Origin of the sequence: Janthinobacterium sp. BJB401 (genome assembly GCF_013372745.1) — a bacterium.
Classification (GTDB): domain Bacteria; phylum Pseudomonadota; class Gammaproteobacteria; order Burkholderiales; family Burkholderiaceae_D; genus Janthinobacterium; species Janthinobacterium rivuli.
In genome coordinates this window covers 1-45,462 of record NZ_JABXFH010000049.1, presented here as the reverse complement: position 1 = coordinate 45,462, position 45,462 = coordinate 1, and the positions used below count along the sequence as shown (strand labels likewise).

42 protein-coding genes and 2 tRNA genes are annotated in these 45,462 nt (G+C 63.2%); 24 read left to right on the top strand and 20 right to left on the bottom strand.

What is annotated here, in order from left to right; all coding sequences use genetic code 11:
* Positions 1 to 60: 60 nt before the first annotated feature.
* Complete coding sequence (locus HWE17_RS23865) at positions 61 to 420, bottom strand: DUF1304 domain-containing protein (RefSeq protein WP_034751924.1); 360 nt, start codon at positions 418 to 420, stop codon at positions 61 to 63.
* 212 nt (positions 421 to 632) lie between these two features.
* Here HWE17_RS23865 and sugE point away from each other — a divergent pair, with 212 nt between their 5' ends.
* Together sugE and HWE17_RS23855 are read left to right on the top strand one after the other, a co-directional pair.
* Positions 633 to 953, top strand: coding sequence for a quaternary ammonium compound efflux SMR transporter SugE (sugE, locus tag HWE17_RS23860; protein WP_034783172.1), 321 nt, complete (start codon positions 633 to 635; stop codon positions 951 to 953).
* Between the two features lie 23 nt (positions 954 to 976).
* Positions 977 to 1,306, top strand: a complete 330-nt coding sequence (locus HWE17_RS23855) for an SMR family transporter (protein WP_099400615.1) — start codon at positions 977 to 979, stop codon at positions 1,304 to 1,306.
* Here HWE17_RS23855 and HWE17_RS23850 read toward each other — a convergent pair whose 3' ends face one another.
* On the bottom strand, positions 1,307 to 2,260 hold the full coding sequence (locus tag HWE17_RS23850) for a succinylglutamate desuccinylase/aspartoacylase family protein (protein ID WP_255206373.1): 954 nt from the start codon (positions 2,258 to 2,260) through the stop codon (positions 1,307 to 1,309). It lies immediately after the preceding gene.
* Between the two features lie 148 nt (positions 2,261 to 2,408).
* Between HWE17_RS23850 and HWE17_RS23845 the strand changes: the two genes are divergently transcribed.
* Positions 2,409 to 3,521, top strand: a complete 1,113-nt coding sequence (locus HWE17_RS23845; RefSeq protein ID WP_176390477.1) for an acyltransferase — start codon at positions 2,409 to 2,411, stop codon at positions 3,519 to 3,521.
* 1 nt (position 3,522) lies between these two features.
* Here HWE17_RS23845 and HWE17_RS23840 read toward each other — a convergent pair whose 3' ends face one another.
* On the bottom strand, positions 3,523 to 3,987 hold the full coding sequence (locus HWE17_RS23840) for a hypothetical protein (RefSeq protein WP_176390476.1): 465 nt from the start codon (positions 3,985 to 3,987) through the stop codon (positions 3,523 to 3,525).
* 137 nt (positions 3,988 to 4,124) lie between these two features.
* On the opposite strand from HWE17_RS23840, the gene HWE17_RS23835 reads away from it, so the two are divergent.
* From HWE17_RS23835 to HWE17_RS23780, 12 genes are all read left to right on the top strand, one after another.
* A tRNA-Val gene (locus HWE17_RS23835) sits at positions 4,125 to 4,201 on the top strand.
* A gap of 63 nt (positions 4,202 to 4,264) precedes the next feature.
* Positions 4,265 to 4,341: transfer RNA gene (locus HWE17_RS23830), tRNA-Val, on the top strand.
* Between the two features lie 211 nt (positions 4,342 to 4,552).
* Entirely contained in the window at positions 4,553 to 6,460 is a 1,908-nt protein-coding gene (gene thrS, locus HWE17_RS23825) for a threonine--tRNA ligase (RefSeq protein WP_176390475.1), read from the top strand.
* A gap of 51 nt (positions 6,461 to 6,511) precedes the next feature.
* Entirely contained in the window at positions 6,512 to 7,033 is a 522-nt protein-coding gene (infC, locus tag HWE17_RS23820) for a translation initiation factor IF-3 (RefSeq protein ID WP_071650129.1), read from the top strand.
* A 227-nt stretch (positions 7,034 to 7,260) separates the two neighbouring features.
* Positions 7,261 to 7,458 carry a 50S ribosomal protein L35 gene (gene rpmI / locus HWE17_RS23815; protein WP_038493025.1) on the top strand — a complete coding sequence of 66 codons (198 nt, stop codon included), beginning with the start codon at positions 7,261 to 7,263 and terminating at the stop codon, positions 7,456 to 7,458.
* Between the two features lie 26 nt (positions 7,459 to 7,484).
* On the top strand, positions 7,485 to 7,844 hold the full coding sequence (gene rplT / locus HWE17_RS23810; protein ID WP_010399214.1) for a 50S ribosomal protein L20: 360 nt from the start codon (positions 7,485 to 7,487) through the stop codon (positions 7,842 to 7,844).
* Positions 7,845 to 7,991: 147 nt separating this feature from the next.
* Positions 7,992 to 9,008, top strand: coding sequence for a phenylalanine--tRNA ligase subunit alpha (pheS, locus tag HWE17_RS23805; protein ID WP_034751917.1), 1,017 nt, complete (start codon positions 7,992 to 7,994; stop codon positions 9,006 to 9,008).
* 78 nt (positions 9,009 to 9,086) lie between these two features.
* Positions 9,087 to 11,513, top strand: coding sequence for a phenylalanine--tRNA ligase subunit beta (gene pheT, locus HWE17_RS23800; protein WP_035819954.1), 2,427 nt, complete (start codon positions 9,087 to 9,089; stop codon positions 11,511 to 11,513).
* Between the two features lie 170 nt (positions 11,514 to 11,683).
* A complete protein-coding gene (locus tag HWE17_RS23795; RefSeq protein WP_010399205.1) occupies positions 11,684 to 12,031 on the top strand; it encodes an integration host factor subunit alpha in 348 nt (115 codons plus the stop codon).
* Between the two features lie 10 nt (positions 12,032 to 12,041).
* Positions 12,042 to 12,446 (top strand): MerR family transcriptional regulator, encoded by a 405-nt coding sequence (locus HWE17_RS23790; protein ID WP_176390474.1) that lies wholly within the window; start codon positions 12,042 to 12,044, stop codon positions 12,444 to 12,446.
* A 210-nt stretch (positions 12,447 to 12,656) separates the two neighbouring features.
* A complete protein-coding gene (locus HWE17_RS23785) occupies positions 12,657 to 13,289 on the top strand; it encodes a response regulator transcription factor (RefSeq protein ID WP_034783185.1) in 633 nt (210 codons plus the stop codon).
* 144 nt (positions 13,290 to 13,433) lie between these two features.
* Complete coding sequence (locus HWE17_RS23780) at positions 13,434 to 14,849, top strand: CHASE3 domain-containing protein (protein WP_176390473.1); 1,416 nt, start codon at positions 13,434 to 13,436, stop codon at positions 14,847 to 14,849.
* Positions 14,850 to 14,925: 76 nt separating this feature from the next.
* On the opposite strand, the gene HWE17_RS23775 is transcribed toward HWE17_RS23780, so the two are convergent.
* A complete protein-coding gene (locus tag HWE17_RS23775; protein ID WP_034783188.1) occupies positions 14,926 to 15,735 on the bottom strand; it encodes a Crp/Fnr family transcriptional regulator in 810 nt (269 codons plus the stop codon).
* Positions 15,736 to 15,961: 226 nt separating this feature from the next.
* Entirely contained in the window at positions 15,962 to 18,019 is a 2,058-nt protein-coding gene (locus HWE17_RS23770; protein WP_176390472.1) for a methyl-accepting chemotaxis protein, read from the bottom strand.
* A 174-nt stretch (positions 18,020 to 18,193) separates the two neighbouring features.
* On the opposite strand from HWE17_RS23770, the gene HWE17_RS23765 reads away from it, so the two are divergent.
* Complete coding sequence (locus HWE17_RS23765; RefSeq protein ID WP_035827636.1) at positions 18,194 to 19,870, top strand: peptide chain release factor 3; 1,677 nt, start codon at positions 18,194 to 18,196, stop codon at positions 19,868 to 19,870.
* Positions 19,871 to 19,991: 121 nt separating this feature from the next.
* On the opposite strand, the gene HWE17_RS23760 is transcribed toward HWE17_RS23765, so the two are convergent.
* The gene (locus HWE17_RS23760; RefSeq protein WP_176390471.1) at positions 19,992 to 21,884 is read right to left on the bottom strand and encodes a bifunctional diguanylate cyclase/phosphodiesterase; all 1,893 of its coding nucleotides are present in this window, start codon (positions 21,882 to 21,884) and stop codon (positions 19,992 to 19,994) included.
* Positions 21,885 to 22,028: 144 nt separating this feature from the next.
* A complete protein-coding gene (locus HWE17_RS23755; protein ID WP_176390470.1) occupies positions 22,029 to 22,289 on the bottom strand; it encodes a hypothetical protein in 261 nt (86 codons plus the stop codon).
* A 184-nt stretch (positions 22,290 to 22,473) separates the two neighbouring features.
* Here HWE17_RS23755 and rnk point away from each other — a divergent pair, with 184 nt between their 5' ends.
* The gene (gene rnk / locus HWE17_RS23750) at positions 22,474 to 22,881 is read left to right on the top strand and encodes a nucleoside diphosphate kinase regulator (RefSeq protein WP_162835757.1); all 408 of its coding nucleotides are present in this window, start codon (positions 22,474 to 22,476) and stop codon (positions 22,879 to 22,881) included.
* A 63-nt stretch (positions 22,882 to 22,944) separates the two neighbouring features.
* Here rnk and HWE17_RS23745 read toward each other — a convergent pair whose 3' ends face one another.
* From HWE17_RS23745 to HWE17_RS23735, 3 genes are all read right to left on the bottom strand, one after another.
* Entirely contained in the window at positions 22,945 to 23,973 is a 1,029-nt protein-coding gene (locus tag HWE17_RS23745; protein WP_235211695.1) for a transporter, read from the bottom strand.
* A gap of 115 nt (positions 23,974 to 24,088) precedes the next feature.
* Complete coding sequence (locus HWE17_RS28990) at positions 24,089 to 24,787, bottom strand: YXWGXW repeat-containing protein (RefSeq protein WP_369681772.1); 699 nt, start codon at positions 24,785 to 24,787, stop codon at positions 24,089 to 24,091.
* Positions 24,788 to 24,987: 200 nt separating this feature from the next.
* The gene (locus tag HWE17_RS23735; RefSeq protein ID WP_035819941.1) at positions 24,988 to 25,224 is read right to left on the bottom strand and encodes a hypothetical protein; all 237 of its coding nucleotides are present in this window, start codon (positions 25,222 to 25,224) and stop codon (positions 24,988 to 24,990) included.
* A gap of 343 nt (positions 25,225 to 25,567) precedes the next feature.
* Between HWE17_RS23735 and HWE17_RS23730 the strand changes: the two genes are divergently transcribed.
* The 4 genes from HWE17_RS23730 (at position 25,568) to HWE17_RS23715 (ending at position 31,688) form a co-directional block, all read left to right on the top strand.
* On the top strand, positions 25,568 to 27,889 hold the full coding sequence (locus HWE17_RS23730) for a hypothetical protein (RefSeq protein WP_176390469.1): 2,322 nt from the start codon (positions 25,568 to 25,570) through the stop codon (positions 27,887 to 27,889).
* Positions 27,890 to 27,908: 19 nt separating this feature from the next.
* Positions 27,909 to 30,221 carry an SUMF1/EgtB/PvdO family nonheme iron enzyme gene (locus HWE17_RS23725; RefSeq protein WP_176390468.1) on the top strand — a complete coding sequence of 771 codons (2,313 nt, stop codon included), beginning with the start codon at positions 27,909 to 27,911 and terminating at the stop codon, positions 30,219 to 30,221.
* 184 nt (positions 30,222 to 30,405) lie between these two features.
* Positions 30,406 to 30,804 carry an OsmC family protein gene (locus tag HWE17_RS23720; RefSeq protein ID WP_035819934.1) on the top strand — a complete coding sequence of 133 codons (399 nt, stop codon included), beginning with the start codon at positions 30,406 to 30,408 and terminating at the stop codon, positions 30,802 to 30,804.
* Complete coding sequence (locus tag HWE17_RS23715; protein ID WP_176390467.1) at positions 30,801 to 31,688, top strand: pirin family protein; 888 nt, start codon at positions 30,801 to 30,803, stop codon at positions 31,686 to 31,688. The genes HWE17_RS23720 and HWE17_RS23715 overlap by 4 nt, the downstream gene beginning before the upstream one ends.
* 6 nt (positions 31,689 to 31,694) lie before the next feature.
* Here the strand turns inward: HWE17_RS23715 and HWE17_RS23710 are convergent, their stop codons facing one another.
* The 6 genes from HWE17_RS23710 to HWE17_RS23685 form a co-directional block, all read right to left on the bottom strand.
* The gene (locus HWE17_RS23710) at positions 31,695 to 34,172 is read right to left on the bottom strand and encodes a TonB-dependent receptor (protein ID WP_176390466.1); all 2,478 of its coding nucleotides are present in this window, start codon (positions 34,170 to 34,172) and stop codon (positions 31,695 to 31,697) included.
* Positions 34,173 to 34,284: 112 nt separating this feature from the next.
* A complete protein-coding gene (locus HWE17_RS23705) occupies positions 34,285 to 35,247 on the bottom strand; it encodes a FecR domain-containing protein (RefSeq protein ID WP_176390465.1) in 963 nt (320 codons plus the stop codon).
* On the bottom strand, positions 35,247 to 35,765 hold the full coding sequence (locus HWE17_RS23700) for a sigma-70 family RNA polymerase sigma factor (RefSeq protein ID WP_369681771.1): 519 nt from the start codon (positions 35,763 to 35,765) through the stop codon (positions 35,247 to 35,249). The genes HWE17_RS23705 and HWE17_RS23700 overlap by 1 nt, the downstream gene beginning before the upstream one ends.
* Positions 35,766 to 35,870: 105 nt before the next feature.
* Positions 35,871 to 36,473: a metal-dependent hydrolase gene (locus HWE17_RS23695; protein WP_035819929.1), complete on the bottom strand. Its 603-nt coding sequence runs from the start codon at positions 36,471 to 36,473 to the stop codon at positions 35,871 to 35,873.
* 486 nt (positions 36,474 to 36,959) lie between these two features.
* Positions 36,960 to 38,576 (bottom strand): FHA domain-containing protein, encoded by a 1,617-nt coding sequence (locus tag HWE17_RS23690; protein WP_255206372.1) that lies wholly within the window; start codon positions 38,574 to 38,576, stop codon positions 36,960 to 36,962.
* A 215-nt stretch (positions 38,577 to 38,791) separates the two neighbouring features.
* Complete coding sequence (locus HWE17_RS23685; RefSeq protein ID WP_176390463.1) at positions 38,792 to 39,634, bottom strand: class I SAM-dependent methyltransferase; 843 nt, start codon at positions 39,632 to 39,634, stop codon at positions 38,792 to 38,794.
* A 144-nt stretch (positions 39,635 to 39,778) separates the two neighbouring features.
* Between HWE17_RS23685 and HWE17_RS23680 the strand changes: the two genes are divergently transcribed.
* Positions 39,779 to 40,204 (top strand): DUF2177 family protein, encoded by a 426-nt coding sequence (locus tag HWE17_RS23680; RefSeq protein ID WP_255206371.1) that lies wholly within the window; start codon positions 39,779 to 39,781, stop codon positions 40,202 to 40,204.
* On the opposite strand, the gene HWE17_RS23675 is transcribed toward HWE17_RS23680, so the two are convergent.
* The 3 genes from HWE17_RS23675 to HWE17_RS23665 all read right to left on the bottom strand — a co-directional run bounded on the left by HWE17_RS23675 (position 40,185) and on the right by HWE17_RS23665 (position 42,376).
* Positions 40,185 to 41,135 carry a PP2C family serine/threonine-protein phosphatase gene (locus tag HWE17_RS23675; protein ID WP_176390462.1) on the bottom strand — a complete coding sequence of 317 codons (951 nt, stop codon included), beginning with the start codon at positions 41,133 to 41,135 and terminating at the stop codon, positions 40,185 to 40,187. The two genes, HWE17_RS23680 and HWE17_RS23675, sit on opposite strands and share 20 nt — an antisense overlap.
* Before the next feature lie 149 nt (positions 41,136 to 41,284).
* Positions 41,285 to 41,725, bottom strand: coding sequence for a glycine zipper domain-containing protein (locus HWE17_RS23670; RefSeq protein ID WP_035819923.1), 441 nt, complete (start codon positions 41,723 to 41,725; stop codon positions 41,285 to 41,287).
* Between the two features lie 120 nt (positions 41,726 to 41,845).
* On the bottom strand, positions 41,846 to 42,376 hold the full coding sequence (locus HWE17_RS23665) for a GNAT family N-acetyltransferase (RefSeq protein WP_099400634.1): 531 nt from the start codon (positions 42,374 to 42,376) through the stop codon (positions 41,846 to 41,848).
* 173 nt (positions 42,377 to 42,549) lie between these two features.
* On the opposite strand from HWE17_RS23665, the gene HWE17_RS23660 reads away from it, so the two are divergent.
* Positions 42,550 to 43,998, top strand: coding sequence for a M20/M25/M40 family metallo-hydrolase (locus tag HWE17_RS23660; RefSeq protein ID WP_176390461.1), 1,449 nt, complete (start codon positions 42,550 to 42,552; stop codon positions 43,996 to 43,998).
* 6 nt (positions 43,999 to 44,004) lie between these two features.
* The gene (locus HWE17_RS23655) at positions 44,005 to 44,910 is read left to right on the top strand and encodes a LysR family transcriptional regulator (RefSeq protein ID WP_176390460.1); all 906 of its coding nucleotides are present in this window, start codon (positions 44,005 to 44,007) and stop codon (positions 44,908 to 44,910) included.
* 19 nt (positions 44,911 to 44,929) lie between these two features.
* Here the strand turns inward: HWE17_RS23655 and HWE17_RS23650 are convergent.
* Positions 44,930 to 45,462 (bottom strand): TolC family protein (locus HWE17_RS23650; RefSeq protein WP_176390459.1); only part of this gene is annotated, 533 nt, incomplete at its 5' end.

Below are 45,462 nucleotides of genomic sequence, written 5' to 3'. Positions count from 1 at the left end.
ATGCGCAGGCTGCACGTAGGGGGGCGAGGCGGGGCGGCCGACGGGCCGCCCTGGCAGGGATCAGGCGAAGTGGAACAGCAGCAAGGCGATGACGGCAGGCACCGTTTGCAGGTAGAGGATGCGCGTCATGACGGTGGCCGCGCCCCACACGCCGGCCACGGCGATGCACGCCAGGCCGAACACGGTGAACGCATAAGCGATGGCCGCGTCCGGGTGAAAAAAACCCAGCGCCAGCGCCGCGACGAGAAAACCGTTGTAGCAACCCTGGTTCGACATGGCGGGACGCACGATCTCCGCCTTTTCCTTCGACAGGCCAAACACCTTGCGTCCGCGCGCATCGAACAAGACGGTTTCCAGCAGCACGATGTAGACGTGCAGCAGCAGGATAAGGGCGGTAAGGATTTGGGCCAGAAGTAGCATCATTGTTCCCGAGAGTGAATGGATGCAGCAATTATGCTGCCATTAGCATGTTTTTTGGCAACTTTCGACTGGAGCGGCCGTACTAGAAAAAATGTGCTGGCGGCAAGAGTTTTCGCCCAATGGTATACTTTTCCCTTTGCTCCTGTGGGGACGACCCCGCTCGATGTGGGGGCTGTATGGTGGGGACGACCCTGCCGCCTCGGGAGAAAAGTATGGCGTGGATCATTCTGGTATTGGCGGGCTTGCTGGAAATCGGCTGGGCCATTGGCCTCAAATACAGTGCCGGCTTTACCCGCCTCGTGCCATCCGTATTGACCGCCATTTCCATGCTGGGCAGCGTGGTGATGCTGGGTTTGGCCCTGCGCACCTTGCCGCTGGGCACGGCCTACGCCATCTGGACGGGCATCGGTACCGTCGGCACGGCCATCTTCGGCATCATGGTGCTGGGCGAACCGGCCAGCGCCGCGCGCATTGCCTGCATCGCCCTGATCGTGTCCGGGATCCTGGGCTTGAAATTGCTCAGCCCTCAATAAAGGATGCCAGTATGAGTCTTGCCATGACGTATTTCTACCTGGGCATCGCCATCATTGCCGAAGTGATCGCCACCAGCGCCTTGAAGGCGTCCGAGGGTTTCAGCCGCTTGTGGCCCAGCGTCATCACCGTGGTCGGCTACAGCATCGCCTTCTGGTGCTTGTCCTTGACCTTGAAGGTCATTCCTACCGGCATCGTCTACGCAATCTGGTCCGGCGTGGGCATCGTGCTCATTTCCGCCGTCGGCTGGTTCTGGTTCAAGCAAAGCCTCGACACGCCGGCCTTGATCGGCCTGGGGCTGATCATTGCCGGCGTGCTCGTGATTAACCTGTTTTCAAAATCCGTTGGTCACTGATCAAAAGCTGCTGGCCACCCGCGCCAGGTAATACCACTCGGCATTGGCTTGCGCGTTGACGTCCGGGAACAGGATATAGGCGTCAAATTCGGCCGTCACGGGCGTGCCATCCGCGCGCACGCCGATCTGCTCGCCCTGTTTGACCTTGTCAAAGCTGGACCAGGTCTTGATGAAGCGGTCGCCCGCATCGAGCTTGTCGTGCACGACTACCATGTTCAGCGCTTCCATGTCGGCGTCGGCGATCGGATTCGGCTGCGGCGCGTCAATGAAACCGAGGAAAGCCAGGGTGTTCATGATGGCGCGGTAGGCCACATCCGGCGCGGCCGGGTCCGCGTGCTGGCCGCATTCCAGGGTCAGCGCATAACCGCCCGTCGAGCGCATGTATTCCGTCGTGCCCACGCCATAGCGCAACACCATGCCCACCTGGTCGCTGCTGCCCAGGCGGCGCTGTACGCCGGCGCCATACGTTTGCAGCCAGCCATCGACGAAGCGGCGCACGCCCAGGCGGCGTGCCAGTGCGCGTTCCTTGTCTTCATGTTGAAATGGTTGCAGCGGTTCATCGTTGTTGCGCGGACCCACCATGACGAAAGGCTGACTGTCCGCATTGAACGAGTGCAAGTCGAGCAGCACGTCGTGCTGGCCCAGCAACGGGCACAGCCAGTTGGCGATGCGGTCTTCGAAATCCTGTGGATTGTCGTTCGGGAACAGGTTGCGGTTCAGGTTGCGGTCGCCGCTGCGCACGCCCTTGGCATAGGCCAGCGGGTTGGTGATGGGCACGAAGGTGACGCTGCCGGCCACGATGGAGAGGGCGCCGCTGTCGAGTTCAGCCATCACGCGTTGAATGCCCTTGGTGCCGCAGGTTTCATTGCCGTGCACGGCGCCGGTGACGATCAGGCGCGGGCCGCTGCCCTGGCCCGTGTAGTTGATGGACTTGAAGTGGAGTGCGCTGCTCATGCTGGACATATCCTATGCTGTTGCGGGAAGGGAAAGCGGGGTCGGCATATTTTAGCGGGATTCGCCGTGGACGCCTGTAAAAATGTGGCCATGGCAGCGTGTGGCGTGGCATGATCGGCGCCACCGTTGTTTTCCCTTGCCGAGATCCATGTCGTCCTCCTCACCTTCTTCCCGCCTGTATGGCCTCGATACCTTGCGCGCGCTGGCCATCGTGCTTGTCTTCATGAACCATTATTTGCTGTTCGTCAGCGAGGGCGGGGCATTTGGTTTCTGGGGAGAAATCGGGTGGGTGGGCGTGGACCTGTTCTTTGCCCTCAGCGGCTACCTGATCGGCAACCAGATCTTTGCGGCCTTGCGCAGCGAGCACGGCTTTTCCTTGCCGCGTTTCTATGCGCGGCGCTTCCTGCGCACCTTGCCCAGTTTTTATGCCGTGCTGGCCCTGTATTACCTGTGGCCCGCGTTTCGCGGCGATAGCGCGCTATTGCCTCTGTGGAAATTCCTGACCTTTACGCAAAACATCAACCTGACGCCGGGCACGGCGTTTTCCCATGCCTGGTCGCTGTGCGTGGAAGAGCAGTTCTACGTGCTGCTGCCGGCCGTGGCGCTGCTGATCGCCGCTTGCCGCAGGTCTCTGCTGTGGGCTTGGCTGGCCGTGGCCGGCAGCTTTATCGTCGGCATGCTGGTGCGCGCCTATTTGTGGGATGAATATGTGCACCTGCCGCGCGGCGGCCTCGGTTATTACAAGTACATCTACTATGCCTCGTGGTGCCGCTTCGACGAACTGGTGGCGGGCGTGGCGCTGGCGCTGCTGAAGAATTACCACCCCATCGCCTGGACGCGCCTCACGTCATACGGCAACCGCAGCTTGCTGGCGGGAATCGCTGGCACGGCGCTGATGTTTTATGTGTTTCTCACCGATCACTATGGCTACTGGGTAACGGTGTTCGGCTATCCGGCCCTGGCGGCCAGTTTTACCTTATTGCTGATCGCGGCGCTCAGTCCCGCCAGCGCCTTGTATCAACTGCGCGTGCCGGGCGCGGCCAGCCTGGCGCTATGGTCATATGCGATTTATTTGCTGCACAAACAGCTGTGCATCCTGCTGCGCCCGCTCTTGCAGGATAGGGGTTACGGGCCGGACAGCCTGGGTGCCATGTTGGTGATGATTATGTTGAGCATTGCCACGGGCTGGCTTTTATATGCATTGGTGGAAACCCCATTCATGCGCTTGCGGGCGCGTTATGTTCCCGCCAATCACGTTTGATCTACATATCGATCACGTCCAGTCCACGCGGCGTGCCGACCAGTAACTCCAGGATCGCATGCACGCGCAGATTCGTGTCTTCGTGCTCCGTGTTATAGATCAGGGCGCGCAGGCCGGGCACGGCTTCCGTGATGTGGTCGCTGGCGTAGGCATTGATCAATAACAAGACCAGGTCCGTGGCGCCCGCGCCGGGCTGGCGCCGCAGCCGGTCGTGGATCACGTTCAGCAGCGCGCGCTGCATGCGCGGCGTGGGATTGCTGATGTAGGCGAAGACGCTCGGCGTGTTGGCGATGGCCGCGCAGATGCGCCGTTCGATCTCGTCGGGTTTTACGTCGGAGGCGATATCGAAATACGCGGCTTCCCAGCGCGTGCGTGCGTAGGGATGATTGGGCGGGAAGGAGTCGGCCGTTTCAAAACCGCAGATGCGGCTCAGGGTTTTCAGCCAGGCTAATATAGTGGAGTTCATGCCGCGATTCTAGCGGCATTCAAGGCGCTGCGGGCTCCCTCTATATAAAGGGAGCTGACGCCCGGAGAACTGATTAAAGTTTCCTGTAAAACAGCCCTTGTCATTCTGGGAAAGCCTCTCTATAATGCTGGTCTTCGGGGCGGTTAGTTCAGCTGGTTAGAATACTTGGTCGACATCCAAGGGGTCGGGGATTCGAATTCCTCACCGCCCACCAGAATTTGGCAGTAGATGGTTTTAAAGACGATTGCTGATGCAGTAATCGATAAAAAAGTTTTACGGGCGGTTAGTTCAGCTGGTTAGAATACTTGGTCGACATCCAAGGGGTCGGGGATTCGAATTCCTCACCGCCCACCAGAATGCAGTTAGAGAGAAAGGGTAAACCGGTTATGACACCGCGAACTACTACCAAGCTTTGGGAGTGACGCTAGTCGAACGGGTTTCCTTTGTCTTAAGAAAGTGAAAAACGCGGCTAGTCCGCGTTTTTTTGCGTCTGCGTTTTCCTTTCAGTTATTTTACCCATCACATCGCAGTTTTACCTGGCGCCAGCGCCGATATGGAGATCAATATGCTTACAATCCGACTTCCCGATGGTTCCGCCCGTCAATTTGACGGCCCGGTCACCGTGGCCCAGGTTGCGGCCAATATTGGTACCGGCCTGGCCAAGGCTGCCCTGGCTGGCAAGGTCGACGGCAAGCTGGTCGACACCTCCTATCTGATCGAGCAAGACGCGGAACTGGCGATTGTGACGGACAAGGATGCCGATGGTCTGGAAGTGATCCGCCACTCGACGGCTCACTTGCTGGCGTATGCCGTCAAGGAATTGTTCCCGGATGCACAAGTGACCATCGGTCCCGTGATCGACAACGGCTTTTACTATGACTTCGCCTACAAGCGTCCGTTCACGCCGGAAGATCTGCTGGCGATCGAAAAGAAAATGACGGAGCTGGCCAAGAAGGACGAGCAAGTCACGCGCAAGGTGGTCGCGCGCGACGAAGCCATCGAATACTTCAAGGGTATTGGCGAGGCCTACAAGGCCGAACTGATCGGCTCGATCCCGGCCGACCAGGAAGTGTCGCTGTATTCCGAAGGCAAGTTCACGGACTTGTGCCGCGGCCCCCACGTGCCATCGACGGGCAAGCTGAAAGTGTTCAAGCTGATGAAGCTGGCCGGCGCCTACTGGCGCGGCGACTCGAAAAACGAGATGCTGCAGCGTATCTATGGCACGGCCTGGGCCAAGAAGGAAGATCAGGAACTGTACTTGCACAACCTGGAAGAGGCGGAAAAGCGCGATCACCGCAAATTGGGCAAGCAGCTCGATTTCTTCCATTTCCAGGAAGAAGCGCCGGGCTTGATTTTCTGGCACCCGAAAGGCTGGTCGATCTGGCAGCAGGTCGAGCAATACATGCGTAATGTGTATCAGGTCAACGGTTACCAGGAAGTCAAGGCGCCGCAAATTCTCGACCGTGGCCTGTGGGAAAAAACCGGTCACTGGGACAATTACCGTGAAAACATGTTCATCACGGAATCGGAAAACCGCGCCTATGCGCTGAAGCCGATGAATTGCCCTGGCCATATCCAGATTTTCAACAATGGCATGCGCAGCTACCGCGACTTGCCACTGCGCTACGGCGAGTTCGGCCAATGCCACCGCAATGAGCCGTCGGGCGCCTTGCACGGCATGATGCGCGTGCGCGGCTTTACGCAAGATGATGGCCACATTTTCTGCCTGGAAGAACAGATCGCCGGCGAAGTGACGGCCTTCCACCAGCAGGCGATGGATGTGTACACGGCTTTCGGCTTCACGAATATCGATGTGAAACTGGCTTTGCGCCCCGATAACCGCATCGGCACGGAAGAGTCGTGGGATTTCGCCGAGGAATCCCTGCGTTCGGCCTTGCGCGCCTGTGGCGTGGAATGGACGGAATTGCCGGGCGAGGGCGCGTTTTACGGTCCGAAGATCGAGTATCACCTGAAGGATAGCCTGGGCCGCGCATGGCAAGTGGGTACCGTGCAGATCGACCCGTCGATGCCGGGCCGCCTGGGTGCGGAATACGTGGCCGTGGACAACACGCGCCAGGTGCCGATCATGCTGCACCGCGCGATCGTCGGTTCGCTGGAACGTTTTATCGGCATCCTGATCGAACACTATGCTGGCGCCATGCCGTTGTGGTTGTCGCCGGTGCAAGTGTCGGTGTTGAATATTTCCGACGCTCAAGCCGACTATGTACAGGAAGTTACAACAAAACTGCGCAAAGCGGGGCTGCGTGTGCAGGCTGATTTGCGTAACGAGAAGATTACCTATAAAATACGTGAACATTCCGTACAAAAATTGCCTTACATCTTAGTAATTGGCGACAAAGAGCGGGATGCGAATACAGTGGCCGTGCGGGCGCGGGGCAATGTCGATCTGGGCGTCATGTCCGTCGATACCCTGATTGAGCGACTCAAACATGAAGTCGACACCAAGGCCTGACGAGGAAACTCGCTGCACGACCGTCTTACAAGATTTTTAAAGGAAATTACAATAGCTACTGACAAGTCACATCGCATCAATGGCGAAATCACTGCCCCTGAAATGCGTTTAAGCGGGGTCGATAACGAGCCACTCGGTATCGTAAGTTTGGCTGAAGCCTTCCGCCTGGCGGAAGAGGCAAACGTCGACCTGGTGGAAATTGCGCCTACCGCGCAGCCACCGGTGTGCCGTTTGATGGACTACGGCAAATTTAAGTATTCGGAGCAAAAGAAAGCTCACGAAGCCAAATTGAAGCAAAAGATCATCCTCGTGAAGGAAGTCAAATTCCGTCCGGGGACTGATGATGGTGACTACAATATCAAGTTGCGTAATCTCATCAAGTTCCTCGAAGATGGCGATAAAACCAAGATCACCTTGCGTTTCCGCGGTCGTGAGATGGCGCATCAGGATATTGGCTTCCGCATGCTGGAACGTCTGAAAGCCGATCTGGAGCCGTACGGCCAGGTCGAGCAGTTCCCGAAGATGGAAGGCCGCCAAATGATCATGGTTCTTTCGCCTAAGAAGAAGAAGTAAGATACAATAGCGTTTTACTGTGGATCGACGTGGTTTGTGCCTGCATGGGCGCGACACCAGATTCCAGGCAGAATTTGCGCGGCCCGGTCAGCAATGCCCGGGCCGCGTGAACTGTAGTGGACTCGCATCCGCTGCACAACATGTGAAAGCAGGCATCTAAGCGCAGCGTCGTGTTGCCACCTGCAATCCTGTTATAAATGGAGCTGTCCGTAAGAGGACAGATTGCTATGCCTAAAATGAAGACCAAAAGCTCCGCGAAAAAACGTTTTCGCGTGCGTCCAGGTGGAACAGTCAAGTCGGGTCACGCGTTCAAACGCCACATCCTGACCAAGAAAACCACCAAAAACAAACGTCAGTTGCGCGGTACCCGTAACATCAACGCATCGGATGTCACATCCGTCATGCGCATGATGCCGACTGCTTAATCTCACACTCAATTTAAGGAGTTACTATGCCTAGAGTAAAACGTGGGGTTACAGCTCGTGCCCGTCATAAGAAGATTCTTGTTCAAGCTAAAGGCTACCGTGGTCGCCGCAGCCGTGTATACCGTGTTGCCAAGCAAGCAGTTATGCGCGCTGGTCAATACGCTTACCGCGATCGCCGCAACAAGAAGCGCGTTTTCCGCCGCCTGTGGATCGCCCGTATCAACGCCGCTTCCCGTGAGCATGGCGTAACGTACAGCGTATTCATGAACGGCTTGAAAAAAGCAAATATCGAACTGGACCGTAAAGTCCTGGCCGATATGGCTGTGATGGACAAGCCAGCATTCGCTGCGATTGTCAACGCAGTTAAAGCAAAAATCGCTGCGTAAGCATCGGTCATTGCACAACGTCATCCGTAGGGTGACGTTATAAAGAGCGGGGCAGGGGTTTTAACACCTTATGCCCCGTTTCCGTTTTTGATTGTTGGGTTCTAGATTACTAAATCCAGGATTGATTTCCAAAACAGGAAAAGCCGCATGAACTCCCTAGAAGAACTCGTCGTCTCGGCCCAGGCTGACTTTATCGCCGCCGCAGACGCTGCCGCACTTGAAAACGCCAAAGCCCGTTACCTGGGCAAGACTGGCCAGATTACTGAAATGATGAAGGGCCTGGGCAAGCTGGACCCGGACGCGCGCAAGGCGCAAGGCGCCCTGATCAACGCCGTCAAAGTGCAGATCGAAGACGCGCTGACAGCGCGCCGTGATGCACTGGCCGATGCCCAGATGCAAGGTCGTCTGAACGCCGAAGCGATCGACGTGACCCTGCCAGGCCGTGGCCGCATGCCCGGCGGCATCCATCCCGTGATGCGCACGTGGGAACGTGTCGAGGAAATCTTCCGCTCCATCGGTTTCGACGTGGCCGATGGCCCCGAAATCGAGAACGACTGGACCAACTTCACGGCGCTCAACAGCCCGGAAAACCATCCCGCCCGTTCCATGCAAGACACCTTCTACATCGATGGCAACGACACCGATGGCAAGCCCTTGCTGCTGCGCACGCACACGAGCCCGATGCAGGTGCGCTATGCGCGCACGCACACGCCGCCGATCAAGGTCATCGCGCCGGGCCGCACCTACCGCGTCGACAGCGACGCCACCCATTCGCCGATGTTCCACCAGGTCGAAGGCCTGTGGATCGCCGAAGACATCAGCTTTGCCGACCTGAAGGGCGTGTACCTGAATTTCGTCAAGGCCTTCTTTGAAACGGACGACCTGCAGGTGCGCTTCCGCCCGTCGTACTTCCCGTTCACGGAACCGTCGGCCGAGATCGACATCGCCTTTGGCTCCGGTCCCTTGAAGGGCCGCTGGCTGGAAGTGTCGGGCGCCGGCCAGGTGCATCCGACCGTGGTGAAAAACTTCGGCCTCGATCCCGAGAAATTCATCGGTTTTGCTTTCGGCTCCGGCCTGGAACGCTTGACGATGCTGCGCTACGGCATCAACGACCTGCGCCTGTTTTATGAAGGCGACTTGCGTTTCCTGAAGCAGTTCAACTAAGCATTGTTCCGTTTGATTCATGGCGCTTGAGCGCCTGTGCGCTCGCGCTGTGAGCTTTGACCCTTTGAAGGCTTGATTATGCAATTTTCCGAAAACTGGCTCCGTACCATGGTCGATCCGAAGATGACTTCGGACGAACTGGCCCATCTGCTGACCATGTCCGGTCTCGAAGTCGAGGACGTCGATCCTGTCGCGCCCCCGTTCTCGAACGTGGTGGTGGGCCTGGTCCTGGAGATGGAAAAACATCCGAATGCGGACCGCCTGAATGTGTGCCAGGTCGATGTCGGCACGGGCACCATGCTCAACATCGTTTGCGGCGCGCCGAACGTGCGCCCGGGCTTGAAAGTCGTCTGCGCGATGGCCGGCGCCGTGCTGCCGCCTGGCGCCGATGGCAAGCCGTTTGAAATCAAGGTGGGCCAGCTGCGCGGCGTCGAGTCGCAGGGCATGCTGTGCTCCGCGCGCGAATTGAAATTGTCGGAAGAAAACGCCGGCCTGATGGAATTACCGGACGACGCGCCGATCGGCCAGAATTTCCGCGATTACTTTGCGCTCAACGACTTGAAATTCACCATCAAGTTGACGCCGAACAAGGCGGACTGCCTGTCCGTGCTGGGCGTGGCGCGCGAAGTGTCGGCCTTGACGGGCGTGCCCCTGAATGCGCCGCAATTCCGTACCGTACCGGTTTCCAGCGATGAAATCCTGCCCGTGAAAGTCAGCGCGCCGGACCTGTGCGGCCGTTTCACGGGCCGCGTCATCCGCGGCTTGAATGCCAAGGCGGCCACGCCGGACTGGATGAAGCAGCGCCTCGAGCGCAGCGGCCAGCGTCCGCTGTCGGCCCTGGTGGATATTTCCAACTATGTCATGCTGGAACTGGGCCGTCCTAGCCACGTGTTTGACCTGGCCAAGATCCATGGCAGCCTCGACGTGCGTTGGGGCAAGGCGGGCGAATCCGTCAAGCTGTTGAATGGCAACACCATCGCCGTCGACGAGTGGATCGGAGTCATTGCCGACGAGCAGGAAATCGAATCGCTGGCAGGCATCATGGGCGGTGACGCCAGTTCCGTGTCGGACGATACGGACAGCATCTACCTGGAAGCGGCATTCTGGTGGCCAAACGCCATTCAAGGCCGCGCGCGCCGTCTGAATTTCTCGACCGATGCGGCGCACCGCTTCGAGCGCGGCGTCGATTTCGCCACCAACGTCGAGCACATCGAGCGCATTACCGCGCTGATCGTGGAAATCTGCGGCACGCCAGCGACCACCGTCGGCCCCGTCGACGACCACGTGGTGAACTTGCCGCAACGCCAGCCCGTGTCGATGCGCACGGCGCGCGCGCAAAAAGTCATCGGCGTGCCGCTCAATGATGAGCTGATCGCCGATATCTTCACGCGCCTTGCTCTGCCATTCACTTTGCTTGATGGCGTGTTTTCCGTGACGTCGCCCAGCTACCGTTTCGACATCGAGATCGAGGAAGATCTGATCGAGGAAGTGGCGCGCGTGTACGGCTTTGAAAACATCCCGACCTTGCCGCCCGTGGCCGCGAACGTGATGCAGATTGCACCGGAAAATACCCGCTCCTTGTTTGCGGTACGTCATGAGCTGGCCGACCTGGGCTTCCAGGAAGTGGTTAACATGAGCTTTGTCGATACGGCATGGGAGCGCGATTTCTCGGGCAACACGAACCCGATCAAATTGCAGAACCCGATCGCCAGCCAGATGAGCGTGATGCGTTCCTCGCTGATCGGCAGCCTGATCGCCAATGTGCGTTACAACCTGAACCGCAAGACGAACCGCGTGCGCATCTTCGAAGTGGGCGCCATCTACCAGCGCGACGACAGCGTGGAAAACGGTCCATTGTCGGTGGCTGGCTACGCCCAGCCGAAGCGCGTGGCCGCCATGGCCTACGGCGCGGTGGCCGACGAGCAGTGGGGCCAGCCTGCACGCACGGTCGACTTCTTCGACGTGAAGGCGGACCTGGAAGCGCTGTTCGCGCCGCTGGTCTTGCGTTTCACCAAGGCGGAACACCCGGCCCTGCATCCTGGTCGTTCGGCCAACGTGGAACTCGATGGCAAGGTCATCGGTTTCATCGGCGAATTGCACCCGCGCTGGATGCAAAAGTACGACTTGCCGCTGGCGCCCGTGCTGTTTGAAGTCGACGCCGCTGCCTTGACGCAACGCATCGTGCCCGCGTACCAGGAAATCTCGAAATTCCCTGGCGCCAGCCGCGACTTGGCCGTGGTCGTCAAGCAATCGGTGGCGGTGCAGGATCTGCTCGACAGCTTCCACGCCGCAGCCAAGGCAAGCCCGGCAGCGCGTATCGTGCAAGCCATTGTTTTATTTGATGAATATCGTGGAAAAGGTCTGGAAGCGGATGAAAAAAGCCTTGCTTTCCGGATTAGCTTGCAAGATACTCAAAACACCCTGCAAGACGATGTCGTCGATGGCCTGATGGCTGTCCTGATCGATGCCGCCAAGCAGGGCCACGACGCGAAACTGCGTTCGTAATTACCGGACTGGCCGTCGCCTTGCGTGACGGCCTTTCCGTCGTCAACAGTAGACGAGCTTGTCATATGGCGGGCTCGGGCGCACAGAAAAGGCAGGGCAGGAAAATTAATAACAGCGACGTTGATTCCGCCGTACTGCAGTCCGCACTGGCCGCAGATCTGCATCGGGCCATGCTGGTTGCCAAAGTGCGCCAGGAAGCGGAAAAAGATTTACCCACCTTGACCAAGGCGGAACTGGCCGAACTGTTGTTCGAGCAAGTGGGCCTGAACAAGCGCGAAGCGAAGGATATGGTCGAGACGTTCTTTGACGAAATCCGCAACGCGCTCGAGCGTGGCGAGGCTGTCAAGTTGTCCGGTTTCGGCAATTTCCAGTTGCGCGACAAGCCGCAGCGGCCGGGCCGCAATCCGAAGACGGGCGAAGAGATTCCCATCACGGCGCGCCGTGTCGTGACTTTCCATGCGAGCCAGAAGCTGAAAAGCATGGTCGAAGAGACCAGTCCGCTGGCACGTGCTGCCTGAGTGAGTGGCGATGAACGAGCGCATCAGTAAAACCGAGTTGATCGCCTTGCCGCCCATTCCGGCGAAACGCTATTTCACGATCGGCGAAGTGAGCGAGTTGTGCGGCGTCAAACCGCACGTATTGCGCTACTGGGAGCAGGAGTTTTCCCAGCTCAAACCGGTCAAACGACGTGGTAACCGCCGTTATTATCAGCACCACGAGGTGCTGCTGATACGCCGCATCCGCGAATTGCTGTACGAGCAGGGCTTTACCATCAGCGGCGCGCGCAACAAGCTCGACAGCCGTGGCGCCTCGCACGCCATCGCCGACGAGCAGCCTGTGCTGCCGGCCATGCCCGTCGTGCCGCAGGAAGCGCCGCTGGACCGCGCGTGGATACGCCATGAATTAATTGCGATTTTAAACTTGCTAAAATAAGATTTGTACCAATATAGGTGGGGTTGTCCGGCCGCGGTTGACCAAGTTGACTATACTGCATGGGTGCTCCGTCCTGGCGCTGACGCTACCGTACGGCACGCCATATTTTGAATATAATGTTAATGTTGCGTTTTTGTTAGTGACGCTGAACCGGAGCAGCGTTCAGGTTCCGGTAGTCTTTCCCAGGCCAGGAAAATTTAAGGGGAAACAATGATACGCGTTGCCATTTGTGATGATCACCAAATAGTACGAGCTGGATTCAAACAGATTTTTTCGTCGTCAAGCGACTTCAGTGTGGTGGCGGAAGCCGGTACCGGGCGCGAAGCGCTCGATATCGCCCGCCGCGAAATTTGCGATGTATTGCTGCTCGATATAGCCATGCCCGATCAGAGCGGCATTGATACCTTGCGCACGATCCGCCAGGGCCAGCCGGAGTTGCCCGTGCTGATCCTCAGCGGCTATCCCGCGCAGCAATATGCGCTGAACCTGTTCAAGATGGGCGCGAACGGCTATCTGAACAAGGAATGCGAAGCAGACGAGCTGATGACGGCCGTGCGCACCGTATTCCAGGGGCGCCGCTACGTCAGTTCCACCGTCGGTGAATTGCTGGCGCAATCGTTCGACCGCGACACGAATGCCGCCCTGCATACGGAATTGTCGGACCGCGAGTTCCAGGTGTTCCTGCGCCTGGCGCGCGGTGCCACGGTATCCGATATCGGGGTGGCCTTGTCGCTGAGCATCAAGACGGTGAGTACCTACCGTACGCGCATCATGGAAAAAATGGGCTTGCAATCTAACAGCGACTTGACCTATTACGCAATGAAAAACAATTTGCTTGACTAGCGTTGCGGTGCGATCATGGAAACATGATCGCTCAGCCCGCTGGCCAGCACGACTTGTGCAGTGCAGCAGTTTGTGGCGAGGACTATAATTGGCCGGCGCCGGCGCTCTCTCCCGCGCCGAACCTTGCTAAGGATGCACATCAGGATGTATTTCACCGCTGAACCGGCCCCGAATCACCGCCTGCCCCTCTACAAGACGATCCTGTGCGTGACGTGCGCCTTGCTGCTTGTACTCAATGGTTTCAGTCTCTATCATAATCTTCAGTCGCTGAAGGGCACGAACGCCTTGCTCAGCCAGAGCGCCCGCGTGGCGGACCGCCTGCAGTATTTGAACGTGCTCGTGCTCGATGCGGAAAGCAGCTTGCGCGGCTATTTCATTTCCGGCTCCGAAACCTATCTGGGGCCGTCGAAGACGGCCACCACCGAAATCGAAAACGAATTCAACGAGTTGCAAACCTTGCTCGCGGGCAGTCCCACCCAGCTGAAAAACCTGGGCCAGCTGAAAACTTTGATCCGTCGCAAGATGTCGATGCTGCAAGAGTCGATCGAGGTCTACAAGCAGGGCGGGCTGGCCGAGATCGTCAACATTTCCCGTGTCACCGATGACCGCGCCACCATGGACGAGATCCGCCTGCAGGTGGTGATCATGACGCGCGAACAGAATGAAGCGCTGTCGTCCGGCAGCGCCGCCTTCTACCATGAGTACCAGAAAGCCGTGCTGCTCGGCATCGGCATCAATGCCCTGGCCATTCTCGTGCTGATCATGTTTTACCAGCTGGTGCGGCGCAGCTTCCAGAACCGCGCGGCCGTCGAGTATGCATTGCAAAATGCCAATGACAACCTGGAATCGACGGTCAGCAAGCGTACGGAGCAGTTATCCGTGCTGTCGCGCCATTTGATCAGCGTCAATGAAGTGGAAAAGGCACGCCTGGCGCGCGAATTGCACGATGAGCTGGGCGCCAACCTGACCTCGATCAGCATGGACCTGGGCGCCGTCACCCAGCAACTGGCGCACACGCAGCCGGAACTGGCCGCGCAGTTGCGCCGCGCCAAGGCCACCCTGCTGGAAACGGTGGAACTGAAGCGCCGCATCGTGGAAGACCTGCGCCCCAGCCTGCTGGACAATCTGGGCCTGTGCGCCGCCATCGAAAGCTATTGCGAGGATTTTACGCGCATGAGTTCGGTGCGCTGCGAAACGGACGTGGCCATCAATATCGACAACCGCGAAGCCACCCTGACGATCGCCCTGTTCCGCATCGTGCAGGAATCGCTGACGAATATCATGAAATATGCGCGCGCCGGCATGGTCAGCGTGACCTTGAAACGCAACGAACACGGCCTGGTGCTGCGCGTCATCGACGACGGCATTGGCATCACGGAAGACGCGCTGCAAAAACCCATGTCGCACGGCTTGCTGGGCATGCGCGAACGCGCTTTGCTGCTGGGCGGCACCCTGACCGTGCGCCAGGGACCGGAAGGCAAGGGGACCTGCGTGGAAGCCGTGATTCCGCTGCCGCTGACGCCGGAGCCGGAAGACATCGACGCGGATATCGAAGCGTAATTTTCTTTGAGATAAAAAAATGGCCGGGCATGCAGTCCGGCCATTTTTTTGTTTATCTTGCCTGATCAGCAGCGTATCAGCAGCGCGACACGTCGCGCAGCAAGCGGTCGTATTCCGTCTTGGCGACCTTGTAGCATTCGCCCGCATAGCATTCCAGGCCGGCGCGGTCCAGCACCGTGATATTGCCGCGGCGATAGTGGATCAAGCCTTCTTCCTGCAACTTGCCCGCGGCGGCCGTGATGCTTTCGCGGCGCACGCCCAGCATGATGGAAATCAGCTCTTGCGTGACTTTCAATTCGTTCGATGGCGAACGGTCCAGGCGGTCCAGCAGCCAGCGGCACAGCTTTTGCTCGATCGAGCTGTGGCGGCCGCCGACGGCGTTCTGCGCCATTTGCGCAAACAGGGCGTTGGTGTAGCGCATCAGCAGCTGGGGCAGGGCGCCGCCTTGATTGAAGGCATCGCGCAAGCTTTGCGTTTTCAGGCGGTAGCCGTAGCCGGCGCTTTGCACGACGGCCGTGCACATGGCGCGCTCGCCTGCCAGCAGCGAGGCACCGGCCACGCCTTCATGGCCGACGACGGCGATTTCCGTCGTCGCGCCATCTTCCATTACATACAGCAGGGAAATGATGGCGGTGGTAGGAAAGTAGCTGTATTCCAGGTTGTTACCGTAGGCATACAATTCCTTGCCGAAAGGCAGTTCCACCAGTTCCAGGTCTTCGAACAGCGATTCGAGGGCGGCGCGCGGCAGGGCGGCCAGCAATTCATTCTGTTGTGCACTGCTGAGACTAACCCGCGACGCAAGCTTGATTTCCCGACCGGCCGCCGGCATGGCGCGCGGCAGCAACTGGTTCTTCTGGACCGGGGCGATAAGTTGAGTATGGCTCATAGTATTCCTCACAGGCTTTTTACATCGGAGTGCGACTGCCGCGTTGCTGGTCAAAAAAAACTCTCGTCTCCATGTGGTAACGGCGTTTTTTTCAACCGCGCGGTGCAGATCGCGATGTAGCTACTTTAAAAGCTTATGTAAGTGGCGAACATAAGATTAGCAGTCGCCACCTTGTAGTCTCTTTTGAGGCGAAATTGTAGTCCTTGTCCTACGCGCACACTTTTGACTAGCTAGCCTTGCGCCGTTCCGCGCGATTTTGTGATATGACGCGCGGTTTATTGGCGCTCCACAGGCCGGCCGGACGCACGCTGGGCAAGCCGTCGCGCATGCTTGCTGCGGGCGCCGGGCGTGGGTTTGGCATCTCGTGCTCCCCCAGGCGGAAGCGGCTGACGGCTTGCGTCAGCGCCTCGCCTTCCTGGTGCAGGCGCTGCGAACCGGCGCGGGCCTCGTCGACCAGGCCCGCGTTCTGACGCGTCATGTCGTCGATTTGCGCCAGCGCCTGGTTGATGCGGGCGATCTCGCCATTCTGCTCGGCGCCGGCGCTGCTGATGCGTCCGATGACGACGGCCACCTGCTGCACGGCGTCGACGACTTGCCGCATGGTGTTGCCGGCCGCGTTGACGAGGTCGCCGCCCGCATCGACGGTGGCCACAGAATCGCCGATCAGGCGCTTGATTTCCAGCGCCGCCTCGTTCGAGCGCTGCGCCAGGCTGCGCACCTCGGAGGCGACGACGGCGAAGCCGCGCCCCTGCTCGCCGGCTCTGGCCGCTTCGACGGCCGCGTTCAGGGCCAGGATATTCGTCTGGAAGGCGATGCCGTTGATGACGCCGATGATGTCGACGATCTTGTGCGAGCTGGCCTTGATCGAGGCCATGGTGTCGACCACGGCGCCCACGGTTTGCCCGCCGCGCAGTGCCACGTCGGCCGCCGTCGCCACCAGGGTGCGGCCCTGTCCTACGTGGGCTTCGTTGCGGCCCACGGTGGCCGTCAGTTCGCGCATCGAATCGACGGTGGCGCCCAGCGCGTCCGCCTGCGTGGCCGTGTGGCCGGACAGGGCGGCGTTGCCCTGGGCGATGTCGGCGCCGGCGGCCGCGATGACGGCCGCGCCGCCGCGGATTTCCTGCACCAGCGTGGCCAGGCCGTGCGTCATGGCGCCGAAGTCGCGCACCAGGTCGCCGATTTCATCGTGCGCCTGCGAGGTGATGCGCTGCGACAGGTCGCCCGCCGCCGCCGCGCCGACGGCCACGCGCAATTGCGTCACGTCGCGCGCGAACGCGGCATAAAAGCCTGCGCACAGGTAGGCGGCGGCCAGCAGCACCAGCAGCATGGCCGCCAGGATCAGGGCGCGGCGCGCCTCGTCGCGGGCGATGCGCTGCGCCAGCAAGCCGTCCAGCGCGGTGGCCGACGCGCCCGAGAGCGCGTGCAGGGCGTCGATCGCCTGCATGCCGGCCGCGTGGAATTGCGCGCCCGAGGTCTGGTCGTAGGAATTCGTCACTTCGTTTTTCGTGCGTTCGAGGAAGGCCAGCGCGGCCGACACGCCTTTCAGGGACGGCTGCAGGCTGGCGCGCAGTTCCGGCTTGGCGGCGATGATTTCGTCAAAGCGGGCCGGCAGGCGTTCCAGTTCGTGGCGCGCGATCAGGGCGTTGGCGTTGACGAGTTGATCTTCATTCGCCTCGAACAGGCCTGTGTCGATGTAGGCGGCGCCGCGCCCGGCGATGTCGGACAGGCTTTCGGCCAGGTCGGGCAGGGTGGCCGTGAAGACGGCGCTCAGGTGGTTGGCGCCCGCGTCCGGGTCCAGGCTCAGGTGCGAGCGGTCGGCCACCAGCTGGCCCAGTTTGGCTGCCTGGCGCAGCAGCGCCGTGTGCGCCGCGTAGCTGTCACGCGCCGCGAGGCCCGTCTGGCGGCCCAGCAGGGCTTGCCACTGCTTGCTCAGCTCGGCCGCCTGGGGCAGGCCGGCGCCCGCCGGCAGGCGCGCCAGGGCGGCCAGCGTGGCCGTGATGCGCGCATTGACGGCCGTGTTGTCCATGCCCGCCTTGCCGCTCAGGCGCAAGTGTTCGAGGCCGCGCCGCTGCTGCAGCAGGCGCGTGCCTTCCTGCAGCTGGCGCACATAGGTCACGCCCCGCTGCGCATCCTGCGCCTGGGCCAGCGACTTGCCCAGCTCCGAGATCAGCAGGGTGGTCGCCAGCACCAAAGGCAGCAAAAAGACCAGGCAGACAAGCATGAATTTGGGCAGCAGGCGCAGGCGCTGCATGAGTCGGATGGCGGGGGTGAGGAGCATTTTCATCGGGTTTCCAGGGTAGGGTGACAACATTTCTGCAGTGCAATGTTGCCTGCGGATTGTGACCCCTTGATGAAGTGGCCAATTTTGCCGTTCGCCAGAGTGAAGCAGTTCACACGGAAGGCCGATCCTTCTGTAAAATCGAGGGTTTTTTGCGAGGGCCATATTATGGTCACCAATATGGCCAACGAGAACGACATCAACACCCCCGATTCCAGCGACAATGCGGACAGCGCCGCAGCGTCCGTCAGCAGCAAGGCGCCGGCCGTGATCGCGCGCGAAGTGCAGCGCCGCCGCACCTTCGGCATCATTTCCCACCCCGATGCCGGTAAAACCACCCTGACGGAAAAACTGCTGCTGTTCTCGGGCGCGATCCAGATGGCCGGTACCGTCAAGGCGCGTAAATCGGGCCGTCACGCGACGTCGGACTGGATGGAGATCGAGAAGCAGCGCGGCATTTCCGTCGCTTCCTCGGTGATGCAGTTCGAATTCCGCGACCACGTCGTCAACCTGCTCGACACCCCTGGCCACCAGGACTTCTCGGAAGATACCTACCGCGTGCTGACGGCGGTCGACTCGGCGCTGATGGTGATCGATGCGGCCAAGGGCGTGGAAGCGCAGACGATCAAGCTGCTGGCCGTGTGCCGCATGCGCAATACGCCGATCGTCACCTTCATGAACAAGATGGACCGCGAGACGCGCGATCCGCTGGATCTGCTCGACGAACTCGAATCGGTGCTGAAGATTCAATGCGCGCCCGTCACCTGGCCTATCGGCATGGGCAAGAACTTCCGCGGCGTGTACCACCTGCTGAACGACGAGATCATGCTGTTCAAGGCCGGTGAAGAGAAGGCCGATGGCGCCTTTGAAATCATCAAGGGCATCGACAACCCGCGCCTGCAAGAGATGTTCCCGCTCGAGATGGACCAGCTGCGCATGGAAGTGGAACTGGTGCACGGCGCGTCGAACCCGTTCAACCTGGAGGAATTCCTGTCCGGCGTGCAGACGCCTGTGTTCTTCGGTTCGGCCATCAACAACTTCGGCGTGCGCGAGATTCTGTCCGCGCTGGTCGACTGGGCGCCAGCGCCGCGCGAGCGCGATGCGACCGTGCGTTCGGTGGCCCCGTCCGAGCAGCCGTTTACCGGTTTCGTCTTCAAGATCCAGGCCAACATGGACCCGGCCCACCGCGACCGTATCGCCTTTTTGCGCGTGTGCTCGGGACGTTTCGAGCGCGGCATGAAGGTCAAGCATTTGCGTCTGGGGCGCGAGATCAAGGTGTCGAACGTGGTGACCTTCATGGCATCGTCGCGCGAACAGGTGGAAGAAGCGTACGCGGGCGACATCATCGGCTTGCCGAACCACGGCAATATGCAGATCGGCGACAGTTTTTCCGAAGGCGAGATGCTGACCTTCACGGGCATCCCGTACTTCGCGCCAGACTTCTTCCGCTCCGTGCGCATCCGTAATCCCCTGAAAATCAAGCAGTTGCACAAGGGCTTGCAGCAGCTGGGCGAAGAGGGCGCGGTGCAGGTCTTCAAGCCGGTGCAGGGCGGCGAACTGGTACTGGGCGCCGTCGGCGTGCTGCAGTTCGAAGTGGTCGCCAGCCGCTTGCTCAACGAGTATGGCGTCGACGCCGTGTTCGAAGGCACCAGCATCAGCAGCGCGCGCTGGGTCAGCTGCGACGACAAGCGCATCCTGCAGGATTTCGAAAATGCGCTGGGCCACAACGTGGCCTACGATGCGGCCGGCAACATGGCTTACCTGGCCACGTCGGGCGTGAACCTGCGCCTGACGGAAGAGCGCTGGCCGAAATTGACGTTCCATGCGACGCGCGAGCATTCGGCGAAATTGGCTTGATGTAGCGTAGTGGTGTCGGATTACGCGCTGCGCGCTAATCCGACCTACGCCGACCTACCTGTTCATGGCGTAGGTCGGATTAGGCCAACGGCCGTAATCCGACACCATCGTTGGCACCAACTCAAGCCGGCAAAATCGTGCGCGTACTCCAGTCGCGCCGCTCCAGCAGCAATGCCGTCAGCTGCGCCGCCGTCATCGGGCGCGCGAAGAAAAAGCCCTGCACGTTGTCGCAGCCGGCCTTTCTCAAAAACTCCACCTGCTGCAAAGTTTCCACCCCTTCGGCCACCACTTTCAGGTGCAGGCTGTGCGCCATGGCGATGATGGCCGTGACGATGGCTTCACCCTCGCCGGGCAGGTCGTGCACGAAGCTGCGGTCGATTTTCAGCTGGTCGATGGGCAGGCGCTTCAGGTACGACATCGATGAATAGCCGGTGCCGAAATCGTCGATCGACAGGTGGATGCCCGCTTCCTGCAGGCGCCGCATCAATTCCACGTTGGCGTGGACATTGTCCATCAGGACGCCTTCCGTGATTTCCAGCTCCAGCAAGCCATGCGGCAGCTGCGTTTCATCCAGGATGGCGCGGATATCGTCCATCAGGCCCGGGTCGCGCGCCTGGCAGGCCGACAGGTTGACGGCCACGTGTTCGAGCGAATCGAGCAGGCCCGCCTTGCACCACAGGGCCGCCTGGCGGCAGGCGCTTTGCAGCACCCAGCGTCCCAGGTCGACGATGATGCCGCTTTCCTCGGCCACGGGGATGAATTCGGCGGGGCTCAACTGGCCCATGTCGCGGCAGTTCCAGCGTATCAGCGCTTCCACGCCGACGATGCGCCCGCTGCGCAAGTCGATCTGCGGCTGGTAGTGCAAATACAGTTCCTCGTTCTGCAGAGCCTTGCGCAAGTTCGCTTCCATGCGCAGGCGGCGCTGCGCGCGCAATTCCATTTCCGCCTTGAAGACGGCGTAGCGGTTCTTGCCCTGGTGCTTGGCGTGGTACATGGCCGTATCGGCATTGCGCGTCAGGGTGGCCACGTCCTGCGCGTCGAACGGATACAGGCTCACGCCGATGCTGGCGCTGACATACAGCTGGTGGCCTTCGAGGTCGAACGGCGCGGCCAGCACGGTCAGGATCTTGCGCGCCACGCTGGCCATTTCCGAGGCGTCGTCGGCCGGTTCGACGATGACGACGAATTCATCGCCGCCGATGCGGCAGATGATGTCGGTGCCGCGCAGGATGGCCACCAGGCGTTCGGATACGAGCTTGAGCAGCTGGTCACCGCAGTGGTGGCCCAGCGTATCGTTGACGACCTTGAAGTTATCCAGATCCAGCAGCAGCAGGCCCACGCTGCTGTCCTGGCGGTCGGCGCGCGCCAGCGCGTAGGCCAGGGCATCGTTGAATTCATGGCGGTTCGGCAGCTGCGTGACCGGGTCGACGTGGGCCAGATAGTGCAAATGGCTTTCCGCATGCTGGGCGGCTGTGCGCGTGCGGCGCACCATCAGGACCGTCAGGCCGAACGCGCACAGGCAGACGAGCAGGGTGAAGGCGGCAAATTGCGCCAGGCTGGCGTACAGCGGCGCCAGGCTGGCGCGCAGGTACAGCGCGCCGCCGCCGGGCAAGGCCGTCAAGACGGCGGCGCTGCCGTCCAGGTAATCGAGGTGCAGGCCGTTGCGCGGCGCCGCCGGCACGGCATCGTTGCTGCTGCGCGCGTAGCGGGCAAATGGCGTGCCATAGGGACTGTAAAGTATTGCTTGCCGGACATGCGGGGCGGCGGCGAGGGAGGCGAGCAGTTGTTGCGCCGCAAGACGATTGTCCTGGCGCATGGCCTGGCTGGCGGCGGGCGCCAGCATGTCGGCCTGAATTTTCAAGTTACGCTGCAAGGATGCCTGGAGGGCAAACAGCTGGAAGAGGATCAGCAGCAGGCTGGCCATGGCCAGCATGGCCGCCGCGGCCAGCAAGTTCAGCCGGGCAATCCGGTCGCCGCGCAATTGCACCGACGGCAGCATTAATGGCGTCATCATGACGCTCCCTCCTGCCGGCCCCGCTTGCCGCCGCCCCGTGTGATCCCGCCTCGCCCTGCCATACTTTGCGTTCCAGTCTGATGAAAACCGAAGTGAGCCGGAACTCTCAACGTGTTGCCAAGTGTTGCTAAGGCCGACATATTGTCATTTTGCAGCGTGAAAGTACAGTGCGCGCGGCAATTTTGTGTGCATGCGGCGGACCGGTGGCAGCAGGCAAGGCGACAAAACAGGCGGAAAAGGCAGGGCGTGTCTTTCTAATAATAATGCTGGCTGAATTTTAATCCTTTTTTTGCCCACCGGTTTTTTCTCTAAAAACATGCTGACAGTAAACAAAATGCCATGAAGAATAACTTCAGTATCCCAAGATATCCGGGCGCGGATTAACTTTTTGTCCGTATCGTCCATTGCAAGTCATTGATTTTAATAAATTTTAATGGAGAATGCGAGAACGCTATGGCCTTGCTCCGCGAGTTCGTCCATAATCCGCTGATGATGGACGTTCTGATGCTGTTTGTTTTGTCTCGCGCGGCCACGCAAGATGCCGCCAGCAAAACCGGACGTCGCCCTAATGATCAATAGTGAGGATATCTTGGAAAAAAAACCAAAAATTATTTTGTCGTCACAAGACCTGGAACGACTGGAAGCGTTGTTGTATGCCTTGGGTAATAACTTATCGCCGGACAAGGCCGCCTTGCTCGACGAGCTGGGCCGCGCCGAGGTGCTCGAGCCGCAAGAGATTCCCCCGACCGTCGTGACGATGAATTCCACCGTGCGCTTCACGGTGGAAAACAAGGAAGAATTCTGCCTGACGCTCGTGTATCCGAAGGATGTGGAAGGCCAGGCCGACCGCATTTCCGTGCTGGCGCCCGTCGGCAGCGCGCTGCTGGGCCTGTCCGTTGGCGACAGCATCGCCTGGCCCATGCCGGGCGGCGTGGTGAAGGTCAAGATCGAGGAAATCGTCTATCAGCCTGAACGGGCTGGCGAATACCACCGCTAAGCGCAGCAAGCAGTGACGGCGGACGGTGCCTGCCGTTCGCCTGCCAGGCCGTGTTTCCGATAGTCAACTATTGCGTTGCACGCGCACCACCAGCCATCCCGCCACCACTGTGAACGTGACGATGATGGCGACGATGATCCAGAAGCCCTGCGGATGCTGGGCCAGCGGAATTCCCCCCACATTCATGCCCAGCATGCCGGCGATGATATTGATCGGCAAGGCCAGCACGGTGACGATGGTCAGCACGAACAGGCTGCGGCTGTTTTCCTCGTTGACGCTGGCGGCGATCTCTTCCTGCAGCAATTTGATGCGTTCCTGTAGCGAAGACATATCGCTGAGCACCACGGAAAACTCCTCCGTCGACTGGCGCAGTTCCAGGCTGTCCAGTTCCGACACCCACGATGGCGGGCGTTGCAGCAGGCGGAACAGGGCGGCCGGTTCCGGCGCCAGCAGGCGCTGCAGCCGCACCAGCACGCGCCGCATGCCGCCCAGGTCTGCGCGTTTCGGCACCAGGCGCCCGGCCAGCAAGTGGTCTTCGATATCGTCGACCCGCGCCACGGCGTCGCGCACGATGTTGACCAGCACGTCGGCCTGGTCGCGCAGCAGATGGATCAGCAATTCCACCGACGAGCGGATCGGCTCGTGGTTCTTGATGACGGCCTGGCGCAGGCGCTCGATCGACTGCAACGGTGCGCGGCGCGCCGTGATGACGAGGTTTTGCGCCACGCTGGCCCACATGGTGGAAATGTCGGACGCTTCGAACGAGAAATTGTGCACCACATCGTTGACCACGGCGATCAGGGTGTTTTCCGCCTGCTCGATGCGCGTCGAGCGCGAACCCTGGTGCAGGGTTTCATAGAATTCGTCGGCCAGCTGCGTATGCGTCATCAGCCATTTTTCGCTGGCCGCATGCGACAGATTGAAATGCAGCCAGACGAATTCCTGCGCCGGCCGCGCCGCGCCATCGGCCAGCCAGGCCAGCGCGGCCGTCGAGTCGAGCGCCAGCGGCTGCGGCTCGCGCCCAAACAGGAAGCCCCAGACCAGGCCCGAGGTGTCCGAGCCGTAGGTAAAACCGGCAGTTTCCATCGCCATCGTGAATCTTTCTCGTGCAGTGTGATTGATCGTCGCGCGATGTTAATACACGGATGTGTCGGGAAAATGACAAGGCCACCGCGATGGGTGGCCTTGTCCTGACTACAGATGCGTATTAATTGCGGCGCGGGTTGTCGGGCCGGCGGTCGTCGCGGTTCGGTATGCCGTCGCCGTCGCGGTCGTGGCGGTTGCCATTGTCGCGGTCATAGCGGTTGGGGATGCCGTCGCGGTCGCGGTCACCGTTCGGGCCGCGTGGCGACCAGCGGCCTTGCTCCATCTGCCAGCGGCCATCGCGCTGGTTCCAGGCGGGCGGCGCATACACGTAGCCGGGGCGTTCGGCGATCCACACGCCTGGCGTCCATGCGTAGCGCTGGCCGCGCCATTCCCAGTGGCCGGGCGCCCAGGTGTAGCCGTGGCGCGCGCGCGGGATGGCTTCGCGGCGCGGTGGCGGCGGGGCGATGCGGATGTCGTCATAGCGCACGGGCTGCACTTGCGCGGCGACCCAGCCGCCGCGGTCCAGGCGCCAGCGGTTGTTCTCCTGTATCCAGGCGGCGCGGCGGTAGTGGTTGCCGCCCCGTTCGCGCAACCATTCGCCATTGTTCCAGACATGGCGCTGGCCGTCCCAGTTCCAGTAGCCGGGCGCCCAGACATAGCCGGCGCGCGGCGCTGGCACGCTTTCAAACCGTGGCGGAGGCGGCGCGTTGCCGATGACAATGCTGACGCCGAGCTGATTCTGTGCCATGGCTTGCGCGGGCAGGAAGGCCGCGGTGCTGATGGCAAGCATGGCTGCTGCGTAGAGTGTGACGGGTTTCATGATGTGCTCCATTTCGGTGATTGCTTGAAATGGACTATAGGCGCTTGCAGGCGGGCGGATCGCCTTTGATTCAACTTATTACAATTGACACAATGCTGTGTGTCCGTGTATCCGTGGCGGATACAAATGCGGTGCCAATGGCGGCCTGGCGCGGCGACTATTCGCAGTGCGCCAGGCGGCGTGGTGTCAGCATCGTTGGCTCACAGGGTGCTGGCGGTGGCGTTGCCCAGCAAGGCTTGCCGTTCTTCGATCAGCGAGATTTTCTTTTCCTGTTCCGTCAGGCGCTTGGCGCTGACGACGACGACGGGGATGGCGCTCGCTTGCGCCACATCAGTCGCTTTGGCAGCCGATGGCTGCATGAAGCTGACGTAGCTGGCGCCGCAGGCGATGGCGACGGCGACGGTAAAGATGGCTTCCATGTTTTTTAACGTTTTCATGATGGTTCCTTTCGGGTGGCGGGTGGGTATGCATGCACTGTAGCCAGGCGCGGGCCGGCGCGCCATGCAGATGCGACCAGCCGTGGTTTTGGCGGGATGGCCTGCAAAAAAACGGCGCTGAAATGCCTGCGCGCGGCGCTGGCGGGCGACCGCATGAATTGAGGCCTAATTCGCCCTGTATCCGTGCATATGAATGCAATTGCCCTATGGCATTATCTGATGCTGCGCCGTTTCGTGCACGCTCGGCGCGCGGCAGGTGCTGCGCCAGCTGTGCTGCTAGAATCGGCATGGCAGCCGTGTTGCGCACACTTGCGTGCACAATCATTCTCATCAGGAGTCACACATGTTCCAATTGTTTGGTTTTGGCGGCGCCCGCTGCCCGCGCTGCGAGCACAAGAACGGCGCTGCCGCCGGCTATTGCGCGCAATGCGGCTTGTCGCTGGGGGCACCCGACAGCGACGCGGTGCTGCATGCCAATCAATGGCATCTTGCTGATGGGCAACTTGCCCTGTTCTTTGGCGTGCGCGAACTGTCCTCGCTGTTTGGCAGCGCGGCGCGCCGCCTGCAGGTGCCGGCCGAGTCGCGCGCCTGGATCGTGCAATCGGACGCTTTCACCTTGATACCGGCCGGCGACTACGACAGCGCCGCCTTCTTTGCGCGCCTGCCCGCGCTGCTGCCGGCGCGTCCGGCCGAAGTGCTGATCGCGCGCGCCGACGCCGTCAGCCTGGAATTCGACTTGCCGGCCCTGGCCAGCACGGAGTTGCTGAACGTCGCCGCGTCCCTGCGCGTCGACATCGCGCTGGGCCAGCCCGATGCGTTCGCGCGCCAGTTCATGCGCGCGCCGGGCGCCGTCACGCGCGCCCACCTGCACGCCTTGCTGCTGCCGTCCGTGCGCCAGATCGCGCTGGAATTCATCGGCAGCCGTGCCCTGCGCGAGATGGACGCGAATGCCGACTTGCGGCCCGAATTGAACGAACGCCTGCAATCGGCCCTGACGCAGCGCCTGGCGCCCAGCGGCCTGGCCGTGGCGCGCGTGGAAACGCTCAGCCTGCGCCATGACAAGCGCGAGGGCGGCGGCGATGCGGCCATCGGCACCCTGTGGCTGGGCGGCTTGCCGGCGCAGGAACTGGAGCAGCACAGCCTGGAACGCATGAAGCAGCTCGACCAGCTGTATGACGAGGAAGAGTGGCAGCGCATCCGCCGCGAGGAACTGGCGGCGCGCCACGCGCACCGCCGCGCGGAATTGCAGCAGGATGCGACGGTGGAAAAGGCGGAACTGAACCACCAGGAAGCGGAGCGCCTGCAAGCGCTGCGCGGGCGCCAGATCGACCTGTATGGCCGCATCCTGGAAGCGAAATCGCGGCGCCAGGCGCTCGACCATGGCGCCGCGCTGGCGCTGGGCGAACTGGAACAGGAACTGGCGCAAAAAGGCGCGCAGCGCGCCGATGAAGCGGCCAACTGGGAACACGTGCGGGCGCTGGCCGCCATCAAGATGCGCAGCGAGCTGGAACTGTCGCAGCTGCACGGGCGCGAACAGATCCAGCTGGCGCAGCAGCGTTTTACGCATCAGGTGCACCTGCAGTCGATCGCGCAGCAAGTGGAAAGCGCGCTGCTGATCGACGACGAGACGGGCCGCCGCACCCAGCTGGCGCGCCTGCGCCAGGCGGAAGCGGATGCGGCCCAGCGCGAGGCGCAGCTGGAGGCGGAGCAGCACCAGGCTGCGTGGCAGGGCCTGATGCTGGCGAATGCGGCGCGCAAGCGCGAAGCGGAGCGGGTGCAGGAGTGGGAAGACCAGATGCAGCTGGCGCGCCAGCGCGAATTGCTGCGCGCCGAAGCGCACAAGGATGAAGCGGCCCAGGTGCAGGCGGCGGAAATCGCGGAAAAAGTGGCGGCGCTGCGGCGCGGCGGCGCGCGCGAGGACGCCGTCGCGCAGCAGGAAAAGCTGCTGCGCACCATCGAGGCCGACGGCGTGCATGCGCGCCAGCTGCAGCAGCAAACGCAGTTGGCGCAGCTCGACGCGCTGGCCATCGAGGAACAGCGCCAGCAGCTGCGCCAGCTGGAACAGGAAGCGCAATGGCAGCGCGACTTGCTGGCCATGGCGCAGCAGCGCGAAAGCGATTACGCGCGCTGGAAAGGTGAATACGAAGCCTTGCTGGCGCAGCAGGCGCATGCGGCCGAACTGGCGCGCATCGACATCGACCGCATCGAGAAAATCGGCTCCCTGAGCGACACGGGCAAGGTGGCGATGGCCGCCGGACAGAATGCAAGCGCGCTGGCGCAAGTGCTGAAAACGCAGCTGCAGGCGGGCATGAGCGCCGAGCAGATCCACGCGCTGGCGGCGCTGGCGGCGGCCGAGAACAGCGTCGCGCCGCTGGACGCCATGCGCATGGCGCAGGACAGCGTGGCGCAGGAGCGCAGCTATCTGGAAGGCCAGGCGGAACGCGAACGGCGCCAGCAGCTGGACTTGATCAACCTGCAAAATGCGGCGCACGCGCATGGCCTGTCGGCGCAGGCGCAGCTGGGCGTGGCCGTGGCGCAGGCGTTGCAGCCGGGTGCCGCCGCCGTCGCAGCGGCGCCGGCCCGCTGCAAGAACGGCCATGCGCAGCGCGCGGGCCATCCGGAAGATAAATTCTGCGCCGCCTGCGGCGTCGCCCTGCAGCCTTGATGGAAGCGTTTCACCCCAGATGATGCAAAAAGCACGAGACAAGCTGCGGGAACTGCGCGCCCTCCATGACGACGGGCTGCTCAGCGAGCAGGAATTTGAACGCCGCAAGAACGCCATCCTCGACGCCGAGTACGCGCCGCCCGGCGCCGCGCCTGCGGCCGCGCCGCTGCCCGTGCGCCAGGGTACGGAACTGGGCTTCATGAAGGGCCAGGAAATCGGCCCGCAAAACCGCCGCTACCGGCTCGAACGGCTGATCGGCACGGGCGGCATGGGGCAGGTGTGGCAGGCGACCGACCTGGCCACGCACGCGGAGCTGGGCAGCAGCGAAATGGTGGCGCTGAAGATCTTGCCGCCGCAGCTGACGCAAAGCGCCACGCACGCCAAGCTGCTGATCGAGGAAGCGACCCAGGCGCGCAAACTCGCGCATGAAAACATCGTGCGCGTCTACGAGTGGGCGCAGGATCCGGCCACGGCCAGCTATTTCATCATCATGGAATGCCTCGATGGCGAAGACCTCGAGCACTATCTGGCGCGCACGGGCGCGCTGCCCCTGTCCACGGTGCAGGAACTGCTGCAGCCGGTGGCCGAAGCGCTGTCGTATGCGTGGGAAAAGCACAAGCTGGTGCATCGCGACCTCAAGCCGGGCAATGTCTTCCTGACGGCGAAGGGCGACGTCAAATTGCTCGACTACGGCATCGCTTCGCGGGTGCGCAATGCGGACAGCAGCCTGGCGCTGGAGATGCCGAATGCGGGCACGCACGGCTACCGGGCGCCCGAGGCCGGCGCCAACCAGCGCCAGCCCAGCCCGCGCCTGGACGTGTATGCCGTGGCCGTGATGATCTATCAGATGCTCGAAGGGCGCATGCCGTTTGACGACACGCGCAGCGCCAGCCATTTGCCGTCCGCGCCGCAAGCGCTCAACGCGCAGCAGTGGCAAGTCTTGCAGAACGGTTTTTCGCTGACGCCGGAACTGCGGCCCCAATCCGTGCAAGCCTTGCTGGAAAGCCTGGAGCGCGCCGCCGGGCCGTCGCCCGAAGAACTGGCGGAACAGGCGCGCCAGCAGCAGGCGCGCGCGGCGCAGCAACAACGGCAGGCGGCGCTGGCGGCCGAACAGGCCCGCGAGGAAGAGATCAAGCGGGCCCGCATACGCCAGGAAGAACTGGATCAGCGCCGCAAGGCCGAGATCCAGGCGGCCGCGCTGGAAAAGCAGCGCCAGGACAAACTGCGCCGCGAGCAGGAGGCGCAGCGCCATTTTGAAGCGGAAGAGGCGCGCAAGCTGCGCAAGGAAGCGCTGCGCGGCCAGCTGCGCGCGCGCCGCGAAGCCGATGCCGCCACGGCCTTGCAGGAACACCAGGAATTGCAGCGCAAGGCCATCGTCGCCAAGGCGGAGGCGGCCTACCGCGCGGAACAGGAACGCGCGCGCCGCGAAGAGGCCAGCCGCGCCGCGACCGCATCCGTCCCTGCGCCGGCATCCGCGCCAGCGCCGGAAACGGAACACGCGGAACCGGTGGCCAATGCGGAAGGCATCTTGCGCGATGACTTTCTTGATGGCGCGGGACAGGGCCCGGAACTGGTGCTCATTCCCAGCGGCCGCTTCCAGATGGGCGCGCACGAGACGGAGCACAAGGCCGCCATCCAAGCCGGCTCGCAGCAGTCCTGGCTCGAACGCGAAATGCCGCAGCACTGGGTTGGCATCGAGCGCCCGTTCGCGCTGGCGCGCCACCCCGTCAGCGTGGGCGAATGGCGCGCCTTCGTCAAGGCGACCGGCTGGGCGGGCGGGTCGGAAACGGACTGGGACAATCCCGGCTTCGTGCAAACCGACCTGCACCCGGTGGTCGGCGTGAGCTGGAATGACGCGCAGCTGTACCTGGCGTGGATGAGTGAACGCACGGGCCGGCGGTACCGCCTGCCCAGCGAAGCGGAATGGGAATACGCATGCCGCGCCGGCACGCGCACGGCCTTCAACGTGGGCGACACGATCAGCACCGAGCAAGCCAACTACGACGGCCTGTACGTGTACAACGGCGGCCCGCGCGGCGTGTACCGGGGCGGCACCACGCCGCTGGGTACGTTTGCGCCGAATTCCTGGGGCCTGTTCGACATGCACGGCAATGTGTGGGAATGGGTGCAGGACGTGGTGCACGACAATTACGACGGCGCGCCCGTCGACGGCAGCGCGTGGGAAGAAGGTGCCGACAGCAGCCGGCGCATCCTGCGCGGCGGCTCGTGGCTGTACCACCCGCGCTATTTGCGTTCGGCCCTGCGCAACGGCTTTTCCACGGTGCTGTCGAACGACATCGTCGGCTTCAGGGTGGCGCGCACGCTCGACTGACTCATTATCATATCGGTCATCTTGATGGATGCTGCATGCACCTTGACCGTGCCGGAGTGTCCATCGTCTTCGCCGGTCCACCGATGCCCTGTTCCGTATCAAATGACCAGGTAGTGGGGGAGCCGGCTGCGCAAAGCGGGCAAACGGTGTAAATTGTGGCTTTCCAAACGCACCCAGGAACGCCATGACCATCAAAGCCATCCGCGACCAGTCGCAAGCCATGCGCCACATCGTGCACGTGCGCGATCACATCATTTCCGCCGACGCCTCGGTGGCCGAAGGGGGCGGCGACGCCGGCCCGTCGCCGCACGACCTGTACGACGCGGCCCTGTCGGCCTGCAAGGCGCTCACCGTCGTCTGGTACGCCAAGCACAAGGGCATTCCCCTGGAGCACGTGGAAGTGTCGACCGAGCGCGACGCCAGCGAAGAGCGCAAGGGCGTGTACCGCCTGGCCACCACCCTGCACCTGACGGGCGAGCTGACGGAGGCGCAGCGCCAGGAATTGCTGTCGGCCGCCGGAAAATGCCCGATCCACAAGCTGATGACGGCCGTCACCACGGAAATCACCACGGTGCTGGCATGAGCGCGGCCATCCTGAAAAGCCACGAAAAGGACCTGGGCGGCGGCTTCGTCGTGCGGCGTTTGCTGCCTTCCGCCGTCAAACAGGCCGTCGGCCCCTTCATTTTCTTTGACCATTTCGGCCCCATCGACGTGGCGCCCGACGCCAACCACGACGTGCGCCCGCATCCGCATATCGGCCTGGCTACCGTCACCTACCTGTTCGAGGGCGCGATCGACCACCGCGACAGCATCGGCTCGTACCAGCGCATCGAACCGGGCGCCATCAACTGGATGACGGCCGGGCGCGGCATCGTGCATTCGGAACGCACGCCACAGGACCTGGCGGGTCAGCCGCACCGCACGCACGGCTTGCAGCTGTGGGCCGCGCTGCCGAAGGCGCACGAAGAGGATGAACCGAGTTTCACGCATACGCCGCAGGCCGACATTCCCGTGGTGCCGCTCGATGGCGCCGTCGTGAAGGTGTTGATCGGCACGGCCTTTGGCCAGACCTCGCCCGTGCGCACCTATATGCAGACGGTGTACCTGGACGTGGCGCTGCAGGCGGGGCGCGAGTTGCGCCTGGAAGGCTTGCCGCCGGAAGCGGCGATTTATCCGATCAGCGGGGATGTGCTGGTCGATGGCGTGGCGCTGGTGCCGCACACCATGGCCTTGCTGGAAGCTGGTGCCGCGCCCGTGGTGACGACAGGCGGCGGCCCGGTACAGTTCGTCGTCATCGGCGGCGAGCCGCTGGACGGCCACCGCTTCCTGTTCTGGAACTTCGTCTCGTCGAGCAAGGAGCGATTGTCGCAGGCGGCCGACGACTGGACCGCCCAGCGCATGGGCAGCGTGCCGGGCGAGACGGAATTCATCCCGCTGCCGAAGGCGCCATTGCGTCCTCCGGCATAAGCTGGATTAGAACCGCGCGCGCAAGGTCAGTTGCGCCTTGCGCGGCTCGCCATAGAAATTGCCCCACGCCGGCGCGCTCACCGTCTGGTAGTAGCGCTTGTCGAGCAAGTTCGTCACGGACAGCGACGCCGTCCAGTTGCGGTCGATCTGGTAGGCGCCGCGCGCGCTCCACAAGGCATATGCGCCTTGCGCCACCTTCACGTCGCGCGTCGTGCGCGAGCTCTCCGTCTGGAAGTTCACGCCGCCGCCCACGCTCCACTTCTGCAAGGCGCCGGGCAGGCGGTAGTCGCTCCACGCGCGCAGCATGTGGCGCGGCGAGTAGGTACTGGCGAACATCACGCCTGCGTCCGACGTCTGTTCCAGGTATTTGAAGTTGTTCAGGGTGTAGCCGGCGAACAGCTGCCAGCCCGGCGTCACTTCGCCGCTGATTTCCGCATCGACGCCTTCGCTGCGCACCTTGCCGGTCGAGAAATAGCACTCCGTGCCGCTGGTGCAGATATTGACCAGATCCGCCTCGGCGCGGTTGCGCTGTTCGATGCGGAACAGCGCCAGCGAGGTATTGACCTTGCCATCGAACAGTTCACCTTTCACGCCCACTTCCAGGTTGCGCCCTTTCAGCGGCTCAAGCAGGGCGCCTTCGGCCGTGCGCTGGTTTTGCGGCTGGAAGATGTCGGAGACGCTGGCGTAGCCGGACCAGCGCTTGTCGAACGCGTAAATGACGCCGCCATACGGCGTGACGACGCCGTTTTCGCGGGACGGATCGAGATATACCTCGCCCGTGTCGCGGTACACGCTGGTCGATTTGAAATTCGATACGCGCGCGCCCGCCACCACGGTGAGCGGGTCGCTGACGCTGAATCGGGCCACGCCATAGGCACCCGTCTGTGTCATGGTGGTCAGGCTGTGGCCGCCGCCATATTGTTTCTCGCGTATCCAGGCATCGCTCGGTTCCGCCACGCCGTGATTCGGTTGCAGCGCGCTATTGGGCAGCTTCATCATGGCCAGGCTGTAATCGCTGTCGCTTTCCAGCCGGTTCGTGCTGACGCCGGCGCTGAAGCCGTGGCGGCGGCCGAAGGCGTTGAATTTGCCATCGAGCGACAGGTCGAGTCCCTTGTTGGTGGTGCCGTAGTCGAACACGCCCGCGTACATCATCATGCCGGCCATGGTGGCGGGATTGAGCGCGCCCAGGTTGAACATGTATTTCACGTCATGCTGTTCGCGCGTGTAGTTGGCGCTGGCCTTGAGCGACCAGTCGGCATCGAAGCGGTGTTCGAATTCGGCGAAGGCGGCCGTCTGGCGGCTGTCCCAGCGGTTCCAGTCCGCGCCCAGGTAGGTCGAGCGGGGCAGTTTCGGGTCGCTGCCATCGAGGTAGCGGGGCATGCCGGAGAAAAACGGCGTCGATTTCAGTTTTTCGTAGCTGGCGCCCGTTGTCAGCTTGCTGCCCGGCGCCAGGTCGAATTCCAGCACGCCGTACAGCACGTCGGTGCGGCTGTCGGCCACGTCATAAAAATAATCGCGCTGGTCGTGCGCGGCCACGGCGCGGCCACGGATGCTGCCCGACTCGTTCAAGGGGCCGGTGACGTCGACTTCGCCGCGCACGTCGTTCCAGCGGCCCGCGCTGAGCGCCAGCTGCACCTGCTTTTCCGCCAGCGGGCGCTTGCGCACCATGTTGATGGCGGCGCCCGGCGAACCGGTGCCCTGCAACAGGCCCGTGGCGCCGCGCACGATTTCGACGCGATCGAGCATGGCCGTGTTGCTGGTAAAACTGTTCGCCTGCGGGTAGAACATGGCGCGGTTGACGCCATCGAACTGGTAAGTGTCGACCATGAAGCCGCGCGAATACACATAGCGTCCGCCCATGGGACTGTCGTACATGGTGATGCCGGTGGTGTTGGCCAGTACGGCGTCGATGGTGTTGAGGTTCTGGTCGTCCATCTTCTGGCGCGTGACGACGCTGACGGATAACGGAATTTCGCGCAGGGTTTGCACGCCCTTGCCGACGGTGACGGCGCGCGCCGCGTACGAGTTGCTGTGTTCACTGACGGGGTCGCGCTCCATGCTGGCGCTGACGGTCACGGGCGCCATGGTCTTTTCCGTGCCGGCCGCCGCTGCGGACGCTGGCGCCGCCTGGCGCAGCACGTAGGCGCCGTTCGGCAGCTGCACGGCTTCCAGGCCGCTGCCGGCCAGCACCTGGGCAAAACCCTGGCCGACATTGAAGCTGCCGCGCACGCCCGGCGAGCGCAGGCCGCGTGTCTGCGCGGGATCGGTCGACAGGCTGACGCCGGCGGCGACGGCAAAATTGTTCAGGGCCGTGGCCAGCGGACCGGCCGCAATGGCGTAGGCTTGCGGTGCCGCCGCGGCAGCCTGGCCTTGCGCCAGGGCGGGGGCGGCGACAAAGGCGGCGGGGGCGGCGCACGCCATGGCGAGGACGGCCAGGCGGATGGCGCGCGCGGCGGGATGGAGGACGGGGGTGGTCAGCTGCATGCTCGGTCTTTCTGTTCAGGGTATGGTCAATGGAGGATGAATCGGCTACTTATCTATGAAGCCGAAGCATCGCAGCGAAACACCAACCCCTGGCGCAAAAAACTGAAAATAATTATGTGGCGCGGGCCGCCACCGTGGCCCAGTAGCGCGTGAAGTACGTCACTTGCAGCCCGTGCGAGGCGCACAGGCTTTCCAGCACGGCGTCGATATCGTCGAGGCGGTAGGTGCCCGTGACGGGGCGCCGTGCCACGCCAGCATCGCAGACGAGACGCCCGCGCCGGTAGCGCGCCAGTTCCCGCACCAGCCGTTGCAGGGGCCAGTCGGCGGCCACCAGCATGCCGCGCAGCCAGCTGTCCTGGTGCGCAGGCATGATCTGCACGTCATCCGCGCCGGTTGCGCTGAAACGCAGCTGCTGTCCCGCTTCCAGGCGGCGCAAGGCTTCCGTGCGCGCCGCGCAGCGCACTTCCACGGCATGTTCGTAGACGCTGACGGTGCTGCCATCGCCGTCACAGCGCACGCCGAAGCGCGTACCGAGCGCGCGGATCACGCCGTGCGGCGTGTCGACGAGGAAGGGGCGCGGGTCGGGCGCCGTCGTGATGATGATTTCGCCGTGATGCAGGCGGATGCGGCGGTGCGTGGCGCTGTAAGCGACATCCAGGGCGCTATCCGTATTCACTTCCAGGCGCCCGCCATCGGCCAGGGTGACGTGGCGGCGCTGGCCCGGCGCTGTGCGCAAGGATGCCGTCAGTGCTTGCCATGGGCCCGATTGCAGGCCCGCCTGGCCCAGCGCGATGCCGCCGCCGGCCGCCACCAGCAGGGCGAGTATTTTGGCGGCCGCGCGCCGGCGCTGCTGCGCCGCCTGCAGCGCGGGAATCGCCAGCGCTGCCGGTATCGCGCCCAGCTGGCCGTCCATGCGCTGCAGCAGTTCCCAGGCCCGTTCATGCTCGGCGCTGGCGTCGCGCCATGCCTGCAGGGCAGCCGGGTCGGCGCTGCCGCACTGGCGTTCCACATGCCAGTGGGCGGCGGCGGCCAGCACCTTGCGCGCGATGGGAATGGAAGGGGATGGGCCGAACATCAGGCGGCCGCCAGCATCAGGCATTCCGTGTAGGCGCGCACCAGGTGCTTTTTCACGGTGGGCAGGGAGACGCCGAGGCGCCGGCTGATGTCGACATAACTGAGCTCCTCGATCTGCGCCAGCAGGAAGATGGCCCGCGTGCGCGCGCCCAGGCTGTCGAGCAGGCGGTCGATGGCGAGCAGGGTTTCGATGATGATGGCATGCGTTTCGGCGCTGATCGTCGTCGGCTCGGCTTGCTGCGCCAGCGCTTCCAGGTAGGCTTGCTCCAGCGCCTGGCGCCGGTAGCGGTCGATCAGCAGGCCGCGGGCGATGGTCGCCAGGTAGCCGCGCGGCTCGCGCAGGGGCGCCAGTGGTGTCAAATCGCGCTTGCCCAGCAGGCGTAAAAACGTGTCCTGTGCCAGGTCGGCCGCCTCGGCGCGGTTGCCCAGCTTGCCGCGCAGCCAGCCATACAGCCAGCCGTGGTGCTCGCTGTACAGTGTTTTCAGGTGGACGGCATGGACGGGACTGACGGTGCTCACTGCGTTCTCCAGGCAAGGGAAGAGCTGGGCTGACGGAACGCGGGGTGCCGGCTGGCTGGGCTGTTTGAGAATGATACTCATTATCACATTGCCACGCGGCCGGCGTCAATTGGCGTCGCCGCCCAGGCGCCAGCGCAACTGCCATTGTTGCAGATTTGCCCAGGCTTGCTGCAGGGCAGCGGCGGACCAGTGCAGCAGGCTATCGAACGCCAGGACGGTGCGCTGCCAGTGGATGCCGTCAAAAAACACGTGGTCGGCCACGATGGTGGCGGCCAGCCAGGCGGCGATGATGACGATGATGTCGTGGCGGCCGCTCTTCCACCAGCGCAGCGAGTGGCGGCGGAAGATCCACGGCACACCCAGCGGATTGGGCCAGTCGGCCAGCAAATGCATGATGCCGCCGGCGGCAAAGCCGAACAGGGGCGGCGCCCACAAGTGGTGCGGCAATTGCAAGTAGGTGTAGACGAGCAGGGCGATCCAGGCCAGGCCCCAGTGCGTCCACGTGCGGTGCGTGATCCACAGCCGGTGCGTGCGCGCCCACCAGGCCACTTCCAGCCAGTCCGGCGCCGTGCCGCCCAGCGCGCCCATGACAAAGGCGAGCATGCTCAGCACTTGGTAGGGGCCACCGGCGCCAGCGTGCGCGACCAGGGCCGCGGCGATCACGCCGGCAGCCCAACCGGTCGCATGATGCGCTTTGTTGGAAGCCATAGAAAATGTAAAACGCCATGCGTGGCGTTGTGTGAAATGCAGGGGATATTAACTGGATGAATATACAGTATGCAAGGGCGTGGAGGGGTGCTATTTGCAGAATATCTGCCGATAATTTGTTAAATTGTGTGTCGGGAGAGCTTGGCCAGCGGCCTCGGCAACGCATGCCGTCCCGTCAATTGTGTTATGCGGCTGATAATGTAATCGGCGCAGGGCGCGCTATGCTGAAAGCAGTCCTGTGTTTTGAAGAGGTGTCGCCATGAAAATCCCGCGCGAATTGCAGATTCCCGCCCTCGTGTTTTCGCTGGAAGCGGTGTTTATTATCGGGCTGTCGCTGATTTTTCTCGTACTGGTGCCGCGCTAGCGTCCGAAAAAAGGCCATAGCTGCGTTGCACTGCCTTGCCGTACATTCGTACTGTCTTCGGCAGCGCGCCTTGCTCTGACCATTTTTCAGACGCTAGCGGTCAGGTGGCGGGAGGCGTTGTATCAGGCAGTTTGCATGGCGCTATCGCACAGCGCCGCGCCTTCGGTGCGGATGATCCAGCATTCGGGATACGATTCGCTGGCGAAGCGGTTATGGCGCGCAAAGCCGCTGAGCTTGTCGAGCGCGGTGGCGGGGGCCAGCGCCGTTTCCTTGCCGCTGGCCGTATCGATGTGCCAGAAACCGCCGTTGCGGTGGAAGAGCACGGGCAGGCAGCTGGCCTGTGGCGTGGCAAGGTGGCTTGCCGGTGTGGGCTGGGTGTCGGGCAGCAACAGGTAAAAACACTCGGCGCGGGCGCCGTGGTCGATGCGGTGCAAGATCACGCCATGCGCGAGCAGGGCCGTGACGCTGAGCACGACGATGCCCTTGATGCTGGCAGACAATTCAATGCGCATGCCCAGGCGCAGGGCGACGGGCTTGTGTTTGCCGGGCCACACGCCGTCGAGCAGCAGGCCATAGCGCGACACGTCCTCGATTTCAAAGCCTTGCTGGCCGCGCCGGATGATGGCGTGGCGGCCCGACAGGCGGCGCGTCAAGCCATTATTGTCCTGGCCGTCGGGACTGAAATGGCTGAGCAGTACATCGGCTTCCGGGTCGACCAGCTCAAAACGCCCCAGCATGCATTCTTCCAGCGCGAACAGGCGGATCTGGCGCTGTTCGCCCGCTTCCGGCGCCGCATTGACGAGGCAGGCGGCCTGGCTCGGGTGCGGATGGCAGTGGCTGGCGGCGGGCAGGTCGACCTCGATCAACTCCTCGTCCCAGGCAATCGTGGTAAAACCCATGTCGATCTTGCCTTGCGGCGCAGACAGATCCACGTGGGCAATGCCGGCATTGCGCGCCGTGACGTCGAGGTTGCAGCCGTCGCCGCCCGTGACGCGGGCAATCGACGCGTCGTCGGCCATCACGCGCACGTTCTTGTGCGTGCTGAGGAAGATCTGGTGGATCTCGGTCAGGGTGGCGTCGCGGCGCGGCACGAGGATGACAAACGTGCACACCCATTTCTGCGCCACGGCGCCATCGACGTGGCTGTGCACTTCCACTTCAATCTGGTATTGCCCGTGTTCCTTGTTGCGCGAGGAAAACTCGACAAATACGGGACGCCAGTCGCCGCGCGTGGTGCGCACGAAATCATGCTGCACGTGGCCGCGCGGGATCAGGTCCGAGCGCAAGCGCAAGGTCAGCTGCGGCGCGCAGGCGGCGCTCATGCCGCGCAATTCCATTTTCAGGGTTTGCCGTCCGCCCGCCGCACGGGGATCGAAGCCGCTGATGTGCAGGTGGGCTTGCGCGGGCTGGTAAGCTGATGGCACCGTTGGCGGCGCAACGGGCGCTGGCGTGAACGCCGGGGTGGCGGTAGAGGCCCCCACGGAGCGGCTTACCGTTTGAATGGCAGCATCGCGAATAACGGCATCGCGAATAACAGCATCGCGAATATCAGAATCATGTGCAGGGACGTGCGGAAGCGCCGTTGCCGATGGCTCGGAACGGGCGCTGCGCTGTGCGGTCAACAGGTCGTAGCTACTGGGGGCAGTCGTCGCTTGCGGGTGGTTGCCCGCGCAGACTGTTTCCCCAGGCAAGACCCAGAACGTACAGTGCGGGTGCTCCGGGTTGCTGCATTTTTTCATGACATTCTGACTCGAATCGAGCGGGGACATTCTGCCCTCTGTTATACATGAGAGCTTACGCGCTTTTGCGCCCGCTTGGCAACATTCGTGGCGCGGGAATGCGCTCTTTTTGCCCAAATTCATGTCCTTGGTCACACCTTGCCATGCATGCCATGGAAACTATTGCTCAAAAACACATTTTATGTCTTTCTGGATATGTTATTTTGCCATGATACTCATTCGCGCCGTTTGCTGACGATGACTTCCAGATACTCGCCCGGTACCACCAGCGAGTGGGCGCCGGCCGTATTCAGGCGCTCCAGCATGGCGAGCAGTTCCTGTTCCAGCGCCCCGGCGCCAGCCGTGTCCAGCGCGGCAAAGGCCTTGTGGACGGGGCCGTAAAAATCGCGGAACACTTGCAGCCAGTGTTGGGCGGAAGCGTAGCGGAAATTGAAGACCTTGCCTTGCCCGTGCACCTGCTCGGCTCCACGGCCGAACAGGTCGCGCACATACGCTTCCTCGCCCCAGCGGGCCGGCGACGCCATGCCTGCCGGGGGCGGCACATATTTGCCTATGGTCTTGAAGAGTTGCCCGACAAAGCCGTCCGGCGTCCAGTTGGCCATGCCGATGCGCCCGCCGGGCCGCAGCACGCGCAGCATTTCGCTGGCCGCGCGCCGGTGGTCGGGTGCGAACATGACGCCAAAGGTCGACAGGGCCGCGTCGAAACTGGCGTCGGCGAAGGGCAGGGCTTCGGCGTCGGCCACGCGGAAGGTCACGGCCAGCCCTTCCGCCTCGGCGCGCGCGCGGCCCTTGTCCAGCAGCGCCGGCACGTAATCGGTGGACACGACGCGGGCAAAGCGGCGCGCCGCCGCCAGGGTGGCGTTGCCATTGCCGGCGGCGATGTCGATGACGTCTTCCCCGGCGCGGATGTCGGCGGCCTCGGCCAGCGACTCCCCGACCGGCTGCAGGGTCACGCCGATGACGGCGAAGTCGCCGCTGGCCCAGCCTGCCTGCTGGCGCTGCTTGATGGCGGCGTAGTCGGGCGCGCCGCCCTGCGGTGATGGGATGGTGTTGCTCATGGCGTGCTCCTGACGTTGGAGGGGGCTATCCTTCAGACCGCGCGCCATGGGCATGGTTCAATTTAACCAGGCCGCCGTGAGCGTGGCGGCGTTTTGCATTATGCTGGCGCAACCGTTGCCCTCAACACCGCTTGATGCCGAAAGATGACCATGCCCGTCCAACGTCCGCTCCAGCTTGCCATAGCCTATGGCGCCACCTTGTGCGTGTTCCTGGCCATCGACGCCCTGTGGCTGGCGGTGCTGATGAAGCCCGTGTACGCCGCGGCGCTGGGGCCGCTGCTGGCGGAGTCCCCCCGCTGGGCGCCGGCCATGCTGTTTTACCTGCTGTACGTGGCGGGGCTGCTGGTCTTTGCCATTTTGCCTGGCTTGCGTGCGCGCCGCGGGCGCACGGCGGCGGCGCTGGGCGCGCTGCTCGGACTGCTTGCCTACGGCACCTATGATTTGAGCAACTATGCGACCTTGCGCGACTGGCCGCTGGCCTTGACGGCGATCGACATGGTCTGGGGCAGCGTCTTGTCGGCCGTGTCGGCAACAGCCGGCTACCTGGCCGCTAGCCGCCTGGGACGGTGAACGCCGCCTCGAAGCGCAACGCCACCATGGTAATGTTGTCGCTATGCAAACCTGTTGGCGGATCGGAGAGGAAATCGTCGAACAGGGCGCTGACGGCCTGTGCCGCAGTCTTGCCGGCACACAAGGCGGGCCAGCGGGCCGTCAGGGCCAGCGGCTCCTCGCACGCCCAAAAACCGTCGCTGGCCAGCAGATAGTGGGCGCCGGGGCGCACGCGCAGCACGCGGCGGTCGCCCAGGTGCGCGAGGAAAGGCGGCAGGGTGGCCGCGTCGAGGCCGATCAAGGGCTTGTCGAGCTGCAAGCTGTCGCTGATGGCGTTGCCCAAAATAAATGCCTGCGAGATCTGCGGATGGTGCTCGCCATGCACGGCGGCACGCCAGCGCGGCTCGTCGAGCGCCCCGCGCATGGCGTACACGGTGGCCGGCACGTGGTCGACGGTGAGGATACTGGCCACCCCGTCGGCAATTTCATACAGGCGCGAATCGCCCACGTGATACAGCAGCGGCGCCTCGCCGGGCGGCACTTCCAGCAAGGTCAGGGTGGTGCCGGGCGGACGCGCCTGGGCTGGCGCGATCCTGGCGAAGGTGTCCTGCAAGCGCGTGTGCAATCCGTCGAGCCTGGCTGCCAGGCTGGCCGTGTCGAGACAGGCGGGCATGGCCAGCAAGCCTTGCACGGCCGCTTCCGCCGCTTCGCGCCCAAGGCCGTGGCCGCCCATGCCGTCAAGCACGGCGGCGCGCACATGGCCGCGCGGCCAGCCCGGCACCTGGCAGTGGAATGGCGCCTGCCGCGACAGGCAGACGGCGTGGCCGCTGGCATCGATCAGCAGGAAGTTGTCTTGGTTTTCGCGGCGCGGCAGGGGACCGGCACCCACGCTGCTGCCGGCGGCGGCGTCGAGCCAGGGGCCGAAGTCGAGCTCGTCTTTAATTAAATGCATCGGTTGGTGCGGTCCAGGCGGCCAGCAATGTTGATCATAGGACACAGCTTAGCCGATATTGTGCGGGGGTGATACCTTGCATATTCATAAAAAAAACCTGCGGCAGCAGGCTGGCGCAGGTTTTGCATGGTGCGGGTGCAGGGCGGTGCTTAACGGCGATGGCCCCAGCCGTGACCGTGGCCACGGTCGTAGTAGTCGCGGCGGCCATGGTCGCGGTAATAGCCGCGTCCTGGTTGCACGTAGACGACGGCCGGCGGGCCGTAGTAGCGCGGTGGCGGCGCGTAATACACCGGCTGCGGGGCAGGGGCGTAGTACACGGGCTGCGGCGCCGGCGCGTAATAGGTTTCGCGGTAGCCGCCGCGATAGCCGCCACGGTCGTAATAGCGGTCATTCGTGCTGATGCTGTTGCCGACGGCTGCGCCCAGCACGCCACCGACGATCGCGCCATTGCGCCCGCCGGTGCTGTTGCCAATGGCCGCCCCGACAACGGCGCCTGCAACGGTATTGAAGTCGCGGTCACCGGCGACTGCGGCCGAAGACACAGCCACTGCCGCTACCATTACCGCACCCAGGAGTTTCTTGTTCAACATGGCATTTCCTTCCATTCCGGCGAGATCACAATGATCTGCATGAAGTGGACTATATCCGCTGCCGCACGCTTGTTCCACGTCTAATACAACTTATTACAATCGCGCCCCGGCCGTAACAAGTCAGCGCTGGCGCGCCTGCCATTCGGGACGCAGCAGGCTGTACATTTTGACATCGCGCATCACGCCATTGATAAAGAAGGCCTGGCGCAGCAAGCCTTCCTGGGTAAAGCCGTTCTTTTGCGCGATGCGCTCGGAACCGATGTTCAGCGGGTCCATCAGCAGCTCCAGGCGGTGATACGGATAGGCGTTGAACAGGTAGTCGACCACCAGGCGCGTCGCTTCGCTGATGTAGCCGCGTCCGTCCCGCTGCCGGTCGAACAGGCGGTAGCCGATCTCGCGCGAGGCTGGCGTGCGGCTCTTGAAGTGCGTGATCGTGCCGATGATGTGCTGTGATTGGTCTTCGATGAGGAACAGTTCGCTGTCCTCCGTCACAAATCCCGTTTGCAGGAAGTCGCGCCGCATGGCCTCGGGCGACTTGAACTGCATCGAGAAAAACTCGCCGCGCGACGGCAGGTCGTTGACGAGGGCGATATAGGTATTCAGGTCGGCGGCCTGCAAATGCCGGACGGTACAGAGTGTTCCCTTGAGCATGGCGGTTTCCGGTAGCGATCACGATCTCGATGGTAATCGACTCCGGGGGGACAGGCAATCGATCCCGTAAAAGTTGCTGCAATGACAGAATAAATACGCTATCGTAGAAAAAGTCGCGCCTTGCCCATGGCCACGGCGTACCCGCTTCGACCTCGTTGACTGGATTTGAATACATGCACAGCATCCTGACTGGCGCGCCACTGCGCCGTTCCGCTTTATCCCTTGCCCTGGGCTGCATCGTCAGCGCTGGCGCCATTGCGGCCGCGCCGGGCAATACGCCGCAAGCGCTGGCGCAGGTGCGCGACACGGCGCTGCAAAGCGATTGGGCATATGCCCGCCTGGCCGACATGACGGATCTGATCGGCCCGCGCCTGTCCGGTTCCGCCGGCGCCGCCGCCGCCGTGCGGCAGGTGGCCGAGACCATGCGCCAGCTGGGCGCCACCGTCACCTTGCAGCCCGTGAAAGTGCCGCACTGGGTGCGCGGCGTGGAAACGGCGGAAATCGTCGATTACGCGGGCCGTCCGCAGGGCGTCAGCCAGCGCGTGGTGCTCACCGCCCTGGGCGGCTCCGGCGCCACGCCGGCCGCCGGCCTGACGGCGCCCGTGATCATCGTCAAAAGCCTGGAAGAACTCAAGGCCCGCGCGGCGCAAGTGAAGGGCGCCATCGTGCTGATCGACACGCCGTTCGACCAGGAGATGGCCGAACGTGGCCTGGCCGGCGTCACCTATGGCCAGGGTTCGCGCTCGCGTTTCCTGGGACCGAAGGCGGCGGCCGACCTGGGCGCGGCCGCCGCGCTGGTGCGATCGGTCGGCGGCGCCGACTTCCGCATTCCGCACGCGGGCGCCACGGGCCTCGACGAGAATAAACGCATCCCGGCCGCCGCCGTCACGGTGGAAGACGCCTTGCTGATGGGCCGCCTGGCCGCGCGCGGTCCGATAAAAATGCACCTGACCCTGACGCCGCAAAACCTGCCGGAAGCGGACAGCTATAACGTCATCGCCGACTGGCCGGGCACGGACAAGGCCGACGAAGTGGTTGTGGTGTCGGGCCACCTCGATTCCTGGGACCTGGCGACGGGCGCGCACGACGACGGCGCCGGCGTGGTGGCGGCCATGGGCGTGGTGGAAACCCTGAAAAAGCTCGATTACCGTCCGCGCCGCACCATCCGCGTGATCGCCTGGATGAACGAGGAAAATGGCGGACGTGGCGGCCAGGCCTATTTCGAGGCCCACAAGCAGGCGCTCGGTAAGCAATATGCGGCCATCGAGATGGACAGCGGCGCCGGCCGCCCGTTCGGCATCCTCGCCAGCGTGGGGCCGAAGTCGGAAAAACTGTTCGCACCCCTGCGCGCGGCCCTGCTGCCGATGGGCGCGCATGCCTTCACGCGCCGCGACGCGCTGGGCACGGGCGACTTGCACCGCCTGGAAACGGGCGGCGTGCCCAGTTTCGAGCCGCTGGTCGACAGCCATAGTTACTTCCACTACCACCACACGCCGGCCGACACGCTGGACAAGGTCGATCCGGATAACCTCAAGCGCAACGTGGCGCTGATGTCGTCGCTGGCCTGGTTCCTGGCCAATATCGATGGCGAGATCGGGCGCGCGCCGGAGCAGGGCGAGTAAGCGCCAATGTCGCTACCCGATCTGAACCTGTTGATCACCCTCGATGCGCTGCTGGCCGAAGGCAGCGTCACGCGCGCCGCGCGGCGCTTGCGCCTGAGTCCATCGGCCATGAGCCGCGCCCTGGCGCGCCTGCGCGAGACGACCGGCGATCCGCTGCTGGTGCGCGCCGGCCGTGAACTGGTGCCCACACCGCGCGCGCTGGAGCTGCGCGCAAGAGTTGGATCCCTGTTAGGCGAGGTGCTGGCCGTGCTGGGACCGGCGCAGCAACTCGATCCGCGCCAGCTGGAGCAGACATTCACGCTGCGTGCGAGCGACGGCTTCGTGGAAAATTTCGGTCCCGCGCTGCTCGCGCATATCGGCGCGCAAGCGCCTGGCGTGCGCCTGCGCTTCGTGCAAAAGGTCGACCGTGAAAGCGTGCAGCTGCGCGAGGGCAGCATCGACCTGGAAACGGGCGTGATCGGCAGTCTCACCAGCCCTGAAGTGCGCACGCGCAGGCTGTTCGGCGACCGTTTCGTGGGCGTGGTGCGCAGCGGCCATGCGCTGGCGCAAGGCGAAATCAGCGCCGAGCGCTATGCGGCCGGCCAGCATGTGCTGGTGGCGCGGCGCGACCAGGATACGGGGCCGATGGACGACGCGCTGGCCGCGCTGGGACTGCAGCGCACGATCGCCAGCATCGTCGGCGGCTTTACGGCGGCGCTGGCGCTGGCCGCCGGCTCCGACCTGATCGCCACCGTGCCGGAACGGCATACGGGCAATCTGCGCGCCGGCATGTTCAGCTTTGCGCTGCCGCTGCGCATGCCGGACCTGACGGTGTCGCTGATGTGGCATCCGCGCATGGATGCCGACCCCGCCCACCGCTGGCTGCGCGGCTGCGTGGTCGACGCCTGCGCCGGCCAGATCGGCGCCGTTTGACGCCGCCGGCGCCTGTCTTCTAGCGCTGCACCGGTCCGTCGAAGCCGCCCGCCATGGCCGTGTAGCCATGGGCCGTGGCGATGGCCACGTCGCGATGGGCCGTCACCAGCTGCTCCTGCGTGGCCAGCGCGATGCGCTCCGCTTCGAGCACGCCGAACAGGCTTTCCGCGCCTTCCTGGTAGCGCACCCTGGCCAGGCGCGCGCTGTCCTGCGCCAGCCGGTGCGCCTCGCGCAGTGCCGCATGGCGGCTGCGCAGCTGCACCCATTGCGCGATGGCGCTGTCGGTTTCTTCCAGCGCCAGCGCCAGTGCCTTGTCGAAGCTGGCCTGCGCGGCCAGCACGTCGGCGCCGGCCGCGCGGGCGCGGACGCGGCGCGTGCCGCCATCGAACAGCGGCAGGGTAAAGGCGGCGCCCGCATGCCAGCGCGCCGCGGCGCCGCCATGCCAGTCGCCGGCCCCGCCGGAGGCGCCGAACAGCGCGCCCAGGCTGATGCGCGGGAAGCGCTCGGCGATGGCCGCGCCTTCGCGGGCACTGGCCGCCGCCAGCGCGCGTT

What these genes read in the sequence shown, in the direction of transcription:
- HWE17_RS23865 (WP_034751924.1), bottom strand. Translation starts at nt 420, where the DNA reads ATGCTACTTCTGGCCCAAATCCTTACCGCCCTTATCCTGCTGCTGCAC.
- sugE (WP_034783172.1), top strand. Translation starts at nt 633, where the DNA reads ATGGCGTGGATCATTCTGGTATTGGCGGGCTTGCTGGAAATCGGCTGG.
- HWE17_RS23855 (WP_099400615.1), top strand. Translation starts at nt 977, where the DNA reads ATGACGTATTTCTACCTGGGCATCGCCATCATTGCCGAAGTGATCGCC.
- HWE17_RS23850 (WP_255206373.1), bottom strand. Translation starts at nt 2,260, where the DNA reads ATGAGCAGCGCACTCCACTTCAAGTCCATCAACTACACGGGCCAGGGC.
- HWE17_RS23845 (WP_176390477.1), top strand. Translation starts at nt 2,409, where the DNA reads ATGTCGTCCTCCTCACCTTCTTCCCGCCTGTATGGCCTCGATACCTTG.
- HWE17_RS23840 (WP_176390476.1), bottom strand. Translation starts at nt 3,987, where the DNA reads ATGAACTCCACTATATTAGCCTGGCTGAAAACCCTGAGCCGCATCTGC.
- thrS (WP_176390475.1), top strand. Translation starts at nt 4,553, where the DNA reads ATGCTTACAATCCGACTTCCCGATGGTTCCGCCCGTCAATTTGACGGC.
- rpmI (WP_038493025.1), top strand. Translation starts at nt 7,261, where the DNA reads ATGCCTAAAATGAAGACCAAAAGCTCCGCGAAAAAACGTTTTCGCGTG.
- rplT (WP_010399214.1), top strand. Translation starts at nt 7,485, where the DNA reads ATGCCTAGAGTAAAACGTGGGGTTACAGCTCGTGCCCGTCATAAGAAG.
- pheS (WP_034751917.1), top strand. Translation starts at nt 7,992, where the DNA reads ATGAACTCCCTAGAAGAACTCGTCGTCTCGGCCCAGGCTGACTTTATC.
- pheT (WP_035819954.1), top strand. Translation starts at nt 9,087, where the DNA reads ATGCAATTTTCCGAAAACTGGCTCCGTACCATGGTCGATCCGAAGATG.
- HWE17_RS23795 (WP_010399205.1), top strand. Translation starts at nt 11,684, where the DNA reads ATGCTGGTTGCCAAAGTGCGCCAGGAAGCGGAAAAAGATTTACCCACC.
- HWE17_RS23790 (WP_176390474.1), top strand. Translation starts at nt 12,042, where the DNA reads ATGAACGAGCGCATCAGTAAAACCGAGTTGATCGCCTTGCCGCCCATT.
- HWE17_RS23785 (WP_034783185.1), top strand. Translation starts at nt 12,657, where the DNA reads ATGATACGCGTTGCCATTTGTGATGATCACCAAATAGTACGAGCTGGA.
- HWE17_RS23780 (WP_176390473.1), top strand. Translation starts at nt 13,434, where the DNA reads ATGTATTTCACCGCTGAACCGGCCCCGAATCACCGCCTGCCCCTCTAC.
- HWE17_RS23775 (WP_034783188.1), bottom strand. Translation starts at nt 15,735, where the DNA reads ATGAGCCATACTCAACTTATCGCCCCGGTCCAGAAGAACCAGTTGCTG.
- HWE17_RS23770 (WP_176390472.1), bottom strand. Translation starts at nt 18,019, where the DNA reads ATGAAAATGCTCCTCACCCCCGCCATCCGACTCATGCAGCGCCTGCGC.
- HWE17_RS23765 (WP_035827636.1), top strand. Translation starts at nt 18,194, where the DNA reads ATGGCCAACGAGAACGACATCAACACCCCCGATTCCAGCGACAATGCG.
- HWE17_RS23760 (WP_176390471.1), bottom strand. Translation starts at nt 21,884, where the DNA reads ATGATGACGCCATTAATGCTGCCGTCGGTGCAATTGCGCGGCGACCGG.
- HWE17_RS23755 (WP_176390470.1), bottom strand. Translation starts at nt 22,289, where the DNA reads ATGGACGATACGGACAAAAAGTTAATCCGCGCCCGGATATCTTGGGAT.
- HWE17_RS23745 (WP_235211695.1), bottom strand. Translation starts at nt 23,973, where the DNA reads ATGGCGATGGAAACTGCCGGTTTTACCTACGGCTCGGACACCTCGGGC.
- HWE17_RS28990 (WP_369681772.1), bottom strand. Translation starts at nt 24,787, where the DNA reads ATGAAACCCGTCACACTCTACGCAGCAGCCATGCTTGCCATCAGCACC.
- HWE17_RS23735 (WP_035819941.1), bottom strand. Translation starts at nt 25,224, where the DNA reads ATGAAAACGTTAAAAAACATGGAAGCCATCTTTACCGTCGCCGTCGCC.
- HWE17_RS23730 (WP_176390469.1), top strand. Translation starts at nt 25,568, where the DNA reads ATGTTCCAATTGTTTGGTTTTGGCGGCGCCCGCTGCCCGCGCTGCGAG.
- HWE17_RS23725 (WP_176390468.1), top strand. Translation starts at nt 27,909, where the DNA reads ATGATGCAAAAAGCACGAGACAAGCTGCGGGAACTGCGCGCCCTCCAT.
- HWE17_RS23720 (WP_035819934.1), top strand. Translation starts at nt 30,406, where the DNA reads ATGACCATCAAAGCCATCCGCGACCAGTCGCAAGCCATGCGCCACATC.
- HWE17_RS23715 (WP_176390467.1), top strand. Translation starts at nt 30,801, where the DNA reads ATGAGCGCGGCCATCCTGAAAAGCCACGAAAAGGACCTGGGCGGCGGC.
- HWE17_RS23710 (WP_176390466.1), bottom strand. Translation starts at nt 34,172, where the DNA reads ATGCAGCTGACCACCCCCGTCCTCCATCCCGCCGCGCGCGCCATCCGC.
- HWE17_RS23705 (WP_176390465.1), bottom strand. Translation starts at nt 35,247, where the DNA reads ATGTTCGGCCCATCCCCTTCCATTCCCATCGCGCGCAAGGTGCTGGCC.
- HWE17_RS23695 (WP_035819929.1), bottom strand. Translation starts at nt 36,473, where the DNA reads ATGGCTTCCAACAAAGCGCATCATGCGACCGGTTGGGCTGCCGGCGTG.
- HWE17_RS23690 (WP_255206372.1), bottom strand. Translation starts at nt 38,576, where the DNA reads ATGAAAAAATGCAGCAACCCGGAGCACCCGCACTGTACGTTCTGGGTC.
- HWE17_RS23685 (WP_176390463.1), bottom strand. Translation starts at nt 39,634, where the DNA reads ATGAGCAACACCATCCCATCACCGCAGGGCGGCGCGCCCGACTACGCC.
- HWE17_RS23680 (WP_255206371.1), top strand. Translation starts at nt 39,779, where the DNA reads ATGACCATGCCCGTCCAACGTCCGCTCCAGCTTGCCATAGCCTATGGC.
- HWE17_RS23675 (WP_176390462.1), bottom strand. Translation starts at nt 41,135, where the DNA reads ATGCATTTAATTAAAGACGAGCTCGACTTCGGCCCCTGGCTCGACGCC.
- HWE17_RS23670 (WP_035819923.1), bottom strand. Translation starts at nt 41,725, where the DNA reads ATGTTGAACAAGAAACTCCTGGGTGCGGTAATGGTAGCGGCAGTGGCT.
- HWE17_RS23665 (WP_099400634.1), bottom strand. Translation starts at nt 42,376, where the DNA reads ATGCTCAAGGGAACACTCTGTACCGTCCGGCATTTGCAGGCCGCCGAC.
- HWE17_RS23660 (WP_176390461.1), top strand. Translation starts at nt 42,550, where the DNA reads ATGCACAGCATCCTGACTGGCGCGCCACTGCGCCGTTCCGCTTTATCC.
- HWE17_RS23655 (WP_176390460.1), top strand. Translation starts at nt 44,005, where the DNA reads ATGTCGCTACCCGATCTGAACCTGTTGATCACCCTCGATGCGCTGCTG.